General features: G+C 68.7%; 59 protein-coding genes and 1 pseudogene (2 of these 60 running past the window's edge). 34 read left to right on the top strand and 26 right to left on the bottom strand.

Translation table 11 applies throughout. The features are described from left to right. Window positions 1–211, top strand: partial view of a hypothetical protein gene (locus ACZ3I3_RS07270; RefSeq protein WP_467363233.1) — the end only. Its footprint begins 629 nt before the window's first position; only the last 211 of its 840 coding nucleotides appear in the window; its start codon lies off the left edge, out of view; it ends in the stop codon at window positions 209–211. A gap of 16 nt (window positions 212–227) precedes the next feature. Then, a complete protein-coding gene (locus tag ACZ3I3_RS07265) occupies window positions 228–830 on the top strand; it encodes a hypothetical protein (protein ID WP_467363232.1) in 603 nt (200 codons plus the stop codon). Between the two features lie 22 nt (window positions 831–852). Here the strand turns inward: ACZ3I3_RS07265 and ACZ3I3_RS07260 are convergent, their stop codons facing one another. Together ACZ3I3_RS07260 and ACZ3I3_RS07255 are read right to left on the bottom strand one after the other, a co-directional pair. Beyond that, window positions 853–2,289, bottom strand: coding sequence for a PE-PGRS family protein (locus ACZ3I3_RS07260; protein WP_467363230.1), 1,437 nt, complete (start codon window positions 2,287–2,289; stop codon window positions 853–855). A 175-nt stretch (window positions 2,290–2,464) separates the two neighbouring features. Continuing rightward, on the bottom strand, window positions 2,465–3,160 hold the full coding sequence (locus ACZ3I3_RS07255) for a hypothetical protein (RefSeq protein ID WP_467363229.1): 696 nt from the start codon (window positions 3,158–3,160) through the stop codon (window positions 2,465–2,467). 484 nt (window positions 3,161–3,644) lie between these two features. Here ACZ3I3_RS07255 and ACZ3I3_RS07250 point away from each other — a divergent pair, with 484 nt between their 5' ends. Then, entirely contained in the window at window positions 3,645–4,226 is a 582-nt protein-coding gene (locus tag ACZ3I3_RS07250) for a hypothetical protein (protein WP_467363228.1), read from the top strand. Window positions 4,227–4,590: 364 nt separating this feature from the next. Here the strand turns inward: ACZ3I3_RS07250 and ACZ3I3_RS07245 are convergent, their stop codons facing one another. Both ACZ3I3_RS07245 and ACZ3I3_RS07240 read right to left on the bottom strand, forming a co-directional pair. Beyond that, window positions 4,591–4,851 (bottom strand): hypothetical protein, encoded by a 261-nt coding sequence (locus tag ACZ3I3_RS07245; RefSeq protein WP_467363226.1) that lies wholly within the window; start codon window positions 4,849–4,851, stop codon window positions 4,591–4,593. After that, complete coding sequence (locus ACZ3I3_RS07240) at window positions 4,815–5,300, bottom strand: hypothetical protein (RefSeq protein WP_467363224.1); 486 nt, start codon at window positions 5,298–5,300, stop codon at window positions 4,815–4,817. The genes ACZ3I3_RS07245 and ACZ3I3_RS07240 overlap by 37 nt, the downstream gene beginning before the upstream one ends. A gap of 198 nt (window positions 5,301–5,498) precedes the next feature. On the opposite strand from ACZ3I3_RS07240, the gene ACZ3I3_RS07235 reads away from it, so the two are divergent. From ACZ3I3_RS07235 to ACZ3I3_RS07210, 6 genes are all read left to right on the top strand, one after another. Further along, window positions 5,499–6,074, top strand: coding sequence for a hypothetical protein (locus ACZ3I3_RS07235; protein WP_467363223.1), 576 nt, complete (start codon window positions 5,499–5,501; stop codon window positions 6,072–6,074). 111 nt (window positions 6,075–6,185) lie between these two features. Next, window positions 6,186–7,361 (top strand): hypothetical protein, encoded by a 1,176-nt coding sequence (locus ACZ3I3_RS07230; RefSeq protein WP_467363222.1) that lies wholly within the window; start codon window positions 6,186–6,188, stop codon window positions 7,359–7,361. 47 nt (window positions 7,362–7,408) lie between these two features. Then, window positions 7,409–7,987: a hypothetical protein gene (locus tag ACZ3I3_RS07225; protein WP_467363221.1), complete on the top strand. Its 579-nt coding sequence runs from the start codon at window positions 7,409–7,411 to the stop codon at window positions 7,985–7,987. A gap of 60 nt (window positions 7,988–8,047) precedes the next feature. Further along, window positions 8,048–8,887, top strand: a complete 840-nt coding sequence (locus ACZ3I3_RS07220) for a hypothetical protein (RefSeq protein WP_467363219.1) — start codon at window positions 8,048–8,050, stop codon at window positions 8,885–8,887. 568 nt (window positions 8,888–9,455) lie between these two features. Beyond that, complete coding sequence (locus tag ACZ3I3_RS07215; RefSeq protein WP_467363217.1) at window positions 9,456–9,707, top strand: hypothetical protein; 252 nt, start codon at window positions 9,456–9,458, stop codon at window positions 9,705–9,707. 108 nt (window positions 9,708–9,815) lie between these two features. After that, window positions 9,816–10,286 carry an RDD family protein gene (locus ACZ3I3_RS07210; RefSeq protein WP_467363216.1) on the top strand — a complete coding sequence of 157 codons (471 nt, stop codon included), beginning with the start codon at window positions 9,816–9,818 and terminating at the stop codon, window positions 10,284–10,286. 119 nt (window positions 10,287–10,405) lie between these two features. On the opposite strand, the gene ACZ3I3_RS07205 is transcribed toward ACZ3I3_RS07210, so the two are convergent. The 6 genes from ACZ3I3_RS07205 to ACZ3I3_RS07180 form a co-directional block, all read right to left on the bottom strand. Further along, window positions 10,406–11,173 carry a hypothetical protein gene (locus ACZ3I3_RS07205; protein ID WP_467363215.1) on the bottom strand — a complete coding sequence of 256 codons (768 nt, stop codon included), beginning with the start codon at window positions 11,171–11,173 and terminating at the stop codon, window positions 10,406–10,408. After that, a complete protein-coding gene (locus tag ACZ3I3_RS07200) occupies window positions 11,154–11,498 on the bottom strand; it encodes a hypothetical protein (protein ID WP_467363214.1) in 345 nt (114 codons plus the stop codon). The genes ACZ3I3_RS07205 and ACZ3I3_RS07200 overlap by 20 nt, the downstream gene beginning before the upstream one ends. A 47-nt stretch (window positions 11,499–11,545) precedes the next feature. Then, on the bottom strand, window positions 11,546–12,937 hold the full coding sequence (locus ACZ3I3_RS07195; protein ID WP_467363213.1) for a C2 family cysteine protease: 1,392 nt from the start codon (window positions 12,935–12,937) through the stop codon (window positions 11,546–11,548). A gap of 101 nt (window positions 12,938–13,038) precedes the next feature. Then, the gene (locus tag ACZ3I3_RS07190) at window positions 13,039–13,389 is read right to left on the bottom strand and encodes a hypothetical protein (RefSeq protein ID WP_467363212.1); all 351 of its coding nucleotides are present in this window, start codon (window positions 13,387–13,389) and stop codon (window positions 13,039–13,041) included. 440 nt (window positions 13,390–13,829) lie between these two features. Then, on the bottom strand, window positions 13,830–14,912 hold the full coding sequence (locus tag ACZ3I3_RS07185) for a hypothetical protein (RefSeq protein ID WP_467363210.1): 1,083 nt from the start codon (window positions 14,910–14,912) through the stop codon (window positions 13,830–13,832). Beyond that, complete coding sequence (locus tag ACZ3I3_RS07180) at window positions 14,903–15,574, bottom strand: hypothetical protein (protein ID WP_467363209.1); 672 nt, start codon at window positions 15,572–15,574, stop codon at window positions 14,903–14,905. Before ACZ3I3_RS07180 ends, ACZ3I3_RS07185 begins: the two co-directional genes overlap by 10 nt. A 674-nt stretch (window positions 15,575–16,248) precedes the next feature. On the opposite strand from ACZ3I3_RS07180, the gene ACZ3I3_RS07175 reads away from it, so the two are divergent. Continuing rightward, window positions 16,249–18,174 (top strand): glycosyltransferase, encoded by a 1,926-nt coding sequence (locus ACZ3I3_RS07175; protein ID WP_467363207.1) that lies wholly within the window; start codon window positions 16,249–16,251, stop codon window positions 18,172–18,174. A gap of 27 nt (window positions 18,175–18,201) precedes the next feature. Next, complete coding sequence (locus tag ACZ3I3_RS07170; protein WP_467363205.1) at window positions 18,202–19,386, top strand: LCP family protein; 1,185 nt, start codon at window positions 18,202–18,204, stop codon at window positions 19,384–19,386. 58 nt (window positions 19,387–19,444) lie between these two features. On the opposite strand, the gene ACZ3I3_RS07165 is transcribed toward ACZ3I3_RS07170, so the two are convergent. From ACZ3I3_RS07165 to ACZ3I3_RS07155, 3 genes are all read right to left on the bottom strand, one after another. Further along, window positions 19,445–20,695: a hypothetical protein gene (locus tag ACZ3I3_RS07165; protein ID WP_467363204.1), complete on the bottom strand. Its 1,251-nt coding sequence runs from the start codon at window positions 20,693–20,695 to the stop codon at window positions 19,445–19,447. After that, window positions 20,685–22,739 carry a hypothetical protein gene (locus ACZ3I3_RS07160; protein WP_467363203.1) on the bottom strand — a complete coding sequence of 685 codons (2,055 nt, stop codon included), beginning with the start codon at window positions 22,737–22,739 and terminating at the stop codon, window positions 20,685–20,687. The genes ACZ3I3_RS07165 and ACZ3I3_RS07160 overlap by 11 nt, the downstream gene beginning before the upstream one ends. A 161-nt stretch (window positions 22,740–22,900) precedes the next feature. After that, the gene (locus ACZ3I3_RS07155; protein ID WP_467363202.1) at window positions 22,901–23,599 is read right to left on the bottom strand and encodes a hypothetical protein; all 699 of its coding nucleotides are present in this window, start codon (window positions 23,597–23,599) and stop codon (window positions 22,901–22,903) included. A 443-nt stretch (window positions 23,600–24,042) separates the two neighbouring features. Between ACZ3I3_RS07155 and ACZ3I3_RS07150 the strand changes: the two genes are divergently transcribed. The 10 genes from ACZ3I3_RS07150 to ACZ3I3_RS07105 all read left to right on the top strand — a co-directional run bounded on the left by ACZ3I3_RS07150 (window position 24,043) and on the right by ACZ3I3_RS07105 (window position 31,260). Beyond that, on the top strand, window positions 24,043–24,768 hold the full coding sequence (locus ACZ3I3_RS07150) for a hypothetical protein (protein WP_467363200.1): 726 nt from the start codon (window positions 24,043–24,045) through the stop codon (window positions 24,766–24,768). A gap of 17 nt (window positions 24,769–24,785) precedes the next feature. Next, window positions 24,786–25,688, top strand: coding sequence for a hypothetical protein (locus ACZ3I3_RS07145; RefSeq protein WP_467363198.1), 903 nt, complete (start codon window positions 24,786–24,788; stop codon window positions 25,686–25,688). Continuing rightward, window positions 25,685–26,992: a CpaF family protein gene (locus ACZ3I3_RS07140; RefSeq protein ID WP_467363197.1), complete on the top strand. Its 1,308-nt coding sequence runs from the start codon at window positions 25,685–25,687 to the stop codon at window positions 26,990–26,992. Before ACZ3I3_RS07145 ends, ACZ3I3_RS07140 begins: the two co-directional genes overlap by 4 nt. A 46-nt stretch (window positions 26,993–27,038) precedes the next feature. Beyond that, window positions 27,039–27,992, top strand: a complete 954-nt coding sequence (locus ACZ3I3_RS07135; RefSeq protein ID WP_467363378.1) for a type II secretion system F family protein — start codon at window positions 27,039–27,041, stop codon at window positions 27,990–27,992. Next, a complete protein-coding gene (locus tag ACZ3I3_RS07130; protein WP_467363195.1) occupies window positions 27,989–28,912 on the top strand; it encodes a type II secretion system F family protein in 924 nt (307 codons plus the stop codon). Before ACZ3I3_RS07135 ends, ACZ3I3_RS07130 begins: the two co-directional genes overlap by 4 nt. A gap of 93 nt (window positions 28,913–29,005) precedes the next feature. Further along, window positions 29,006–29,257, top strand: a complete 252-nt coding sequence (locus ACZ3I3_RS07125; RefSeq protein ID WP_020272654.1) for a hypothetical protein — start codon at window positions 29,006–29,008, stop codon at window positions 29,255–29,257. Window positions 29,258–29,321: 64 nt separating this feature from the next. After that, window positions 29,322–29,780: a TadE family protein gene (locus ACZ3I3_RS07120; protein WP_274818286.1), complete on the top strand. Its 459-nt coding sequence runs from the start codon at window positions 29,322–29,324 to the stop codon at window positions 29,778–29,780. After that, the gene (locus ACZ3I3_RS07115; RefSeq protein ID WP_467363194.1) at window positions 29,780–30,214 is read left to right on the top strand and encodes a TadE/TadG family type IV pilus assembly protein; all 435 of its coding nucleotides are present in this window, start codon (window positions 29,780–29,782) and stop codon (window positions 30,212–30,214) included. Before ACZ3I3_RS07120 ends, ACZ3I3_RS07115 begins: the two co-directional genes overlap by 1 nt. After that, entirely contained in the window at window positions 30,211–30,681 is a 471-nt protein-coding gene (locus ACZ3I3_RS07110) for a pilus assembly protein TadG-related protein (RefSeq protein ID WP_467363193.1), read from the top strand. Before ACZ3I3_RS07115 ends, ACZ3I3_RS07110 begins: the two co-directional genes overlap by 4 nt. Before the next feature lie 348 nt (window positions 30,682–31,029). Continuing rightward, on the top strand, window positions 31,030–31,260 hold the full coding sequence (locus ACZ3I3_RS07105) for a hypothetical protein (RefSeq protein WP_467363192.1): 231 nt from the start codon (window positions 31,030–31,032) through the stop codon (window positions 31,258–31,260). Between the two features lie 80 nt (window positions 31,261–31,340). Here ACZ3I3_RS07105 and ACZ3I3_RS07100 read toward each other — a convergent pair whose 3' ends face one another. The 4 genes from ACZ3I3_RS07100 to ACZ3I3_RS07085 form a co-directional block, all read right to left on the bottom strand. After that, complete coding sequence (locus ACZ3I3_RS07100; protein ID WP_467363190.1) at window positions 31,341–31,691, bottom strand: hypothetical protein; 351 nt, start codon at window positions 31,689–31,691, stop codon at window positions 31,341–31,343. Between the two features lie 200 nt (window positions 31,692–31,891). After that, window positions 31,892–32,545: a hypothetical protein gene (locus ACZ3I3_RS07095; protein WP_467363189.1), complete on the bottom strand. Its 654-nt coding sequence runs from the start codon at window positions 32,543–32,545 to the stop codon at window positions 31,892–31,894. A 227-nt stretch (window positions 32,546–32,772) separates the two neighbouring features. Beyond that, window positions 32,773–33,825: a hypothetical protein gene (locus ACZ3I3_RS07090; protein WP_467363188.1), complete on the bottom strand. Its 1,053-nt coding sequence runs from the start codon at window positions 33,823–33,825 to the stop codon at window positions 32,773–32,775. Next, on the bottom strand, window positions 33,822–34,472 hold the full coding sequence (locus ACZ3I3_RS07085; protein ID WP_467363187.1) for a hypothetical protein: 651 nt from the start codon (window positions 34,470–34,472) through the stop codon (window positions 33,822–33,824). Before ACZ3I3_RS07085 ends, ACZ3I3_RS07090 begins: the two co-directional genes overlap by 4 nt. A gap of 161 nt (window positions 34,473–34,633) precedes the next feature. On the opposite strand from ACZ3I3_RS07085, the gene ACZ3I3_RS07080 reads away from it, so the two are divergent. Continuing rightward, on the top strand, window positions 34,634–35,278 hold the full coding sequence (locus tag ACZ3I3_RS07080) for a hypothetical protein (protein ID WP_467363185.1): 645 nt from the start codon (window positions 34,634–34,636) through the stop codon (window positions 35,276–35,278). 62 nt (window positions 35,279–35,340) lie between these two features. Here ACZ3I3_RS07080 and ACZ3I3_RS07075 read toward each other — a convergent pair whose 3' ends face one another. From ACZ3I3_RS07075 to ACZ3I3_RS07055, 5 genes and pseudogenes are all read right to left on the bottom strand, one after another. Then, entirely contained in the window at window positions 35,341–36,006 is a 666-nt protein-coding gene (locus tag ACZ3I3_RS07075) for a hypothetical protein (protein WP_467363184.1), read from the bottom strand. 153 nt (window positions 36,007–36,159) lie between these two features. Further along, window positions 36,160–36,348 (bottom strand): annotated as a pseudogene (locus ACZ3I3_RS07070) (hypothetical protein); the annotation flags it as partial. A 10-nt stretch (window positions 36,349–36,358) separates the two neighbouring features. Next, the gene (locus ACZ3I3_RS07065; protein WP_467363182.1) at window positions 36,359–37,018 is read right to left on the bottom strand and encodes a hypothetical protein; all 660 of its coding nucleotides are present in this window, start codon (window positions 37,016–37,018) and stop codon (window positions 36,359–36,361) included. A 10-nt stretch (window positions 37,019–37,028) separates the two neighbouring features. After that, window positions 37,029–37,910 (bottom strand): hypothetical protein, encoded by an 882-nt coding sequence (locus tag ACZ3I3_RS07060; RefSeq protein ID WP_467363180.1) that lies wholly within the window; start codon window positions 37,908–37,910, stop codon window positions 37,029–37,031. A gap of 221 nt (window positions 37,911–38,131) precedes the next feature. After that, window positions 38,132–38,791, bottom strand: coding sequence for a hypothetical protein (locus ACZ3I3_RS07055; protein ID WP_467363179.1), 660 nt, complete (start codon window positions 38,789–38,791; stop codon window positions 38,132–38,134). Between the two features lie 316 nt (window positions 38,792–39,107). On the opposite strand from ACZ3I3_RS07055, the gene ACZ3I3_RS07050 reads away from it, so the two are divergent. From ACZ3I3_RS07050 to ACZ3I3_RS07035, 4 genes are all read left to right on the top strand, one after another. Next, window positions 39,108–42,107, top strand: a complete 3,000-nt coding sequence (locus ACZ3I3_RS07050; protein WP_467363177.1) for a BTAD domain-containing putative transcriptional regulator — start codon at window positions 39,108–39,110, stop codon at window positions 42,105–42,107. Next, window positions 42,104–42,910, top strand: a complete 807-nt coding sequence (locus ACZ3I3_RS07045; RefSeq protein ID WP_467363175.1) for a prepilin peptidase — start codon at window positions 42,104–42,106, stop codon at window positions 42,908–42,910. Before ACZ3I3_RS07050 ends, ACZ3I3_RS07045 begins: the two co-directional genes overlap by 4 nt. Window positions 42,911–42,980: 70 nt before the next feature. After that, window positions 42,981–44,180: a cyclic dehypoxanthinyl futalosine synthase gene (mqnC, locus tag ACZ3I3_RS07040; RefSeq protein ID WP_467363173.1), complete on the top strand. Its 1,200-nt coding sequence runs from the start codon at window positions 42,981–42,983 to the stop codon at window positions 44,178–44,180. An 18-nt stretch (window positions 44,181–44,198) separates the two neighbouring features. Further along, window positions 44,199–44,645, top strand: a complete 447-nt coding sequence (locus tag ACZ3I3_RS07035; RefSeq protein ID WP_467363171.1) for a hypothetical protein — start codon at window positions 44,199–44,201, stop codon at window positions 44,643–44,645. A gap of 84 nt (window positions 44,646–44,729) precedes the next feature. Here the strand turns inward: ACZ3I3_RS07035 and ACZ3I3_RS07030 are convergent, their stop codons facing one another. Next, window positions 44,730–45,776: a chitinase gene (locus ACZ3I3_RS07030; protein WP_467363170.1), complete on the bottom strand. Its 1,047-nt coding sequence runs from the start codon at window positions 45,774–45,776 to the stop codon at window positions 44,730–44,732. Between the two features lie 161 nt (window positions 45,777–45,937). Between ACZ3I3_RS07030 and ACZ3I3_RS07025 the strand changes: the two genes are divergently transcribed. After that, window positions 45,938–46,633, top strand: coding sequence for a demethylmenaquinone methyltransferase (locus tag ACZ3I3_RS07025; protein WP_467363168.1), 696 nt, complete (start codon window positions 45,938–45,940; stop codon window positions 46,631–46,633). Window positions 46,634–46,670: 37 nt separating this feature from the next. Here ACZ3I3_RS07025 and ACZ3I3_RS07020 read toward each other — a convergent pair whose 3' ends face one another. Continuing rightward, a complete protein-coding gene (locus ACZ3I3_RS07020; RefSeq protein ID WP_467363166.1) occupies window positions 46,671–46,982 on the bottom strand; it encodes a PASTA domain-containing protein in 312 nt (103 codons plus the stop codon). A 236-nt stretch (window positions 46,983–47,218) separates the two neighbouring features. Between ACZ3I3_RS07020 and ACZ3I3_RS07015 the strand changes: the two genes are divergently transcribed. After that, window positions 47,219–48,502, top strand: a complete 1,284-nt coding sequence (locus ACZ3I3_RS07015; protein WP_467363164.1) for a geranylgeranyl reductase family protein — start codon at window positions 47,219–47,221, stop codon at window positions 48,500–48,502. A gap of 96 nt (window positions 48,503–48,598) precedes the next feature. Here the strand turns inward: ACZ3I3_RS07015 and def are convergent, their stop codons facing one another. Further along, window positions 48,599–49,225, bottom strand: coding sequence for a peptide deformylase (def, locus tag ACZ3I3_RS07010; RefSeq protein ID WP_467363163.1), 627 nt, complete (start codon window positions 49,223–49,225; stop codon window positions 48,599–48,601). A 309-nt stretch (window positions 49,226–49,534) separates the two neighbouring features. Next, window positions 49,535–50,386, bottom strand: a complete 852-nt coding sequence (locus tag ACZ3I3_RS07005; RefSeq protein WP_467363161.1) for a C40 family peptidase — start codon at window positions 50,384–50,386, stop codon at window positions 49,535–49,537. Between the two features lie 724 nt (window positions 50,387–51,110). Here ACZ3I3_RS07005 and ACZ3I3_RS07000 point away from each other — a divergent pair. The 6 genes in view from ACZ3I3_RS07000 to nuoF are tightly spaced (at most 13 nt apart) and all read left to right on the top strand, a layout consistent with a single transcriptional unit that may run on beyond the window. Continuing rightward, the gene (locus ACZ3I3_RS07000) at window positions 51,111–51,470 is read left to right on the top strand and encodes an NADH-quinone oxidoreductase subunit A (RefSeq protein ID WP_003974383.1); all 360 of its coding nucleotides are present in this window, start codon (window positions 51,111–51,113) and stop codon (window positions 51,468–51,470) included. Window positions 51,471–51,483: 13 nt separating this feature from the next. Next, window positions 51,484–52,038, top strand: coding sequence for a NuoB/complex I 20 kDa subunit family protein (locus ACZ3I3_RS06995; RefSeq protein ID WP_031141109.1), 555 nt, complete (start codon window positions 51,484–51,486; stop codon window positions 52,036–52,038). Continuing rightward, window positions 52,035–52,775 (top strand): NADH-quinone oxidoreductase subunit C, encoded by a 741-nt coding sequence (locus ACZ3I3_RS06990; RefSeq protein WP_467363159.1) that lies wholly within the window; start codon window positions 52,035–52,037, stop codon window positions 52,773–52,775. Before ACZ3I3_RS06995 ends, ACZ3I3_RS06990 begins: the two co-directional genes overlap by 4 nt. Further along, the gene (locus ACZ3I3_RS06985; RefSeq protein ID WP_467363157.1) at window positions 52,772–54,094 is read left to right on the top strand and encodes an NADH-quinone oxidoreductase subunit D; all 1,323 of its coding nucleotides are present in this window, start codon (window positions 52,772–52,774) and stop codon (window positions 54,092–54,094) included. Before ACZ3I3_RS06990 ends, ACZ3I3_RS06985 begins: the two co-directional genes overlap by 4 nt. Beyond that, window positions 54,091–54,951, top strand: a complete 861-nt coding sequence (gene nuoE, locus ACZ3I3_RS06980; RefSeq protein ID WP_467363155.1) for an NADH-quinone oxidoreductase subunit NuoE — start codon at window positions 54,091–54,093, stop codon at window positions 54,949–54,951. The genes ACZ3I3_RS06985 and nuoE overlap by 4 nt, the downstream gene beginning before the upstream one ends. Continuing rightward, on the top strand, window positions 54,951–55,810 hold the 5' portion of the coding sequence (nuoF, locus tag ACZ3I3_RS06975; RefSeq protein ID WP_466094763.1) for an NADH-quinone oxidoreductase subunit NuoF. Its footprint extends 487 nt past the window's final position; only the first 860 of its 1,347 coding nucleotides appear in the window; the start codon lies at window positions 54,951–54,953; its stop codon lies off the right edge, out of view. The genes nuoE and nuoF overlap by 1 nt, the downstream gene beginning before the upstream one ends.

The following is a 55,810-nucleotide window of genomic DNA, read 5'->3' as shown; positions in this document are numbered from 1 at the left end:
CCAGCGCTCCACCATGGTCCGCGCCCTGGCCGTCTGGGACTGCGGCCCCCTCGGCTACTGGATCCGTGAGCAGCCCGAAGAGCCCATCATGCCGGGCCAGGTCGGCCCGGACAGCGCGCTCGTTCTGGTGAAGTCCGACTCCGCCGAGGTGTGGGAGAAGCTGACGGATCTGTTGCCGGACAAGGAAGAACTGCTGATCGCGGGCGAGTGAGACCGGAGTCTCGGACATGACCGAGGTGTATCCGCGTGCGAGCCGACACGAACTGCGGCGTCGGCTCGGCACGCTGGGGCTTCTCGTCTTTCTGCCCCTGGCGCTGACCGGCTGTGCGTGGCTGGCTCAGCACCAGGGCCCACTGATGTTGGCGGGCGCGATCCCGGCCATGCTCTCGCTGGTAGTTGCCTGGGCCATGTGTGGTGCCGGACCGGGTGCGTGCGTAGCGGTCTTCGGGTTTGCCTTCATGCTCTTTGTAGGTCCGGCCATGGGCGACTACGTCCTCAACCATCGTGGCGTGCGGCACGGCGCAGTGATCGGCGACGTCAGCACGTACTGGAAGAAACACGGGGACGGCCGGGCCTGCACGGTCGTGACGACTGATACCGCCAAGTCCGGCGCCTACGAAGTGGACGACCCCGACGGCTGTGACGACGACCTCAGGGAAGGGCAGAACGTAACCCTGGTGGTCGATCCGGAAGGCTGGCTGAAGCCACGGCTGAGCAGTCACGTCAACGACGTTGCGCCATACCTGGTCTGGACGTCCGCCGGGCTGCTCACCGCGACGAAGAGTCTTGTACTGTACGGGCGGCTTCGGCGGCGGGGGTTGCGGGTTTAGCCCTCAGCCCCTGAGCGGGACGTCAGAACCAGTTCATCGGATTCGCCTTGGACTTGGCGATGCTCTTCCCCAGGTCTTTCGCCTTGTCACCGACCCAGTCGGCCGCCTTGCCCGCGCCCTCCTTGATGTCGTCCCAGTGCTGGACGACCTTCGCGCCGCCGTAGATGAGGCCCGTCCCCACTGCGAGACCGATGGTGACCGGGTTGGGGGCGACCATGGCCGCCGTGAGGGAGGCGTTGAAGCCGACCTCGGCGACATCTGCGACGTACGCGGCGCCCTTCTTTTTGAAGGCGTCGACGGGGTTGCCTTGAGAAATCACGTTGGCGGCACTGAAGCCGGTCGAAATGACACCGCCCACGATGCCGGCGCCGCGCAGGAACCCGGCAGTCTTGGCGGCGGCCCCGAGGCCAGTGCGCAGGGCCCCTGCGCCTCGTGCGGCATTCGTGGCCTCGGCCACGGAGTTGGCGAACCGCTGGCTGTTCGCGGCCTTGGTGAACACTTTGATCAGGCTCGCGTTGCCAGCGCGGGCGACAGCCTGACCGGAGTGTGTGAAACCGCCGTACATCTTGGCCGCCTGGTCGGAACCGACCAGAAAGTCGATGACGCCGTTGGCGCGGAGCGTGTTCATCAAGGGCGTGGCGCGCACCCAGTTGTAGCCCTGGCCGATCAGGTCTCCGCGAATGCCGCTGGTGAGAGGGATGCGGGAGAGGCTCTGATAAGTGGCGCTCCTGCCGAAGAGCGAACCGAGCTGACCGGGAAGCCAACTGCCCGGCGCGCTCAGCGAACGGAGCTTCGGCGTCCACTTGATCAGGCCGTTGCCCGCGGACCGTATAAGTCCGCTCTCGGAGCCTCGCAGTACCACGCCCAGTCGCGTCTTCCAGCTCCGAAGGGCGCCGGCCTTCAGCGAGTTACCGAGCAGCACCTTGGTCAGAGAGGTGCCCTGGAGGGTGACGACGGCCGTGGCGGCGGTCACCGAGCCCCAGTCGCCGTACAGGCCGATCATGGAGGCGATCGTCTCTTCGTGCGGCTGCAGCCCGGGGATCTGGGCTATGGCGTGAGCCTCCAGCCGCTGGATCCAGTCCGCCAGCGACTCGTCGGGCTGTCGCTTGAACTTGTCGGCGTTCGGATCGTCGCTGGCCGCGACGGAGTTGGCCAGGAGGAGAGCGTCGGGGCCGAGACCCTCGCTCTTGTACTTCTCGATCTCCTTGGGGCTGAACCCGGCCCACATGAGTCCGGCTTGGGGGTCACCGCTTTCCAACCGGGCGAAGACGGCCCGCTTGCGCAAATCCGGTGCCGTGTCCTTGGCCCAGCCGCGCAGAGGCTTGAGCGAGGTCAACTTGCTCGTGACGCCCAGCCTGGAGGCTCTGGTGAATGCTTCATCCAGGCGATCCTGAACCCCGCCGCGCCCGTCGAGCAGCTTCGCGAGCTGGTCCAGGTCGTCCGGATTGACCGTCCTCATGCCCACGTTTCATTCCCCAGAGCGTGTGTCCCGGAACCAGCCGGTCAAGGCTGTGGAGTCGTTGCTCCAGGGTACGGACGAGGCTTCACGTAAGATCGTTTGCTCACCATCTCTTTACTGTATGCAAACGCACTCTTAAGAAAAGCCCTGGCTCGGCACGCTCTTCTTGCTGTGCTCAGCTGGTACGCAGGAGCGCATATGCGAAGACGAGGCGCCGATCCAGCCACGCGGCCCGGACCAGGAACCTGCGGTCGCCCTCGGAGGTCAGGACGAGTTCGTCGCCGGCCTTCCACTCGAGGACTCGCGACTTGGCCGGCTGGTCACCGCCCTCCGCCCCCATGTCGGCGACGGCTTGGACGACGCCCAGCAGCATCTTGCCCGCGCCGCGCTGGACCATCTCCTTGGGGCCGCCCTTCGCCCACTCCGCGCTGGTCACGATCTCGGGGTGCCCTGGCTGGGCGATGCGCCAGGTCGGCTTCAAGGCGTGCTTCAGCGGAGCGATGCGCTGAATCGTCCCGATGACCTGCCCCTGAGCGTCACGCACCGCGTAGTGGCGCCGGCCCTCGATGTCCTGTGGCTCGTCGAGGGAGCAGAGCAGTCTGCCGCCTTCCGCGTCCTCGTACAGCCGCCGACTGTCCGCAGCCGACGACTGCGGCGGAAAGAAGGCACAGGGTGCGTTGACGCGTTGGACACCGGAGCCCTGCGGAACCCTGAAGGCGCGGACGCCGGGCGCGGCACGCTTGCGCTGCCCCGTGGCAGGCCGTTCCTCGTCGGTAATGGCGAACTCCCAGGCGTCCGTCCAGGGGACGACGTGAATAGGAGGTTCGTCGACGTGCCTGTTCTTGCCGAACACGGTGCCTCTCCGGGTCATTGCGGGGATGGGGTCCGACCATAACCCCAGCCGGTGAGGTCGCGGACGGCCCGGGCATCGGGGTGCTTGTCCGCGTCATGCGTACGACCTCGTCGGACAACTCCGACCCCCTTGGGTAACACGCCCGCTCGAGTACCATCGTGTCGCCTACCCGCACGGCTTCTTCACCAGCCGCCTTGATTCCGCACAGCACGCGCAGAATCCGTCGGACTGTGCGTCGCCGCCGACGCGGAGAGGCAGAGGTCGTTGTCCGCTGGTGGCCCTCCGACTTGAGCGAGTCGGGGATGCCGCGACCGCGGCCTTGACTTCCTCGTCCTGCGGATTCAGGACCACTTGGTGGGAGCAGATGGTCGGAATTTGGTAGGGAAATTGATCTGTTTGCTGTTTGCCCGCATGCAACGGTGTGTGCTGTGCGCTCCCCCCGGCCAGCCTGTCATGTGGTTCGATTGCCTTTGCCGATGGATGAGGGGAAGGCGTCAAGCGTATGAGCGGGGTGTCGTTCGAGCTGCAGCGTGCCGCGTCATCAGGTAAGGGTCCTCATGGCGATACCTACTCGTGGGTGGGGCACGTGGAGGGACTCGGGCGGATCGAGCTGGCCTTCCCTACGGAGTACAGCGACTACCCGTCGGAATATTGCGAGGTGGCCGCGAGCGGGCAGAACTTGCCGCTCACCACGTATCTCGGGCTGCGCTATCTCCGTCGCCCCCTGCTGGCCAGTGGGGAACTGCGGGTCGACTGGGATCCAGCGGAGCTCTCCAGGAACGTGTGGTGGCCCGGCTGCAGGGGGCGTGCTCTGCGGATCTTGGTCAAGGGGCGTGAGTACACCTACGCCGAGCGGGGCGGCAAGCGCAGCCACGAACTGGTGCGCTCAGGTGCCGCCGTGCACATGAGGCGTTCGAGCTGGAGTAACCCACGCATCCTTTCCGGGACATGCCTGGGCGAGGCGGATGCCCTCGACATCAGTCTCGCTCTCGTCTTTGAGGGCGTCTACACGCGGAACCTCACGACGCGCGGTGCGCTCGTGTCGCTGCCCGGACGTTTCCTCAACCGGTTCAGCTCTCTATAACCCAGACCGGGTGAGAGTTCGCTACTCCGCCGTGTCCGAGAATCTTTGCATCAGGGCGAATGGAGACGACAACGCGGAGCCACCCAGGGGGAGGACTTCAGTGTCCACCTCCTCGAGCACGATGGCGATCGCCAGGTCCACGGCGTCAACCGGGCCGGTGGCCGTGCCCGCGCGGCAGGTCGTGGTCGGCGGAACGTGCCGACCGGGCTCAATCGAGACCCGGACGCCCTCTCTCTCCAGGACCTTCACACTCCCCCACTCCTCGGAGTAGCAGACGTACTCCCGACCCTCGTACGCGATGCGCAGCGCCCGGTCCTCCTTTCGTAGGGCCCGTGCGTTGAAGCGCAGCTCCGCGTGCCGGCCGTCAAGGGTGAGCTCGGCCTTGAACAGCGAAGGCCTTCCTGACCTGCGCTTCCCACGGAAGCTCGTCTCCGGGAAGGCGGGGGCCGGTCAGCCGGGCGGTGTCCATGCCCTTTTCGAGCGGCCGGTAGAGCGGGCAGCGCTCCACGGTGACGGAGCCGAAGTGCCCCACGTCCCCCTTGACTCCGGCCTTGGGCAGCTCCTTCTTGATGCTGACGCTGTACGGGGTCAGCTCAAATTCAAAGGACTCACTACTCGGTTCCATGACGACAACTGCTCATTCCGTACCAGTGTTCGACTACCTTCAGCCCCCCGGTAGACGATGCCGGTCCCTACAGCGAGACCGATCATGACCGGATTGGGTGTGACCACCGCCGCGGTCAAAGGGGCATTGAACCCAACCTCCGCGTAATTGGCCAGGTAGCCGGCCTTGTTCTCCCACTCCTTCGCGTGGTCCACGGTGGCGATGTTGGCCACGGAGAATGCCGTCGCGCCCGCCGACCCGACGATGCCCGCCCCTCGCCACAGCCCCGCGGTCTTCGCTGCCGCGCCGAACCCACCGGCCTTCCCGACCGTCCAGAGGCCGGCCTGTCCCGCGCGGGTGACTTGCTGCCCGGAGTGGGTCGGCCCGCCGTACATGCGCGCCATGTCGTCCGACCCGGCGAAGGAGTTGATGGCCTGGTTGAGAGCGAATCCCAGCAGTTTGGAATTCATGAAGCCGCCGTATCGGAGGGTTGTACCCCTTGAGCATCCTGCCCGCCCAGTGCAGGATCGGATTGCTTCCGGCCGCGGTCCACCGCGCGCCCGGACATAACCGGCGAACCCGACTAACCGAGTCCTGTCAGCTCGTTGTTGAGGTGCGGTGGGTAACCTGACCGGAACGAAGACTCCCTTAAGTCGAATGGAGCGGTCGTGGGCGGCACGGACGGTTCTGGAGTTGGCGCGGCGACAGCGCCGTACGGTCAGGCGGTGGTGTACGAGGAGAAGCTGCCGAGGCGCTGGATGATCGCTACCGTGGTGGTTCTTGCCATCTGGGTCGCCTATCAGGCCAGCATCCTGCTTCCCGAAGACAGCACGGTTTGGTTCGTCATTCTCGGTTTTTCGGCGATTCTCGGGCTCGTATTCAATGCTGTACCCATTTCCAAACGCATCTATAATCGAATCCGCATTCGAGGCGGGCGCCTGACCGTGGGACGGGAGACGATCCCGGTGGAATCGTTGACGGTCGACTCACTTCGGGAGGCTCGTGAACAGCCGACGGATGCGGAGTTCGTCGCGTCCCTGACTTCGCGGTCGCGTGAGGAACTTGCGGAGTTGCGGGGGAGGAGTCGTGCGACCAAGCCGCCCCGGGTCATGGGTGGGGGATGGTCCGTGCCGATGGGCATGGATCAGATCGTGGTCCAGACCGCGCAGGGTGAGTCGCTGCTGATCGCCACTCACCACCGCGAGGCGCTGGTCGACGCACTGATGCGGGCCCGGCAGATCTAGAGCCGGAGCCCGGGCTCCGAGGTCCAACGACTGGAGCCTCGATAGGCTGTTCACTGCCTGTGCTGCTTCCTTCTCGGGAAGGAGCCGTCTTTGATCACCTGAAGGAGCTTCGTGACAGGCAAGCTGAACAGAGTGGTGAACCCGCAAGACCTCGAACAACTGGCCAAGTTGCTCGATGGGCGGGGAGGAGTCGGGGACAAACTCAGTGAGGCATTCACGCGGGCCTCGGCGCTCGGGGTGTCGAGCAAACTGGCTGCGATACGGCCGATGCATTCATGGGTATCGGACACCGCGCCCGAACTTCGCAGGAAGGCAGCGTATGCCCGCCTTGAGGATGGCGATCCGCTGGCCGGGCTGCTGCTCGCCGGATTCACTCCTGAGCAGCTCAAGAACAAGGACCTGCCACCAGATGTCCTGTTGGTCGCCAATGCAACCGCGTCCGACGGCGATCTCGACGATGACTGGCTCAAGAAGAAGGACGGCGAGACCCTCGACGACTGGCTCGTCAGAGTGCAGGGCGATGCTGTCACCCAGCTCACGGGCAACGAGAAGCTAGGCAAGGCCGTCGCAACATACATCGAAGGGGCCGCCAACCTGTCGGCGTTCTTTACCTCGTCGACCACAGCGCTGGCGGGCGGCACGTCGCTCATCAAGTACTTCAAAGCGTCCAAGGTGCTCAATGCCCCGGGCACGCTCACTTCCCGCCTCATCAACGGCCACTGGGACAAGCTGTCCCGGATTCCCAGGGCCGGGAGTTGGCTGACCCGGGTGCCGACCAGTGTGATCGCCGGCTCCGATGAGGCGGCGATGCTCGCCGGGTACATGCGCAACGGCTCCTTCTACATGCCCACTTCCTCCGAGGCCAACCTGCTCCGTGTCGCACAACGCGGCGGTCTCGCCAATGCGGCGAAGGCCGCCGGATGGCTGCGCGGCGCAGGCATTGTCGGTTCTGTCGGTACTACCGCCTGGGGTGTGGCCAACCTGGCGACCATGGATCACGGCAAGGCGTGGAAAGAGGACAAAGCCAAGTACCTTTCCAACTGGACAGGTACGGCGTTCAACGCCTCGCTCACCGCCGCGATGATCGCCCCCAACCCGGTCACCGTCGGTCTGGCCGTCGGCACTGGACTTGCTTATGCCGGAACCCTGGTCTGGGACAACGCGGACAAAATCAGTCAAGGTGCGGAGGAGGCCGCGGACTGGGTCGGTGACAAGGCCGAGAAGGCCGGCGAGGCCATCTCCGACGGTGCCAAGAAGCTCGGGAGCGCCCTCAATCCGTTCGACTGATGCCGACTGTGGCACATCCGCGCCGGGCGGCGCGAGGGGAAGGAACCATGCAACAGAACACGTACACGCTCGAACACTGGGAGGACCGTTCAGGTCATCGGTTGACCTGGAAGTTCGGGTATCGGGGCACAGCAGGAGGGTTCGGCAGGATCGAGGTGGTCTACCCGTCGAGCCGGCACGGCGACCGTCATGTCACTGAGGTCAGGGGCGACACCGTGCCCGTCACCTCCTTCATGGGCTGGGCCTACGGACGAAAGCCCTCGCTTTACATAGCGGAGCTCAGTGTCGGTGGGGCCGGAGTCCGGCTCAAGCGCAACAGATGGGCCCAGACCAGAGCCGGTCGGGCGCTGCGGATGCAGGTGGCCGGGCGGGAGTATCGCTACCTCGCGACCAGCGCACGGCACGGCGACCGGGCCCTGATCCGGAACGGTGCGGAGGTCCGGATCCGCCGCCACGGCAGCGGTGCACGGAAGAAGGCCACGTTCACCGTCCTCGGCCCGGCCGACGCCACCGACCTCGCCCTGGCCGCCGTTATGTGTGGCGTCAACACCCGCAATCTCACCAGAGCAGGGGCCGTTCGCGCCTTTTTCGCCAGGTCGCTGCAGTGGCTGGACATATTTCAGTGACCCCCATGTACTCCCTTATCCATCACCGCCAAACGTTTCAGATGACGAAAGCGACACCCAATGCCCTCGTATGACAGCACGCGGGGTCGGTTCCGGCTTGCCGAGAGCCACCTGGCCGTCCTCGGCCACCGCATCGAAGGAGAGGAGGTGCCCTCGGAGCTGGCCGAGGCCGACCGCGAACTGCGCGAGGCCGGCCTGACCGGCCAAGACGGGAACCTCGACTTCGCGTTGACCCCGTTGGTCAGCACCTTGCGGACGCCCGCCGTCGTCCTTCACGTGGAAGCGCTCGGTGAGCACGGCACCCTCCATCACGGCGTCACCATCGGCGACGGCTATGTCTACTCCCACGAGTCTTGGCCGGGCTCCGCAGAGTCGGAGTATGTCCGTCTGGAGCCGAACATGCTCGTCTGGGCGCTGGCCCGGATGGTCAACCTCCAGGGAGAGGACACGGTAGAGGTTGCCACGCCCGAGATCGACGCCACCATGGCCGTCCTCGATGCGGGGCTCGCCACCTTGGACGGCCTCCAGGGTCTGACGGCCGAGGAGGGCATCGACCGGATAGCCGAGGCTCTGAAAGGTGCTGGGCTCACCCGGAAGTCGCAGCTGAGCACCCTTGCCAAGTTGATTGCCGGGATGCGTTCCAGCTGGCGGATGACCGCTGCATGGCAGGGGCACGATGAGGGGACGCCTGCCCTGCAGGTGCGCGGGTTCGCCGTGTGGGACTGCGGACCTCTCGGCTATTGGCATCGTGAGCTGCCTGCCGAGCCGGTCCTGCCCGGTCAGGTGGACAACGACACTCAGCTCAGGCTGGTCCGGGCCGATGCCAAGGAGGTCTGGCAGCTGATCACCGATCTACTCCCGGCCAGAGAGGAGTTCGCGATGGCGCCGCATCCGGGGTGAGTGGGCCCTGCCCGGAATCATCCTGGGACGGGCCCAAGTCGCCCATGGCGGTGAAGAAAGCCTCCGATGACCTTTCCGGCCACACCCGGCGATCTTCTTGACGTCGCCGCTCACCCACTCGTTGCGCCGCGTGTGCTTCAACTGACCGCGCTTTGGTGGTACGCGGCTGAGTGTCCCGACGACCTGGCCCCTGCTCGACGTGCCGCAGTCGTCCGTCGAAGTCCGCGGCCGGTTCGACGTAGCACCGTAGGCGCAGCGCGGGGTCTCCTACAGGGTGCAGGAAACGACGATCGTCCGGGCGTCGGCCTCTCCCTTGTGCGCGCATGGGCTGGCCTGCGGGCCGGTCGCACGGATACACCCGCTGTTGCAGGAGATACCTGATGACGATCTATGGTTGGTGATCATTATCACGGACACACCAACAGGAGATGCGATGCGGAAGTATCGAGTCGCTCGTGGCGCCCTTGCGGTGGCCGGCGCTGTCACCCTTGTCGTCGCCGCGACGGGCAGTGCCAGTGCGGCTGACACCACGCTGCCACTGAAGCGCGGCGGGCACACCATCGGGACGATGACCCACCTTGACCCCGACCCCGACACGTTTCGTGTGTGCGACACGCGGGCCGACGGTCACGGTGTGACCGGCAAGCTCTACATGTACATGACCGGGTGGCAGTTGAAGGAGACGAAGGGGGACGGTGGCGACGCCGGTTGCGGTTCCTTCGACTACAACGTCGTTCCGTACGCTGCCAAGTACCTGATGAGGCTGTGCTGGAACGGCCCTGGCGGGGCCTGTGTCCAGAAGGAGTTCACCGAGGACTGAGCCAGCCCAAGATGACAGGCTGCTCATGTATCCCACGGAGTACAGCGATTACCCCTCGGAGTATCGCGAAGTGGCAGTGAGTGGTGAATCTGGTGGGAGATGGCTCCGATGGAATCGAAGGACTTGTTCGGCGTGCCACGGGACCAGCGCCCGAACCGGGACGCTGCTGTGGTGCCGGCGCCTGCGTCCATGGGGCGTCGCTATGCGACTGCGACCATTGACGGAACGTTCGTGACTGTCTCTGCGGGTATTTCCGGGCTGCAGTATGTGCTGGGCCTCCCGGCGTCGGAGGCGCTCCCGCTCACCAACGGGAATCTGTGGCTGCGGATTTTCGTCGCCGGAATCGGCGTCTCGTTGCTCAACCAAGTATTGCTCGTCCTTCTATTCCGCTGCAGCATAAGCAAGATGCTCGTCGGTACCGGCGTGGTCCGGCTGGCGGACGGGGGCCGGCCGCGGCTTTGGCAGCTCCTTGGCCGATGGATCGGCGGTATTGCGTCCGGCTTCACGATCCTGCCCTCGGGTTCATCCTTGGTGGAAGCGATGCGCCCCCGCTCGATTTCGCTGGGGTGCGCATCGTGAAGACTGTGGGCAAACCGCGAACTCGACATCGAGTGGAACGAGTTCCGTGAAATCGTTGGCAAGGCACTCGCGGAGGGGCGACTCAGCCACTCATCAAGAGCCGTGCACCCCCGTGCGTGCTACGCGCTTGTCCGCTTCATCCGCACGGCATCGTCCGACAACTCTGACACCTTGAACAACACGTTCGCGAACTCGACCGTGTCGCCGACTCGAACGTCGTCGTAGTCGGCCACCTTGATGCCCGCACAGCTCGCGCTGATTCCGCCGGTCTGTGTATCCGTTCCGACGTGCGCTGTGATCGACAAGCCGGTGGGGGAAGTCCACACGCCGCTGTTGTCGAGCAAGGACTGGGTTCCTCCCCTCGGAGGGAACCCCTTCGAGGCGGCGGCCAGTACTGATCGGTTGGTGGAGAAGCAAAGGCCGTTGTCCGCTGGTCCCCCCTGCGACGTGAGCGAGGCGGGTTTCGCGGCCACCGCGGCCCTGACTTTCTTGTCCTGCGGCTCCAGGACCACCCGGTAGGAGCAGATCTGGGTGACGGTGTAGCCGTGTCCCGAGACGGTGATCCGCTGCCCCGGTTCCACCGTCCGCTGCTTCTGGCCCGCCTCGTACCTGGCCCCGTCCCGGACGGTGGCGCTGCGGATTTTGCCGTCGGCGTGAGCGGCCGCGTACTGCACCCCACCTCCACCGGGCAGTCGGAAGCCACCCCCGCGCAGCACATGCAGGCCGCCTGCGGTGGCTTCGCCGGCACACACCGGGCCCTTGTCCCGTGCGGGCGGGGCTGTCGCGCCGTCGCCGTCGCCGCCTCCGTCGGACGTTCCGCACCCCGACAGTGCGAACAGAACCACGGTGCTCGCGACGACGTACCTGTTATTCCCCGGTTTCGCCACCGGTCTCCTCCTTGTCCTCGCTGTCGGCAGCGCCGTTGCCTTCGACGCGTTCGAGCACGATGCGAGTCCGGTAGTCGACGGCGGTCACTCGCCACTCGTCCCCGGTGATCTCCACGGTGTCCCCGGGGGTGAGATCGTCGTACCTCACCACGGGCGTCCCCTCGCAGCCGACGTGGATGCGGCCGTGCACCGTCGGCTCGGCGAAAAGGGTGGCCACGATGTGGTAAGAACGGCCCTCGTGCTCCACGTCGTACGGAATGTGGTACCGAAGCACCCAGCGGCCGTCGATCTCAAATGGGTACTTCACGTGCGCGCGCTCAGTCACGGGACTCACCACGTCCGTATTCTCTTCCACACCCTCGCAGGCTCACTTCACGAGACATTGAAGGCCTCAGGCCCCGCGAAGTACTTGTTGAACTGTTCCTGTGACACCTCGATCGGGGGATACCCGTCGCTTCCCCAAGGATTTCCGAGAATGACCTTGCCGTCGTCGGTGAACCCGCGGACGTAATAGGCGTGATTACTGTGATAGGTGTCTCCCCACTCTGCGGGGTGGTCGTTGTCCAGGCCTTCGTCAGCTGGGGTGTACACCGTCACCGCCCTGCCGGAGTCGAACTCCTTCTTCAGTGACGACAGGCTCTTGTCCTCGTGCTCGCCGATGCCGAGGAACCCGCCCGCTTTCAGGTCGTCTCCGGTGTTGCCCGTCAGGTAGGGCGCGGATTGCTTGGGATCGTCACCCTCGATCCCTCCATAGCCGCGCTCGCCCTCGTCGTCGCCGGTGTACGACAGGGCGAAGGCCTTCTCGTAGTACGCCGGCCAGGACTCCCCGTTACCGTAGGTGCTGATCGGGTTTCCATTGGTATCGCAGGGCAGATCCGCGGTCATGGTGACCCAGTGGTAGTTGCCCCCTTCATCCCAAATCCGCACACTCACGGTGCCGTTGGGGTTCTGTTTGATGCCGTCTCGGATGAACTGCGGGTCCTTCTGTGCGACCGCGGCGAGCGAGGCGACGTACCAGCAGTCCCCGAACTGCCGTTGGTGGATGTCGTCGACACTCACCGAGTCCTTGAACAGTGGGTCTGGTGGCGCCTCCCAGTGGATGCCCGAGTTGTTCTGTCCGTTCTGCTCGTTTCCCCCGTCCTCGTAGGCGGCGGTATTGGCGAAGGTGGGCTGCACACCGGGAAAGGCAGCGGTGAACTTGCCGATGTTCTGCGGGCTCACCTTGGACAGCATCAGACTCAGCGTGTCCCGGCGCTTGTCCTCGGGCAGGCCGTTGTCGTCGAACGGGTTCCAGGCGGAGTCGTCGGTATCGGTGAGCAGCTGGTTGTAGAAGGCCAGGTCCTTGGGCGAGGCCTTCGTCACGAGCGTGTCCAGTTCGGCGGCTGTCAGCCCGTCGAGCTCACCCGAGATCTGCTCCAGGTCGTCGCGGTTGCCGTTGGTGCCGAAGTCCTTGCCCTGCAGTTCACGGAGGCGGCGCAGCGCGTCGTCGATCTTCTTGGCGTCGGGCGCTTCCTCGTCGAGAAAGAAGCTGTCGCCGCTGACGGGATATCCCCGCTTCTCCAGCTCCTGAATTCCCTCGAGCTGCTTGATGCGGCGCTTCATCGACGACTGCATGTCGCCGAGCTCACCACCGAGGGAACCGGGCAGGCGCGGGCGACGGAAGAACGACGGCATCGGGATCACGTCACCGACGAGGTCCTGCAGATCGGGGTTCCGGGAGGCGTTCTGCCCCGACGGCAGATTCTGCTGGGCGGTGGTGAGCACGGACGCCAGCTGCGAGTGAAGCTTCCCGGAGTTCTGAGCGAGAGTGTCCAGCTGGCCGGCGAGAGCCGTCAGCTTGGGGGCGTCGAATCCCCTGAAGACCATCAGTTGCCGCCCGTTCCGGCCTTGGCCTTGTCCACGGCCTGCCGGTCCAGCTCGTCAGCCTGACCCTCCCAGCGAGTGGCGTCCGCCAACAACGCGGTACCCATGCTCCTCAGCGTGCGCTGTCGCTGCTGGAGCTTGGCGGTGCACTCGTCGGCGAACGGGCCCTGCCAGATCGCGCCCTCGTCGCCACCGGTACGGAAGGCGGCAGTGCGCGGGGTGGCCTTTTTCACCGCGTCGTCGAGATACGGTCCCAGCCTGCGGGCGAGCGCCCTCGCCTCGCGCGCACAGTCCCGCAGGCGTTCGGCCCGCTTCTTCAACTCGGCGGCGTCCTCGCCCGGCGTGGGGCCCACGTTCTCTTCCTCCCCGTTGACTGGTGATGCCTGCGTCTCTCGCGAGTCGATCTCGGCACTGCTGAGGAAGCATACGAGGGTGGTGATCGGCCTTCCGCAGGCGTGTGGAATCTCCTCGACCATCACGCGGTCCCCACAGTCGGGTCCGCGTTCCAGTCCCGCGGTGCGCTCCCGCCTTGCGCGCACCTGTGGAAACGGGGCAGTTCGGGAGGCCTGAGGTCACGGCCGAAGGCGCTCGCGGTCTGGGACTGCTGCAACAGGACCGGCGCCTAGTGGGTCCCCGCCCCGGCGACGGGCGAGGCCTGCCCCCCAGGCCGGGTCATTGCCGCCGCTCAGAGATCGGCTGTGCACGGTGCTCTCTGGGATCTCGGCGGCCTTTGTGGCGGCTGCCCCCACGCGCATGCGCGTGAGGGCTTGTCGGCAGCGGCCGAGCGCGGAATTCAGCGGTTGACGGACTGGATTTCCTGGACGGTGACGTCCTGGTCGTTGCCGAAGGTGCCGTTCGGGAGGTCGCCGCCGGCGCCGCCGGTACCGGTCCAGCTGATCTCCCAGGTGATGGTGGCCCGGAGCTTGTACGTGCCGTCGCCGGAGGAGCGGAGGTACTTGACGCCGCAGGGCGGGTCCTGATCGGCCTTGCCCTTGGCGTAGGGCTCGCCGATGGAGTCGTCGGCGTTGATGGTGCACTCGCCGGAGGCCGGATAGGCCACGGCGTCCTTGGTGCCCGACTCCAGCTTGAGGGACACCGGCTTGGCGGTGGTGGTGGCCTGGATGTTGAAGCCGGGGACGTTGAGTGCCGCCGTCGCCTGGACCTCGTCGAAGACAGCCTTGTCGAGCCAGGCCCAGGTCGGCAGGTTCACCTTGGTGGTGGCCTCGGGGGCGAGGGTGACCTTGGTGTCGGGGAGCTCCATGTGCTGGTAGGCGAGAGCGGCGAGTATCTCAGGCTTGATGGCCTCTTCGTACTGGGGCGGTGGTGCCTCGCCGTTCTCCACCCAGAAGGGGAGGTCCGTACACGACGTCCGCTTGAGATAGTCCGGCTCGTCGGGGTTCTCGACGCCGGCCCAGAACATGCCCTTGCCGTCGTTCTCGACGTTGTAGTCCTTGTAGCCGGGGGTGTCGGTCCAGCCGTACTCGTCCTCGTAGTGGCGCTGCATATCGCCGATCGCCGCACCCGCGGTCCCGCCCATGCCGGGCGTGTTCTTCTTGCGTTTGATGTCCTCGGACATCATTTTCTTGAAGTCCTTGGCACCGAGGTAAGGGGCGTACCAGCAGGGCGGTGGTGTCCAGTTGACGTCCGAGGACGTCACGTTGCCGGTGCCGCCGTCCTTGGCGACGGATCCGGAGTATTGGATACGGGCGGCGGCAAAGATGCCTGTCTTGTCGCCGCCGCCCTGCTGCTCCGTGTCGGCTCCCTTGCCGGAACCCACTGGCTTTGCCGCGTAGGCGGGTTCCGTGACGAGGGAACAGAGGGCCAGAGTCAGTGCTGCGGTACCGAGGAGTGTGCGCCGTGAGCCCCTCACTGGCATTTCGCCGCCTTCGTCTCGACGAATACCTTGGACGCCTGCCACAGGTCCGTACCCGTAGGGAACTTGACCATCACGATCTTGAAGTAATCGAAGTCTTCGAGGCTGGGCTTGGTTTTGAGCACCTTCTTGGTCTTGATTTCCTTGCCGTAGAACTTTCCTGCGTCCGCGCAGAAAGCCACCTCTACCGACTTGCCGTTCGTAGCGGACCGCGTGGTGGCGTCGTAGTGACGCAGCGTTCCGGTGGCGGTCCAGCCGCCGTCGATCCAGGCGTCGATCTGCGTATTTGCATAGCGCAGCCCATCACCGGTGGCGTAGGTGGTCACGGCCGCGTCCTTGGTCGTGCGCTTGTCGACGCCCCGATAGATGGCACGGAGGTAGTTAGCGGCGTCGTCCATCGCCGCCGCTTCGTTCTTGTCCTTCGGCTTGTCCCAGTCGAAGACCAGGTTCATGTCCTTGGGCAGGGACAAGTCCACGCCGTCCGGCTTGTCCTCCGCCGGTGCTCCCGACGGCTCCGCAGACTCCTTGGGCGTCTCAGATCCCTGGTCGGCTCCGGCGATCTTGTCGTTTCCGCTGGACTTGTCGTCCCCGCTACCGCAGGCCGTCAACAGCAGTGCCGCCGTTGCCGCCAGCGCGGCAGCAACGGGCAATGGGCGGCGCTTCACAGTGGCTCCCCGTGAGAAACAGAAGTTCAGTTAGGGCTCTGACGGTACCGGTGAGGTTTCCGGTTTCACCAGAGTGAACTTCCGAGTGAACATGGACAATCCGGGACGCAAGGGGCCCTCGCGGGACTGGCTGTGCCTTGATTGTGCTCAAGCAGGGACGGCGCCGGGTGCCGCCCTGTCCGTGCCATCGGCCATGAGGTCGAACCAGTCCGGCGGCTCGAAGAACTGCACCTCTCCTGGGGCGATGGCCGTGTTGTCCATACGCGTGTTCCGCCGACCGTCGGCGCGGTCGTCCCGCTGCCTCCCTGCAAACCCCATGAACTCTGTGAAGCTCACCGTTCCGCCCCTACAACCAGACCTCCGAAACTACACTCGCGCCCCATGCGTAACTCCCGCAGCACGAAGACGTCCGCTTCACCCGGTGAGTTCTACGGAAGCGCGTGGAGAAGACGGCCCGCGGGAGTCGGTGCACGGCCCGAACCCGGGGGCGGTGACGGACCCTGACCCCCGCCAGTTCCAAAGCCCGAGGCCGCCACAAACAGTCCCGAGACCCCCGCGCCCACTGGCTGTTACTCGCCCTCACCCTCCCCCTCGTCTTCGCCCTCCTGCTCTTCGAGGGCTGGACCCAGCACGAGGTCGACGCCGCGAAGGCGCGGTCGCCCTGTGCCTCGCCCGTGCCGGACGCCGTCGCCAAGGGCGGGCCCGTGATCGGGATCAATCGGGACGGGATCCGGTCCGGCTCGATGCCCCCGCGGACGGTCGCGCTCACCTTCGACGGTGGGCCCGACCCCGTCTGGACCCCGCGGCTGCTGGAGCTGCTCCGCAGGAACAACGCGCGCGCCACCTTCTTCCTGCACGGCGCACAGGCAGCCCGGCATCCGGAACTCGTCCGTCGTATCCGGACCGAGGGGCACGAGATCGGGTCCAACACCTACACCGGGGCCGTGCTCGGCGAGTCGTCCGCGCCCCGCTTCCGGTCCGAGCTCGAACTGACCCAGAGCGCACTCGCCGGCGCCACCGGACTGCGCACCAACCTGCTTCGGATGCCGCGGACCACCACCCCCGAGACCCTGTGCGGTCGTGAGTGGCAGGCGGCGCGGCGGGCCACCGGGTACGGGTACGTGCTCGTCGCCGCCGACAAGGGGGCGCGGAAACCGGCGCAGGGGATCGTGCGGCAGCTCAGTCAGACGGAGAGCGCCTATCTGGAGGCGCGCAGGCTCCTGAACAACCCGACCGTCGACCGGTTCACCACCGTGTCCCAAGGGCTCGGGCTCGTTCCCTACACGGCCCCGTCCCTCGTCGAGCGGTTGCTGGGGCAGGGGCTCATCCGGGTCACCAGCCTCGGGCAGGTCTTCTCCACCGCCATGATCTGGATCCTCGGCGTCGCCGGTGGGCTCGGTGTGCTGCGGCTGTTGCTGCTCGCCCTGTTCGCCCGGGCCCATGTGCGACGGCTGGAGCGGTTCCGGACCGGGGCTCCCTGGATGCGGGACACCACGGGGCCTGTGACCGTGCTCGTCCCGGCGTACAACGAGGAGGCCGGGATCGGGTCGACCCTGCGGTCGCTGCTCGACTCCACCCATGACCGGCTCCAGATCATCGTCATCGACGACGGGTCGAGCGACCGGACCGCCGACATCGCCGAGAGCATCGGCGATCCGCGGGTGGAGGTCGTACGGCAGCCCAACTCCGGCAAGGCCGCCGCCCTCAACACCGGGCTCGCGCACGCGCGGTACGACATCGTCGTGATGGTCGACGCCGACACCGTCTTCGAGCCCGACGCCATCGAGCGGATCGTCCAGCCCCTCGCGCATCCCGCCGTGGGCGCCGTCAGCGGCAACACCAAGGTCGGCAACCGGCGCAGTCTGCTGGCCCGTTGGCAGCACCTGGAGTACGTCTTCGGGTTCAACCTCGACCGGCGGATGTTCGAGGTGCTGGAGTGCATGCCGACCGTGCCGGGCGCCATCGGGGCGTTCCGCCGGGACGCGGTGATCGGCGTCGGCGGGGTCAGCGAGGACACCCTCGCCGAGGACACCGACCTGACGATGGCCCTGTGGCGGGCAGGCTGGCGGGTGCTGTACGAGGAGTCCGCCGTCGCCTGGACCGAGGTGCCCACCAGCGTCAGGCAGTTGTGGCGGCAGCGGTACCGGTGGTGCTACGGCACGCTGCAGGCGATGTGGAAGCATCGCGGGGCCCTCTTCGCCATGGGGCCCGCCGGGCGGTTCGGGCGGCGCGGGCTGACCTACCTCGCGCTCTTCCAGGTCGCCCTGCCGCTGCTCGCGCCCGTCATCGACGTCTACGCCCTGTACGGCGTGCTGTTCCGCGACCCGTGGGAGTCGGCCGCGGTGTGGTTCGCGTTCCTCGGCGTGCAGATCGTCTGCTCCGGCTACGCGCTGAGACTCGACGGCGAGCCGGTCCGGGCGCTGTGGTCGATGCCGTTCCAGATCGTCGTCTACCGGCAGTTGATGTATCTCGTCGTCATCCAGTCGCTCGTCGCCCTGCTGCTCGGCAGCCGGCTGCGGTGGCAGCGGATGAAGCGCTCCGGGACGGCCGCTGAACAGATCGGCGGGCCCGTTCCGTATAGGAGCGTGCCCATGCGTTGACCGCCACCGAACCAGCGGGAAGGGCCGATGAACGACTGGACCGACCCCCCGGGAGACCACCGGACGGCGGGGCGGGACCCGAGGAGGGTCCCGCCCCCGTCCCTCCTGGCACCCCCGCCGTCGACCCGTACGGCCCCCCTGCCCGGCATGCCCTCGCCGGCCGCGCCCGGCCGCTACGACAGCAGCGGCCACGAGCGCGGGCGGCGGGGCGGCGGCAGCAGGAACCCCCGGCGCCGTGCCGGAAAGGGCCGCCGGTTCGTGCGGACGGGGGCCGTGCTGTCGACCGTCCTGCTGCTCGCCGGCGCCGGTACGTACGTCTGGGCCGACACCCGGCTCAACCAGGAGGTCGATCTCGGAACGCTTCAAGGCCGGGCGCAGCCCGGGCAGGGCACCAACTACCTGGTCGTCGGCTCCGACAGCCGCGAGGGACTGTCGCAACAGGACCGGAAGGACCTGAACACTGGCTCGACCGACGGCCGTCGTACCGACTCGCTGATCCTGCTGCACACCGGGGTGAACGGCACCACCATGCTCAGTCTCCCGCGCGACTCGTGGGTCACCCTCCCGCCCTACGTCGATCCCGACACCGGGCGCAGCTACCCGGCCGCGCCGGACAAACTGAACGCGGCGTTCTCCCTGGGCGGACCCGACCTGCTGGTGCGGACCGTGGAACGCAACACCGGCGTGCACATCGACCACTACGCGGAGATCGGCTTCGCCGGGTTCGTGGGCGTGGTGGACGCGGTCGGCGGAGTGGATCTGTGCCTGGACAAGCCCGTACGGGACAAGGACTCCGGCGCCGACCTGCCCGCCGGCTGCCAGACCCTCGACGGAGCCGAGGCGCTGGCCTTCGTACGGCAGCGCAAGCAGGAGGCCCAGGGGGACCTGGGACGCACCCGCAACCAGCAGAAGTTCCTCGCCGCCCTCGCCCGTAAGGCGGCCACCCCGTCCACGCTCGCCGACCCGTCCAAGTCCTTCCCGACCCTGCGCGCCGGCCTCGACACGCTCATCGTGGACGAGGAAACGGAGCTGCCCGACCTCATGTCGCTGTTCCAGGCCATGCGCAAGGCCGCGTCCGGCGGGGGCAGACAGCTCAACGTGCCCGTGGCCGACCCGGACCTGCGGACGTCCAAGGGCAGCGCGGTGAAGTGGGACGACCGGCGGGCCCGCGCCCTGTTCACGGCACTGCGCGAGGATCGGCCGCCCGGCTGATCAGCGAGGCGAGCCCTCCGCCCGGCTGATCAGCGAGCCGAGCCTTCCGCCCGGCTGATCAACGAGCCCTGGCGCGACGGGAGGTGAAGCCGTCCAGCACCGGCATCAGCGAGCCGTACCCCGTCGCCGCCCACACGCTCCGCCCGGCCGGCACCTCGAAGTAGGGCACGGTACGGCCGTCCTCGTCCGTGTCGGTGAGCACCTCGGGCGCCCTGCGGGCCTGCAGCGCGTCCGCGCACTCCTGGCACACCGCCACGTCGAGCCGGTCGCGTCGGCCGATTCGGCGCCAGCCGGTGCGGAGGGCGGCGCGGCCGTGCCGGGGGTCGAAGAAGCAGAGGGGGAGGCCCAGGGAGCCGGCGAGGGCGTCGCGGCCCTCCTGCGCCAGGGCCAGGGCGCCCGCCAGGTCAGGCATGCCCCGGGCCTCGTCGAGGACCGTGCCGGCGGTGGCGTAGGCGTCGAGGGCGCGCTGGAGATCGGGTGTCGTGGTGGCGTCGGCGGCCTGGGTCGCCTCGCCGAGTGCCAGCACCTCCGCCTCGGCACGGCGCCGCAGCCCCGCCTCGTCGGCGGCCCGGGCCGTGGCGAACACGAGCTGGGGGAGGGCCGAGGGGGTCCTTCGGGTACGGACCAGGGCACGGGTCGCGAGGGCGGTCAGGGCCAGGGCGGGCACGGCGATGAGTGGCCAGAGCCACCACCCTCCGGTACCGTCCGAAGACGACTCGGACGCCGGTGACCCGGAGGCCTGGGCATCGGGCGCTGCCGAGCCGTCCAGCTCCTTCATCGCCTCTTCGTACCGCTGCCGGCCCTTGCCCTCCGCCACCAGGTCCACCGCCTTGGCGGTCAGGTCGGCCAGCCCCGCGTCCCGCAGCTCGTCCAGGAAACCTACGGCGGCCACGGCGTCCCGCGTCTGGTGGGCGTCGGAGGGCCACTCGTAGCCGTTCAGGGAGTCCGGGAAGTCGCTGTCCGTCGTGATGAGGATGAGGTCGCGCTGGTCCGCGAGCCGGTCGCGGACGACTCCGGCCAGGACATCGGAGTCACCGTCGAAGGCGTCGCCCTTGGTGAGCGGCGTGAGAACGACCTTGACGGGCAGGCCGGTCCGGCGGATCCGGTCCGCCAACTGCCGCTGCCGGGACGGTGGTACGGCATCGGTGTAGGCGTCGTCGACGTAGACGGGGGAGGTGCGCAACGCGCTCGCGATGCGCTGCCCGGCGCTCGGGGCGCCGCCGTCCGCCGCACGGGCCGGCGTGGTGGTGAGGGCCGCCAGCAGCAGGGCTGCGAGGACGGTGATCAGGCGCTTGACGTCAGTGGACACCTGCGGTCTCCCTCACCTTGTCGACGAGCCGGGCGATGCCGCCGGGCAGGGCGGTCAGCGGTCCGTCGGTCGCGTCGTAGTACGGCAGGCGGTTGTTGCCCGAGGACGGGTCGGGCAGCTTCAGCAAACTGCCCGGGATGCCGCTCGGGTCGGCGATGGCCGTGTTGCGGCAGAACTCGCAGACGGGGAGCAGGCGGCGGGCGACACCCTCGGTCGAGACGCGGACGTGGTGGCGGCTGACGCCGGACCCGTGCAGGGGGTTGACGCCGCAGCACAGGTCCGTCGTGTCGCCGGCGAGCGCGGCACGGCCCGCTCGGGCGAGCACGATGACCGCGACCAGGGTCGCGGGGTCGGTGCCCGACTCCCTGACGCGGCCGAGGTCGCCGTCGACGAGGAGCAGCGCCGCGTCGAGGTGGTCCCAGGCACGACCGCGCTCGTCCCGGCCGGCGAATTCCTCGGTGAGGGTGGTGAGTTCGGCGTAGGCGGTACGCCGGAGGTAGGACACCGACGGCTCGGTCGGGGCCGTGAGGGGCAGGCGGTGGGTCGGCTCGGGGGCGGGAGAGCGCCACCGCAGCAGGCCGCCGAAACCCCATGTCAGTCCGGCCACCACACCGGACAGCAGAAGAGCCAGGCAGGCGCCCACGAACAGGCCGGGCCAGAAGTCGGTGGCGAACAGGGGAGGGAGGGTGTTCTCGTCGGCGGCCCTCGGGGCGGGGGCCGGGGGTGACTCGGATTGCGGCCGGTCGGTGCGCGGGGTCTTGTCGATGAACGTCATGAGCTTGTCGAGGCGCTCGCCGAGGAGGTGGTCGTCGGCCTCGTCCGCCCTGCTGTCGCCCAACGTGACGGAGTCCGGTAGGTCGAAGGAGAGGCGGGTGGAGTCCAGCCGCAGCCCGTGGTTGTAGACGTCGATCGTGCCGTCGTCCGGATCGGCGACGACGTACACCCCGTCCTTGCCCACCTTGGCGTGCACCGCAGCGGCGAACAGCCCCGAGTCGCCGGCCGACTCGCTCTCGGGCGTCTGCGGCACGAGGGAGACGTACACCGGGCCGCCGCCGTCGGAGCGCCGGAAGTCCCGGATCCGGTCGTGCAGCCGGTCGAGTTGGCGGGAGTCGAGTACACGAGGGCTCTCCGGATCGGCATAGACCGGGTCCCGCTTCAGCCCTGACGCGACGCGTTCCACACGGGCGGTCAGATCGGAGGGGGTGGGCGGCTCCGCCGCGCTCGACTTGGTCTGGTCGAAGACGACGGGAGCGGTGAGGGCGATCGCCGTGGCGGTGAGGACGGCCGCGCTGGGCACGACCCACCGCGGGATGCGCCGCTCCGCTCCGGTACGCCTGCGGCGCCGCCGCACGTACCCGGCCCCCAGCACGATCAGCAGCGGTACGCCGGTCAGCAGGATCCCCGTGAGGAACGACTGGTTGCGGCGGTCGGACGGGCCGATGTACATCTCGGCGGGCTCGTCGTCCTGGTACCTCTGGCGAGCGGCCTCCGCACGGGCGGTGGCCTTCTCCTCGCCCTGCGCGATGACGTCGACGAAGCGCTCGAAGCTGCGCAACGGGCCCGCGTCGTAGGGGAGTTCGTATTGAGTGACTGTGACGGCGGCATCAGCGGGGGCGCGGACACCGTAGGCCGTGGCCTCCGCGAGGTCCTCCCCCTCGAACAGGACGTACAGCCCATCACGCCCGAGCCGGTCGTGCACCGCGCCGAGCAGCTGCTTGCCGTCCGTGCTCCTCTGCATGGGCAGGACCAGGACGTAGGTCGGGACGCCGGTCTTCTTCGCGAGTCCGGCGAAGTCGGGGGCGGTGGACCGGGGGACCTCGCGGGGGAGTTGGTCGGTGACGTGGACCGGGTTCTCGCGGAGGCGGTCGGCGAGATAGGCGGCCTGGGTGGCGGGGATCGTGTCCGCTGCTCGGGCCGGGGTGGCGGTTGCGAAGACGGCCGTCAGCGCCCAGAGGGTGAGAAACAGCCAGAGGGCACGGGTTCCGCCACCGCTTCTTGCCCATGGCTGTCCTGCGTAGGACTCGTTTGCCGTGACTGCCCTCACCGGTGTGGCCCCCCCGCGGTCCGATCACTGTCCGCGCGGCACTCTACTCGGGACTTCGCGAGTGCTACAGGTCGGCTGGTGGCGGCACGGCCCGATCCCTGGGGGCGCCGTGGGGGCGAGGACTGGTGCCGGTAGCCGAGGGACCGTAGGGGCGGTCGGCCTCAGCCCAGCTTCGCGTTCTGTGTCTTCACCACGTTCGTGGGGATCTTGGCGTCGCTGGGCCGGATGCCATCCGCGATGGCGAAGCCGTTTGCCGAGAAGTAGACGGCGAGCACGTCGCCGTGGCGGACGGCTTCGGTGTGCAGAGTGTGGGTGACACCCCGGAACGTCATCGTCGACCGGAAGGCGACAGCACCGGTCGTCATCCCCTTCTCAGCGGTGACCGAGTCGTAGGCCGAGGTGTTCTTGCCCGCCTTGGCGGTGAAACCGTCGCCGCACTCGGACACGGCCTTCGCCAAACCGGCCAACACCGACTCTGCCTTGGCCGCCGGCTCGTACGAGGTGAGAGTGATGGACGTGATCTCCTTGCCGTAACCAGCCCCGGCACTGCGCGTGAGGTCGGCCTGCGGTTCACCGAGTGGGAGTTGGTTCATCGCGTAGGCCAGCGGGGTGCAGCCGGGCTTGTCGACCGTGACCTCGTCCGAGGACTTGGCGAAGGCGTACTCGGCGTCGGGCTCGGACACGTTGTAGCCGGGCAGGTCGTCCTTCGTCACCATGACCTTCGCCAGCCGCTGCGCCGGAGCGACCGGCTTGGCCTTCGGCGCCGAGGGCGAACTGGCGGGCGCGCCCTCGCTGCCCGAGCAGGCGGTCAGTGCGGAGGCCAGGGCCAAGACGGAGACGGCCAGGGTGACGCGCTTCACGGGGGGGCTCCTCATGGGGGGATGGCGACCGAGACGAGGTCGCCGCCGCACTCTACTGAACCCACTGTCCCCTCCCGACTGGGAACCTCCCGCCTTGTGAGTGAATGGTGCAGGCATGATGGCCGGGAGGTGTTGACCGCCCCGGGGCGGGTGCGCACCCGCTGCCGCGGCGAGTTCGCTGCAGCACACCTGACCTGATCGTTCGGCCCGTGTGGTAACGGGCATTTGCCTGCCAGAAGTTGCAGATGGGTAACGAGGCGGGTGGTGCGTTCTCTGAGTTCGGGCGCGCCTTGAGGGGCTTATGTGCGGCTGATACGGTGCCCTGGCTTGACACTCACTTCGGCGCTGGCTATTCGGCCAGCTCAGGCACCAATCCAACGGGCCGAGAAGTGCGAAGTGTCCTATTTGGTAAATAACTTCTTGGGTGTACGGGGAGCGGTTGCGTGAAGATCCAAGAGCGTACGGGGGCGGGCGCCGGTCGTTCCGCCGCTCCGGCTCAGCCGTCGGTCGGTGACCGGCTTCCCACACCACCTCGCGAGCGCAAACCGGCACTGGCCGCGCTCGCCGTGCTGCTCATCCTGGTGGGTGCGCTGGGCGCGACGATGCTCGTGCTCCAGGCCGGTGACCGGATCGAGGTCGTCAAGGTGACGAAGGAGGTCCAGGCCGGGGAGTCCCTCAAGGACAGTGACGTGACCTCTGTCATGGTCGCCGAGGACGAAAGCATCCACTACGTCGAGTGGTCGCAGCTGAAGACCATCCAGACGTACAAGGCCAAGTCCACGCTCTACCCGGGGACTCTCGCGGTCGGTGAGATGTTCGCCAAGAAGGCCAGCCTCCCCGCCGGCAAGGCCGCCGTGGGCCTCGCCCTCAAGGAGGGCCAGTACCCGTCCGACATCAAGGCCGGTGACGTCGTCTCCGCCTACCGCGTCGGCACCAGCGGCGCCGGCTCGAACAGCTCCGACGACAGCACCGGTTCGAGCGGCACCTCGTCCTCCGGCGGCGGCATCGTCGACAACGCACGCGTGAACGCCGTCAACGACGACAGCGACGCCACCGTGAGCACGGGCAACCTCTCGCTCACCCTCCTCGTCGACCAGGCCGACGCGGCCGCGCTCGCCTCCGCGGCGGCCGCGGGCGAGGTCGCCATCGTGCACGTCCCCGGCAACTAGAAGGCGGCACCCGACCCATGGCGCTCATCGCTCTCGCCGCCGACAAGGGTTCCCCCGGCGTCACCACCGCGGCCGTCGCCCTCGCGGCGGTCTGGCCGCGGCGCGTCCTGCTCGCCGAGACGGACCCGGCGGGCGGTGACCTCGTCTACCGCAGTGCCGCCGCGCACGGCGGACCGCTCAACCCCAACACCGGCATGCTGTCCATCGCCGCCACCGCGCGCCGCGGACTCGTACCGGACCAGCTCTGGGACCACGTACAGCCGCTCAGCGGGGGACTGGAAGTGCTCGTCGGGCTCGGCATCGCCGAGCAGGCCGCCGGGCTCGCGGGACTGTGGCCCACCCTCGGGCACGCCTTCGCCTCCCTCGCCGACTCCCCGAACGCCGCCGCCGACGTCATCGCCGACTGCGGACGCATCAGCGGGGACACCCCTGCCGTCGAGCTGTTCCCGCACGCCTCCCTCGTGCTGCTGCTCTCCCGCACCGAGCCGGAGGCGATCGCACGGGTGCGTGACCGTGCCGCGGCGCTCGCCGGCAAGCTGCACGGCGGACCGCGCGGTGCCGCGAGCCTCGCCAACCCGGTGATCGGCGTCGTCCTGATCGCCGACACCGGCAACGCCGGCAAGCTCGCCTCGCAGGTCAACGACATGCTCGTGCACGCCCAGACCGGCGCCCGCGTGGTCGGCACCATCGCCGACGACCAGGCCGGCGCCGACCAGCTGGCCGGCCGCAGGCGCGGCCGTCTCGACAAGTCGCTGCTGATCCGCTCGGCCCGCAAGGTCGCCGCCGACCTCTACCAGCAGTACGGCGCCGCCTGGGCCGCCTCCGCCCAGGCGAACCAGGCCCACCACGTTCAGCAGGCCCACCACGTCCAGCACGACCACCCGGGCCAGATGCAGGGCCACGCGGGGGCCGGCACATGACCGCTGTCGACCACCAGTTGGTCAAGCGGTTCCGCCAGGACGCCGGCGACCGCATCGCCGAGCAGCGCCGACAGGACCAGCTCAACAACGTCACTCCGATGTCCACGGAGGACGAACGGCAGTACGCCCGCGCCGTCATAGCCCAGATCCTGGAGGAGTACGCCCGCTCCGAGATCAACGCGGGCCGTACGCCGCTGGACGCCGAGACCGAGGAGCAGTACGCGGCCGCCGTGCACGCGGCGCTGTTCGGCGTCGGCCGGCTCCAGCCGCTGCTGGACAACCCCGAGGTCGAGAACATCGACATCAACGGCTGCGACCAGGTGTTCGTCGGCTACGCCGACGGGCGCGAGGTGAAGGGCGACCCCGTCGCCGAGACCGACGAGGAGCTCATCGAGCTCATCCAGGTCCTCGGCGCCTACTCGGGTCTGTCCTCCCGCCCCTTCGACTCCGCCAACCCGCAGCTCGACCTGCGGCTGCCCGACGGTTCGCGTCTGTCGGCCGTCATGGACGTCGCCCGGCGCCCCTCGCTGTCCATCCGCCGCGCGCGCATGGGCAAGGTCTTCATCTCGGACCTCGTCGGCAACGGCACGCTCACCCCCGAGGTCGCCCACTTCCTGGCCTGCGCGGTCCGCGCCCGCAAGAACATCATGATCGCCGGCGCCACCAACGCCGGTAAGACGACGCTCCTGCGCGCCCTCGCCAACGAGATCCCGCCGCACGAGCGCCTCATCACCGTCGAGCGCGCACTGGAGCTCGGGCTCGACACCTTCCCCGACCTGCACCCGAACGTCGTCGCCTTCGAGGAGCGCCTGCCCAACTCCGAGGGCCAGGGCGCCATCTCGATGGCGGAACTGGTGCGCCGCTCGCTGCGTATGAACCCCTCCCGCGTCATCGTCGGTGAGGTCCTCGGCGACGAGATCGTCACCATGCTCAACGCGATGTCGCAGGGCAACGACGGCTCGCTGTCCACGATCCACGCCAACAGCTCCAGCGAGGTCTTCAACCGTATTTCCACCTACGCGCTGCAGGCCTCCGAGCGGCTGCCCATCGAGGCCAGCCAGATGCTGATCGCCGGCGCGGTGAACTTCGTCGTCTTCATCCAGCGGCGCAACAACTTCGGCAACGGCGGCCGCCTCCAGCGCATGGTCACCTCCGTCCGCGAGGTCAACGGCGTCGACGGACGCGTCCTGTCCAGCGAGGTGTTCGCGGAGGCCCCCGACGGCCGGGTCGTGCCGCACGCCCCACTCGCCTGCCTGGAGGAACTGATGGCACACGGCTACCGGCCGTCCGGGACCTGGGGGTGAGCCGGGGATGAACACGACTCTCGCAGCAATCGGCTCTCTCGGTTCCATGGGCGGCCTGTTCTCCACCACCGTCCTGTACTCGATAGGAAGCGGCGTCGCCGTCGGCGGCGGCCTCGCCCTCCTCCTCATCGCCGTACGCGGGCTGCCCGTCAAGCCCGACCACGAGAAGCAGAAGGCCGCCGAGCGGGCGAGTGAACTCATCCGCTTCGCCGGCCAGCGCGGCTCGCTCGCCGCCATCGTCGGCCTGGTCGTCCTCGTCCTCACCCGCTGGGCGGTCGCGGGCATCGCGGCCGGTGTCCTCGTCTTCTTCTGGGACCGCCTCTTCGGCGGCGCCGGCGAGGAGCGGGCCGCCATGAAGCGCGTGGAGGCCCTGGCGTCCTGGACCGAGTCGCTGCGCGACACCATCGCCGGCGCGGTGGGCCTGGAGCAGGCCATCCCGGCCTCCGCCCGCGCCGCCGCCCCGGTCCTGCGCCCCCACCTCGACGCCCTCGTCGACCGCCTGCGCGCCCGCACCCCGTTGCCGGAGGCGCTCCAGCACCTCGCCGACGAGATCGACGACGCCTCCGCCGACATCATCGTCGCGGCCCTGATCCTCAACGCCCGTCTGCGCGGACCCGGTCTGCGCCAGGTGCTGGGCGCACTGGCCAAGTCGGCGCGCGAGGAAGTGGACATGCGGCAGCGGGTGATGGCGCAGCGCGCCTCGACCCGCCGGTCCGTGCAGATCGTCGTGGCGGTCTCGATCGCCTTCGTCCTCGGCCTGTCCATCTTCAACCGTGACTTCGTCGAGCCGTACGGCACCGCCGTCGGCCAGCTCGTCCTGGCCTGTGTCTGCGGCCTGTTCGCGCTCGGCTTCTGGTGGCTGCGCAAGCTGTCCACCATCGAGACGCCCGAACGCTTCCTGGTCCGCGACGAGGCAGCCGTCCAGTTCGTGCGTCCCAGGACGCCGTCGCAGCAGCAGCCCCAGCAGCAGCTGCCGCAGGAAGAGGGGGCACGCCGGTGAACCTCACGATGCCGCTCGTCGTCGGCGCCGTCATCGGCCTGGGTATCTACGCCCTCGTACGCGCCCTCATGCCCAGCAAGCGCAGCCCGGTCTCGCAGGTCGCGCGGATCGACGCGATGCGGGCCCGCGGCTCGGCCTACGAGTCGGCCCGCACCGAGCGGGAGAAGGGGCGCTTCGGCGCGCTGCGGGCCGAAGTCGGCCTGCGCGTCTCCGAGTTCTACCTCCAGCAGGGCTGGGAGCAGCGCTCGCTGCGCGCGGACCTGGCGGTCCTGGACCGCAGCTGGGAGAAGTTCCTGGCGACGAAGGTGCTGCTGGGCGTGGCCGGTCTGTTCTTCGGCCCGTTCCTGTTCGCCATCGTCTACACGCTCGGTGTCGGCCGGAGCCCGATCATCCCGGTGTGGCTGGCGCTGCTCTTCGCGGTGATCTTCTTCTTCCTGCCCGACCTCGAGGTACGGCGGGACGCGGCCCAGAAGCGGCGGGACCTCAGGCGCGTGATCGGCGCGTACCTCGACCTGGTGTCGATGAGCCTGGCCGGCGGACGCGGTCTGCCCGAGGCCCTGATGGCGGCCGCCGAGATCTCCGACGGCTGGGCCAACCAGCGCATCCGCAACGCCCTGTCGGACGCCCGCATCACCGGCATCAGCCAGTGGCAGGCGCTCGGCCAGCTCGGCGAGGAGATCGGCGTCGAGGAACTCAAGGACCTCTCCGCCTCCCTGGCCCTGGTCGCGGACGACGGTGCGAAGGTGCGCGAGTCCCTCGCGTCCCGGGCCGAGACCATGCGGCACCGCGAACTCGCCGAGATCGAGGGCAGCGCGGGTGAGAAGTCCCAGTCGATGCTCGTGGCGCAGCTGCTGCTGTGCGCCGGGTTCCTGGTGTTCCTGATCTTTCCGGCGGCGATGCGGGTGTTCCAGGTGCAGTGAGCCGTGCCGTGAGCCACTCAGTGAGCTGACCTTCACAACTCCAGAACTTCCCGGACTGATTCGACCGGACTGATTTCGAAAGGACACGTCGTCATGATCGGACGCAACTTCCACACGGGCATCCCTGCCGTGGACTTCCTGGTCACCTTCCTCCAGGCCCGTACCGAGCGCGCCCGCTCCGGCGAGCTGGACCGCGGCGCCTCCGCGGTCGAGTGGGTCATCATCTCGGCGGTCGTCGTGGCGATCGTCGGTGTCGTGGCCGCCATCATCAACGCCGCGCTGAGCGAGGGCGCCAACAAGGTCGGCGACTGCATCAAGGGCGCGGACGCGGGCAAGACCTGCTGATCCGTCACAGGGACGGTCGCAGGGCAGTCACAGGGACAGTCGACGGACAACGGGGTTCACGGGGATGCCGGCAGACGTGAGCAGACGGATACGCCGCAGGGTGCGGGCCGCGCGGAGAGCGGCGGCCGCCCGCGGTGACTCCGGCATGACCGCGATCGAGTTCGTGCTGCTCACTCCCGTACTGTTCTTCATGATCTTCGCGACCGTGCAGTTCGCCCTGTACTTCTTCGCGGACCACGTCGCCCAGGCGGCGGCGCAGGCGGGAGCGCGCAAGGCGCGTGCCACGGCCGACGAACGGCCGGGCGCGTGGCGGGGCGAGGCCCAGGACGTGGTGGACAGCTACATCCGCCAGCTGGGCCCGCAACTGGTGCTGGCGCCGGACGTGAAGATGCTCCAGCCGGACCAGAACACGGTCGGTGTGGAGATCGCGGCGCGGGTGCCGACGGTGTTCCCGGGGCTGGACCTGACGGTGCACGCGCAGTCGGCCGGCCCGGTGGAGCGGTTCGTACAGGAGGAGAACTGATGACTCCGTCTCCTCCTGCGCCGTGGACGGACAGCCGGCGGGCGGACGACCGGGGCCTGTCCACGATCGAGGTCGTGATCCTCGCCCCGGTGATGATCCTGTTCATCCTCGTCCTGGTGGCCTTCGGGCAGCTCGTCGACGGCCGCGGGGCGCTCGACGGAGCGGCCCGGGACGCGGCCCGCGCGGGCTCGATCCAGAAGGACCGCGCCACCGCCATGGCCGAGGCCGAGAAGGCCGCCGAGGCGAACCTGGCGGACGTCTGCTCCGGCCCCGTGTCGGTCGTCCAGACGAGCGAGGGCTTCGAGCCCGACACCATCTTCACGGTCGAGGTGAGCTGCCAGGTGCGGGGCCTGGCCATGCTCGGCCTCGACGTCCCGACGACGCTGACGGCGAGCTTCAGCTCCCCGCTCGACCCGTTCAGGAGGTCGGCGTGAGACACCTCCCGGCCTGCGGGCGGTCGTGGTGGGCGGCCCGTCGCGCACACCTGGACGACCGAGGCTCCGGCGCCGGCGCGGTCATCATCTTCGCGCTGGTCTTCCTCTCCCTCTCCGCGTTCGTGATCGACGGCGGCCTGTCCATCTCCAAGCGGGAACGGGCGGCCGACATCGCGGAACAGGCGGCCCGGTTCGCCGCCCAGGACATCGACCGCGACGCCCTCTACGAGAACGAGGGCGGCCCCGCCCCGATCAACTTCGAGAACTGCAACGCCCGCGTGAAGACCTTCGCCCGCGAGATGGACATGACGGGCGCGGACATCGCGGCGACCCACTGCGTGGCGGCGGACGCCCAGCAGGTGCAGGTCGAGGTGCAGCTCACCTACTCTCCGGTCTTCACGGGGATGTTCTACGGCGGCGACGTGGTGGTCCACGGGCAGGCGGTGGCGGAGAACGAGGTCGGCTGAGCCGCCCGCCGCCCGCCGCCCGCCGCCCGCCGCCCGTCGCCCGTCGTGAATCGGTGATCCGGAACATTCCAGGGATCTGCACACGGTTCACCGCGAGGTCGTGAGAAACCACGGCGGGTGCCGAACACGCCTCACTCACCCCGCCGTGCATTGCACTCCGGTACCGCACCGTGGCAGAACCTGTGAAGACGACGGGTATTGAGGTGACCGAATGGTCACACCCATGAATTCGCCCACCGAAAACTGTCGCACGCCGTCGACCACTGACTGGCCGACCCTTCTTCCGGCGTGCTTTGATCGGTCGCGCTCCAGCACTTCGAATAAATGAAACGAAGGGAACCGCCCTCCATGGCCTTCACCCCGCAGATCGAGACCGCCCACATGTCCGACGCCGAGCTGGACACCATCGCCGGCGGCCAGGCGGGCGGCACCGCGGGTGCCGGCGCCGCGGCCGGTCTCTACGTCGAGACGACGGCCGCCGGTGTCACCACCGGTGTCGGCGGCGGCGTGGGCCTCGCCGTCTCGCCCGAGGGCATCTCGGCGGACCTGCACCTCAACGCCGCCACGGTCGCTGCCTGACCGCAGGCACAGGAAAGGCCCCGGATCTCCGGACCCGGGGCCTTTTCGCGTCAGCGGACAGCGGATAGCGGTTTGCGGCCTTACTTACCTCCGCCCCCTTTACCGCCTTTCCCGCCCCGCTTGTCCTCCGTCTTCATCGCATCGTTGACCTGCTTGGCGAGCTCGTCATCAAGCTTCTTGAACTCACGGACAACCGCATCGGACATACTCGCCAGCGCATCGAGCTGCTGGGTGATGTCCTCGCGCCCGTCCTCCCAGTTGGACTCGAAATCCCCGAGCGCGTCATTGACACTGCCGTCGCCGATGTCGTCCTTGTAGGACTCGAAGAGCTTCTTCGTGTGATTCAGACGTGTCTTGATGGAACGCAGCCGGCGCCCGTAGCTCTCCAACTCCGTCAGCGGGAGCGCGAGGTCGCTCTTGCCCTTGCCCATGTGAAGTCCCCCAGCAGGTTCAGACGGCTCAGATGAAACGGAACGTACGCATCACAGCGTCAAAGATGTCATGGCACGCGGTGGGGCGCGGCACGTCCGCGACACCGTACCGGCCGCCTACGAGCCCATACCCTTGGCCACCTCTTCCTTGGCCGCGGCGATCTCCTCCTCGGCGGACTCCACGACGCGGGTGGGTGTGGTCACCTGGAGCATGCCCCTCGCTCGGAGTGCACCGACGCGTTCTGCCACACGCCCTGCTCGTTCTTCGCCAGGGAGACCGAGTAGCGGACGTAGGGGTCCGTGCCTGCCGGGTTCCCCACGACCTTGCCGGTCTTGCGGTTCCTGGTCTTCGCCGCGCTCTCGTCCGTGCAGTAACTGAGCGATGCTCCCTTGCCGTTCCCGGCCAGGTTGACCTTGGGGTTGAAGGCGGGCAGCTTGCCGACGACCGTGACGTTCTTGTCCGTGTAGGACTTGATCCAGTCCTTGGTCAGCCCGCGAACCCCTTCTGTGTCGTAAAAGGCGACGGCCTCGCTGTCGGGGTCGTTCTCGATGATCGCCGCGTACCCGGCCCGGACTTCCTCCTTGCCGTCGTTGAGCACGGCCTGCTCGACAGGATCGCTGCTCGTCCAGTTCTCGAAGGTGAGCTGGAAGCTGCTCGGGATGGTGATGTCAGGGCGTTTCGGACCGGATGGCGTCGATGCCGATGCCGATGCCGGAGTCGAGGGGCTCGATCCTGAACCAGCGCCCTTGGTGTCCTCCGACGACGTGTCGTCACCTCCACCGCAGGCGGTCAGAAGCAGCGCAACCGTCGCGGTCAGCGTAACGGCGGTGGTGGTCGGAGCGCGGCGGGCCACGGTTTGTCTCCCCCGGGTTTCGGCGTATGCGGCAGAGAACGAAGTTATCAGGGGCGGGTGATGGGCCCTTGAGAGGCACTGGTGGGCTGTGTGGGGCGGTGAGGAGTGTGGCGTGGCATTTGCAACGACCGGACCGCATGTGCCACATGGCTGCCCGGCGTCAGGATGTGGCGAGTCGCTCGCCTCCCGGATGCGCCCCGCGGATCCCACGTAGCGCATCCGTTGCGTCAGCGATTGACGGACTGAATCTCCTGGACGTTCATGTCCTGGGTCGTCTCGAAGGTGCCGTCGGGGAGGTCGCCGCCGGTGCCGTCGGAGCCTTCCCAGGTGATCTGCCAGGTGACGCTGGCGGAGAGTTCGTACGGGGTGCCGTTGGTGGCGCGGAGGTAGCGGATGCCGCAAGGCGGGGTCTTGTCGGCGTTGCCCTTGGTGTACGGGGTGCCGATGGAGCCGTCCTCGTTGATCTCGCAGTCGCCGGAGGCGGGGAAGGTCTCGGCGTCCTTGGTGCCGGGCTCCAGGTGGAGGGCGACCGGCTTGGCCGTCGTCTCGGCCCACAGGCCGGTTCCGGGGAGCTCGGCGCGGACCTTGACCTCCTGGAAGGTGCCCTTGTCCAGCCAGACCCAGGTCGGCAGGTTCACCGTCGACCTGGCCGCCGGCTTCAGCTCCACCTCGGTCTCGGGGACCTTGACCTTGTTGTAGGCGTAGTCGGCGAGGGTCTCGGGGGTCGGGGCGTTGGGGTCGTCGGGGATCTGGCCGGCGTCCTGCCAGAACATCAACCGGCTGCAGAGTGATGTGTCATCGACCTTGGTCACGTCCGGCGCCACTCCGCGCCAGAAGTAGCCCTTCTTGCCGATGTTGTAGTTCTTGTAGCCCTTCACGGTCGCCGGCTTCGTGAAGATGGTGGTGGCGTCCTTCTCGTCCCTGAAGTGGTCCGTCCAGAGCTCCGACCCGTACCAGCCGTCGCGCAGACCGGCGTCGCCGTTGCCGTCGGTCTCCGCGAAGTTCTTCAGCTGCTCAGGGGTGAACACGGGCTCGTACCAGCAGGGCGGCGGCTCCCAGTTCACGTCCGTCGACGCGACGGTGCCCTGCTTGCCGCCGGTCGGGCCGCTCACTTGACTGACCTTGATCCGGGACTGCGAGGCGGAAGCGGAGATCTCGTTGTTCTTGGCTCCGCCGCCGTAACTGCCTTCGCCGCCGAGGGCGACGGCCGGCAAAGGTGCGAGGAGGGCGGCGGTGAGCGAGAGGACCGTGAGGGAACGGGAGGCGTGTGAGTACCTCACCGGGCGCAGCCTCCCCTCTCCGAATGGGCGGACACTGCCTGCCACACGCCCTGGGTGTTCTTGCCCATGGAGATCACGTAGAGGACTTCGGGGTCCGTGCCAGGAGGGTTCCCCTTGACCTCGCCGGTCTTGCGGTTCTTCGTGGAGGCCTTGCTCTCATCGGTGCAGTAGGAGAGGGACGCCGCCGCCTTGTCCTTGGCGAGGGTCACCTTGGGGTCGAACACGGGCAACTTGCCGATAACAGTGAGGTTCTTGTCCGTGTAGGTCCTGATCCACTGCTGGCTCTGCAGGAAGCCGGTCTTCGTGTCGTAGAAGGCACGGTTCTTGCTGTCGGGATCGTTCTCGATGATCGCCTCGTACCCCGCCCGGAGCTGCTCCTTGCCGTCGTTGAGCACCGCCTGCTCGACGGGGTCGCTGCTCGTCCAGTTCTCGAAGGTCAGCTGGAAGCTGCTGGGGAGGGTGATCTCCGGGCGCTTGGGGCCGGACGGCGTCGACGCGGATGCAGAAGCCGACGGGCTCGACCCCGAATCCGCGCCCTTGATGTCGTCCGACGACTTGTCGTCACCGCCTCCACCACAGGCGGTGAGCAGCAGCGCCGCTGTCGCGGTCAGCGTGGCGGCAGTGGTGGTCAGAGCGCGGCGTGCCACGGTTCGTCTCCCCCGGTGTTCGATCGTCATCCGATGTGCGGCAGGGAACGAAGCTATCAGGGGCGGGTAATGGGCCCTTGAGAGGCAGTGGGGGGTTGTGTGGGGAAGGTGAGGAGTGTGGCGTGGCGGCTGCTAACGGTTCTCATGAGGTAGGTACGGCTGTGACGACAGGCTCGCACGTTCCGGAGGGCGTACTGGCGCGCGAGATCTTCGGGCCGCTCGGCGGAGTCGTGGAGGTCGGGGCCGTGTCGGCGACCGGCACATGGAGCGTCCGTGCGGCCTCCGTCGGGGAGTTGGTGAGCCGCCGACGTGACGAGGTCGACCGTCTGCTCGAACTCGTCCGAGACATCGGCGGCTTCTCCTCGTCCGCGATGGCCATCGCCGATGAGCTGGGTTACCTGCGGGAGCACGAGGTGACGGCGCCGTCCTTGCTTTTGTGGTCGGGGGCGGTCGAGGGAATTCCGTCCCGGCTCGACGACCTCGAACGGCCGGACATCGTTCGGCGCATGTGCCACATGGCTGCCGACCTGCAGCTGACGTACTTCCTGCAAGCCCTGATCACGGCTGCCGTAGCGGCGGGAGGGGAAGTCCGTCCCGGGGCAGCCGGCATCGCCGAAGCGCTGGCGATCGGGTCCGGCATCGCGGACGCCACGGGACGGAGTGCGCCGGCGCTGGTCTTCAGGATGTGGCGAGTCGCTCGCCTCCCGGACCTGCTCCGGCCGGAGGCGGACACGCCCGAGTACGGAAAAGCTGGGTTCCGGGCCTACGACCGGGCGCTCGACGCCCTGCTCCCCGTGGATGGCTGATGTGCGCCCCGTCGCGCGCCCGTGGCCAGGGCCACGATCAGCTTCGTGCGCCTCGTGCCGGTTCAGCCTCGGCACTCCTCCGCCTTCGCCTCGACGGCGACCTGCTGGGCGCGCCACACGGGATTGCCCTTCACTGACGCCATGAGGATGGTGAACTTCTGGAAGCTGGCCAGGCTTTCCTTCGTGCGGTGCACCTTCTCCGACTTGACTTCCTTGCCGTAGACCTTGGACTGGTCCTCACAGAAGGTGACGCTGACCGTTTTGACCTTCTCCGACTCGTCGCCCGGGCTGGTTTCGGCCTGGTAGTACCGGTCCTTGCCCGTGAGCGTCCAGCCGCCGTCCACGTAGTCCTTGATCTGTGAGTGCGCGTACTGCGAGGCCTGGCCCGACGAGTAGAACTGGAAGGCGGGGTCTCCCGGATCCTGCTTCGTGATGCCGTGGTTCAGCGCTCGGATGTAGTTGGCGGCGTCATCGAGGGCGGCAGCGCTGTCCTGATCCGACGGTTTCTCGAAGTCGAAGACCACGTCGAGGTCCTTCGGAAGACTCACGTCAGGCCGGTCGACGTCCTTCGACGCCGAGCCGGAGACCGAAGCGGAAGGGCTGCTCGCCCCCTTGTCGGCCCCCTTGATGTCGTCCGACGAGCCGTCTCCGCCGCCGCATGCGGTGAGCAGCAGTGCCGCTGTCGCGGTGAGCGTGGCGGCTGTCGTTTTCAGAGCGCGGCGGGCCACTGGCCTTATCCCCCGGGTTTCGATCGTCGTCCGATGTGTGCGGCAGAGAACGAAGTTAGCAGGGGCGGGGAATGTGCCCTTGAGAGGCAGCGGCGGGTTGTGTGGGGGAGGTGAGGAGTGTGGCGTGGCGGTTGCGAACGATGTAGGAGCGCGTCAGCGGTTGTTCGACTGGATTTCCTGGACGTTGATGTCCTGGGTGGTATCGAAGGTGCTGTCCGGGAGGTCGCCGTTGGCGCCGCCTGTGCCCTCCCATGAGATGTGCCAGGTGATGCTGGCCTTCAACTGGTACGGGACACCGTTCGTGGCGCGGAGGTAGCGGATACCGCAGGGCGGGGGCTTGTCGGTGGGGTCCTCATGCACGGCACTCCTTGGCCTTGCCGATGACCTCGATGACCTGGACCCTCCACACCTGGGGAGAGCCGGACGAGGGGACCATGAGCAGCCGATGCTTCAGGTAGCTGTCGAGATTCTCCTCACTGCGGAGAATCTCGCCGGTCTTGATGTCTTTGCTGTAGGCATTGCCTTGGTTCTCGCAGAACGTGACGAGGACGCGTTTACCGCTGGTCAGAGTGGTCGTCTCGGCGTCGTAATACTGGTCCGTCCCGGTGGGTGTCCAGCCCCCCTTCACCCAAGTCTGGATGTGCGACTTGACGTACTTTTCGGCTTGGCCGTCCGAGTAGAACTGGTACGCCGGGTCGTTCGGGTCCTGCGCGGCGATGCCGTGGTACATCGCCTTGACGTAGTTCTCCGCGTCGGCAAGCGCCGCCGCGTGCTTCGCGTCCGACGGCTCGTCGAAGTCGAAGACGAGCTTGAGGTCCTTCGGCACGCTGACGTCTGGGCGGCCGCCCCCCGCCGAGTCGGACACGGATGCTGACGGGCTCTTGGTGCCCGAGTCAGCCCCCTTGCTGTCGTCCGACGACTTGTCGTCTCCGTTTCCGCCGCATGCGGTGAGCAGAAGCGCTGCCGTTGCGGCGAACGCGGCAGCTGTGGTGGTCAGAGCGCGGCGGGCCACGGTTTCTCCCTCAGCGGTTGATCGACTGGATCTCCTGGACATTCATGTCCTGGGTCGTCTCGAAGGTGCCGTCCGGGAGGTCGCCGTTTTCGCCGCCCGTGCCCTCCCATGAGATCTGCCAGGTGATGCTGGCCTTCAACTGGTACGGGGCACCGTTCGTGGCGCGGAGGTAGCGGATGCCGCAGGGCGGGGTCTTGTCGGCGTCGCCCTTGGTGTAAGGGGTGCCGATGGAGCCGTCCTCGTTGATCTCGCAGTCGCCGGAAGCGGGGAAGGTCTCGGCATCCTCTGTGCCCGGTTCCAGGTGCAGGGCGACCGGCTTGGCCGTCGTCTCCGCCCACAGCCCCGTGTTCGGCAGCTCGGCGCGGACCTTGACCTCCTGGAAGGTGCCCTTGTCCAGCCAGATCCAAGTGGGCAGGTTCACCGTGGACTTGGCCTCGGGCTTGAGCTCGACCTTGGTCCGGGGCACCTCGATCTTGTCGTAGGCGTACGCCGCAAGCGTCTCAGGAGTCGGCGCGTGCTCGTCGTCCGGGATCGTGCCGGCGTCCTGCCAAAACATGATCCGGCCGCAGTCCCAGGCCTTGATGTCGTTCTCGTGGCCCTTGCGGACAACACTGCGCCAGAACATGCCCTCCTTGCCGATGTTGTAGTTCTTGTACCCTTCGGCGGTGCTGTTGGTGGGCGACTTGAGATCGAAGTTGTCCTGCGGTTCGCCCTTGTCGTAGTGATCGATGAAGATGCCCGAGGTCCACCACTCGTGGGCGTTGACGGCGCCCATCCCGCCGTTCTTCTGCAAGTCCTCGACCGCGGATTTGAGCCCGTCCGGAGTGAAGACTGGCTCATACCAGCAGACCGGGGGTTCCCAATTGGGGTCGACGGACGTCAGCTCGTCCATGGAACCCTGTTCGGTTCGGCCATCGGGGTGGCTGACCTGGATGCGGGATTGCGAGACGGACGCGAGTAGCGTGCGACCGTTGGAGTCACCGGAGGGCTTCTCAGCAGGCTGACTGGGTGTCGTGGGCGCCGGCACTTCGTCGGCGAACGCTGCGTTCGACGAGCACAAGAGGACAGTGGCAGTCAGCGCGGCTGTCCATGCTGCGCTTCGTCCGGTCCCCGTCACTGCTGACACTCCTTGGCCTTTCCCGCGACCTCGATCTGCTGCGCCTGCCAGATGCCGGGGGAGTCGGCCGAGGGCTGCATCAAGATGCGGTACTTCAGGTAACTGTCGAGGCTCTCCTTCGTGTAATGGATCTTGTCGGTCTTGACGTCCTTGCTGTAGGACTTGGCCTGGTTGCGGCAGAAGGTGACGAGGACGGCTTTCGCGTCCTCGGACTTGCTCGTGGCAGCGTCGTAGTACTGGTCCTCGCCTGTCGGGGTCCAGCCGCCCTTCACCCACGTCTCGATCTGCGACTTCGCGTACTTGGCGGCTCCGGCTCGGGAGTAGAACCTGTAAGCCGAGTCGTTCGGGTCCTGAGCGACGATGGCGTGCTTCAGCGCCCGGATGAAGTTGGCGGAGTCGTCCAGCGCAGCCGCCTCATCGCTGTCGGACGGCTTGTCGAAGTCGAAGACCATCTTCAGGTCCTTCGGCAGGCCGAGATCGGGGCGGTCCGCATCCGCGACCTTCGATGGTGAAGCGGACGGACTCTTCGTGCCCGAGTCAGCCCCCTTGATGTCGTCCGACGACTTCTCGTCTGCGCCTCCGCCGCATGCGGTGAGCAGAAGCGCCGCCGTTGCGGCGAACGCGGCAGCTGTGGTGGTCAGAGCGCGGCGGGCCACGGTTTCTCCCCCGAGGTTCGGCGTGTGCGACAGGGAACGAAGCTATCAGGGGCTGTTCGTGCCTCCACGGGTGACCATGGAGGATTGTGTGGAGCGTGTGAGGGACGTGCGTGGCAGTCGCGAAGAGTGTGCTCGCGGTCTCTCGGTCGCAGGGTCGACCGCATGCGGTCTGCGGGCAAAACGGACGTCAACCCCGTTCGCCCCCCACGCCCTTCGACGGCCTCGATAAGAGTCCATAAGATCTCTGTAGGCTCAGCACACCTCTCGGCCCACAGTTCGCCTCACCGCACTCACACACGACCCCAGGACACCCGCCATGCCGCGACGCCGCACCTCCAGCTCGTCAAGCTCGACGGGAAGTACGACGGGAACGACGGCCCCAACGACGGCTCCGAGGAATCGGACGCCGCAGCCGGTGAGGATCCGGCGGCGGTCGTTCGGGGACTTCGTCAAGGCGTTCTTCGCGTTCCTCGCCCTGGCCGTGCTCCTCGTCGGCGTGCCCGGCGCGCTGGCCACGCAGATCGGGTGGCCGTTGCCGAGCGGGGTGCCGAGCCTCGACTGGCTTCAGCAAGAGATCACCGTCGAGACGTTCCTGAACATCCTCACCGTCGTGGTGTGGCTGGCGTGGGCCCAGTTCACCGCCTGCGTGCTGGTGGAGATGAAGGCCGCGCTGTCCGGTGTCGGGGTGCCGGGGCGGGTGCCCGGCGCCGGGCCCAGTCAGTTGCTCGCCCGGCAGCTCGTCGCCGCGCTGCTGCTCGTCGGCGCCACCGCGGCCAGCTTCACGCCAGGCCTGTCGCAGCTCGGGCAGGGCGGCTACGACGCCCATCAGAAGCCGACCGTCGCCTCGGCCCAGCAGACCCCGGGTTTCTTCGCCCAGCAGCAGGAGCAGGCCGCCGACACCGCGGCCGCCCTCGCCGAGCAGGCCTCGCACGCCGCCGCGCACGCCGACGCCGGAGGCAGCACCGCCAAGCAGGGCGACACGAAGTACTACCGGATCCAGCCGCCCGAGGGACGTCACCACGACTCCCTGTGGGAGATAGCGGAACGGCACCTCGGTGACGGTCGCCGCTACAAGGAGATCTTCGACCTCAACAAGGACCGCATCCAGCCGGACGGGTCCAAGCTCTCCGAGGCCAGCCTCATCCGGCCCGGATGGATCATGGAGATGCCGGGCGACGCGCGCGGCGGCGAGCTCGTCGAGATGCCCGACGAGGCTCCCAACGTGTCGCCGGACGTGCAGCAGCAGATCGCCGACTACGCACAGACAGGGGACCACGCCCAAGGCGGGGGCAGCGGTGCCCAGGGCGGCGGCGGGCACGAGCACGCCGGTGGCGGCGCCACCCAGGTGTCCGTCCCCGAGCAGCAGCGGCCCGCCCCCGACTCCGGTCACCAGCAGGCCACCGGCGTCGACGCCGAGTCCGGCAGCTCCTTCGGTCTGCCCGAGGCGCTGCTCGCCGCACCCCTCCTCGCCGCCGGTCTCCTCGGCGCCCTGGGGCGGCGGCGCCGGCAGGCGCTGTGGCAGTCGGCGTTCGGGGCCGTCGGCGGGCGGCGCGGTATGGAGCCGCCCACGCCGAGCGGGGACGCGCAGGACGTCCAGGACGCGCTGCTCGTCGGCGCCGACCCCGAGGGCGTGCGGCTGCTCGATCGGAGCCTGCGCGGTCTCGCCGCCTCCCTCGCCGAGGAGTCGCGCGCGCTGCCGGTCGTGTACGCCGCCTGGCTCAGCAACGGCGACCTGCACCTCCAGCTCGCCCAGCCCGCCGGGAAGCCGCCCGCTCCCTGGCAGCAGGGGCAGGACCAGACCTTCTGGATGCTGGCCCGGACGGACGCCGAGCGCTACGAGGACGTCGACACGGCCGCGCCCTACCCGGGGCTCGTCAGCCTCGGCACCATGGACGACTCGCGGCTGCTGCTCAACCTGGAGGCCGTGCCCGGCATCGTGTCGCTGAGCGGCCGGGAGGCCGACCGGGCCGCCGTCTTCGCGTCCGTCGCCGCCGAGTTGGCGACCAACGGCTGGTCCGACCGCATGACCATCACGCTCGTCGGCTTCGGGCAGGACCTGACGCCTCTCGCCCCGAACCGGATCCGGCACCTCGAGGACGTCGAGGCGCTCGTCGAGACCATGGAGGCCGAGACGCGGCAGCGGCGCGGAGCGCTGGGCGCCGCCGGGCACGACTCCGTCCTCACCGGGCGCACCGGGCCCGCCCAGCACACCCGTTGGGCCCCGCACCTGGTCCTGCTCGCCGCCCAGCCGTCCGCCGAGGACGCCGTCAAGCTCGCCGAACTCGCCGCCGACGCCGGCCGGCTCGGCATCGGCTACCTCGTCGGCACCGAGACCGGCGACCTGCCGGGCGCCGCCTGGGAGATGGAGATCACCGGCCAGGGCAAGCTGCTCGCGCCCCTCCTCGGGCTCGAACTGGACGCCCAGCTGCTGCCCGCCGCCCAACAGCAGGCCGTCGTCGAGCTGTTCGTCGACGCGGACCCGGAGAACCGGCCCGAGGGCGGCCCGGCCAACAGGCCGCCGTTCCTCGTCGACATCAGCGAGCAGGGCCGGCCGGCCGTCTACGCCCGGCTCGTCGGGCCGTACGAGATCATCGGTCTCGACACCCCGGACGGGGAGCGCAGTGCCCTCCTGCACGAGGCGCTCGCCCTGCTGCTCCTGCACCGGGAGGGCGTGCACCCGCGCGTGCTGTCCTCCGCGCTGTGGCCGCGCGGCGTCACCGACGACGTGCGGGGCGCGCTGCTGGACCGGCTGCGCGACTGGCTCGGCGCCGACCCCGACGGCACTCCGCGCCTCGGCACCGACGGCAGCGGCCGGCTCACGCTCGCCAAGTCCGTCGTCTCCGACCTGGACGTGCTGCGGTCCCTCTACCACGAGGCCACGCAGGGCAAGGGCGTCGGCAGCCGGGCCGTGCGCGGGCGGCTGCTCACCGACGCGCTCGTGCTGGTGCGCGGGCCGCTGCTCGCCGACCGGCCCGAGGGCCGCTACCGGTGGCTCACCCACGAGATCGTCGACGCCCAGCTGCCGCTGCTCGTCGCGGACACCGGGCTCGCGCTGTGCGAGTTCCACATGGAGAAGAACCGCGCCGAGAAGGCCATCGAGGCCCTCAACGCGGCCCTGCGCACCGCCCCGGCCGACGAGCGCCTGTGGCACGAGCTGCTGCGCGCCACCCACGCCACCGGCGACACGTCCCGGCTGACCGCGCTCGCCACCGACCTCATCGGCCGCAGCGGGGCCCGCGGGCTGCCGCCGCGTACCGAGGCACTGCTCGACGAGCTGCTGCCGACGTGGCGCGACGCGATCGCCGCGGTGGGATGAACACCGGGGTCCTGGTCATCGCCGCCGCGCTGTGGGGCGCGGCGGCGGGCGCGTTCCTGCCGCGCGCGGCCTACCGGTTCTCGGCCCCCTCGGGGGAGCCGTGGCGGGAGCGGTGCCCCGGCGGGCACGCCCTCGAGGGCTGGCTCGGACGGGCCGCGTGCCCGAAGTGCGCGGAGGGTGCGGGGGGCGCGGAGGGTGCGGAGTGCGCGGAGAGCGTGGAGGGCGCGGAAGGCGCAGAACGGGACGGCGCCGACGCCGGATACGGGCCGCGTACGACACCCCTGGTGATCGTCACCGCCCTCGTCTGCGCCGCCCTCGCCGCCGCCACCGGCACCCGGCCCGAGCTCGGCGTCTGGCTGCTGCTCGCGCCCGTCGGGGTGCTGCTGACGGCCGTCGACTTCCGGGTGCGGCGGCTGCCCGACCCGCTCACCCTCCCCTTCGCCGCGGCCGCGCTCGTCCTGCTCGGCCTCACCGCGCTCGTGCCCGAGCACGCGGGGCAGTGGACGACCGCTCTGCTCGGCTCGCTCGCGCTGGGCGGCGGCTACTTCGTGCTGTTCCTCATCAACCCCGCGGGGATGGGCTTCGGCGACGTCAAGCTCGCCCTCGGCGCGGGGGCGGTGCTCGGCTGGTACGGCTGGCCGACGGTGATGCTCGGCACCTTCGCCGGGTTCCTGCTGGGCGCGCTGTACGGCGGTGCCCTCGTGGTCGCGCGGCGGGCCGGGCGCAAGACGGCCATCCCCTTCGGGCCGTTCCTGATCTCCGGCGCCCTCCTCGGACTCCTGGCCGGCGCCTACGCGGCCTGACGTCCAGCGGCCCGAACGGCTGGCGTACGCTGGGCTGGTCCGTCCACAACCCTTACGAAAGGGACGCCCGGTGACCGAGAAGGCCGACCTTCAGCCCATCCTCGACCGTGCTGCCGCCGGTGGGCGGATCACCCCCGACGAGGCGCTCGCCCTGTACCGGGACGCCCCGCTGCACGCGCTGGGCGCCGCGGCCGACGCCGTACGCCGCCGCAGGTACGCCGGCACCGAGCACATCGCGACGTACATCATCGAGCGCAACATCAACTACACGAACGTCTGCGTCACGGCGTGCCGCTTCTGCGCCTTCTACGCCGCCCCCAAGGACACCGCCAAGGGCTGGACCCGCGACCTGGACGACATCCTGCGCCGGTGCGCCGAGACGGTCGAGCTGGGCGGCACCCAGATCATGTTCCAGGGCGGACACCACCCGGACTACGGCGTCGAGTACTACGAGAAACACTTCGCGGCCATCAAGAAGGAGTTCCCGCAGCTGGTCATCCACAGCCTGGGGGCGTCCGAGGTCGAGCACATGGCCCGGATCTCCAAGGTGAGCGTCGAGGAGGCCATCCGGCGCATCCACGCCGCCGGGCTCGACTCCTTCGCCGGTGCCGGCGCCGAACTGCTGCCCGAGCGGCCCCGCAAGGCCATCGCCCCGCTGAAGGAGTCCGGCGAGCGCTGGCTGGAGATCATGGAGATCGCGCACAACCTGGGCGTCGAATCCACCTCCACCATGCTGATGGGCACCGGCGAGACCAACGCCGAGCGCATCGAGCACCTGCGGATGATCCGGGACGTCCAGGACCGCACGGGCGGCTTCCGCGCCTTCATCCCGTACACCTACCAGCCGGAGAACAACCACCTGAAGGGCCGCACGCAGGCGACCCTCTTCGAGTACCTGCGGATGATCGCGATCGCCCGGCTGTTCATGGACAACATCGCCCACATCCAGGGCTCGTGGCTGACCACGGGCAAGGAGGTCGGGCAGCTCTCCCTGCACTACGGCGCCGACGACCTCGGCTCGATCATGCTGGAGGAGAACGTCGTCTCCTCCGCGGGCGCCAAGCACCGGTCCAACCGGATGGAGATCATCGACCTGATCCGCAAGTCCGGGCGGGTGCCCGCGCAGCGGTCGACCACGTACGAGCACCTCGTCGTGCACGACGACCCGGCGAACGACCCCGTCGACGACCGCGTGGTCTCGCACATCTCGTCCACGGCCATCGAGGGCGGCACGGCTCACCCCGAGCTGAAGCTGCTCGCCTCCAACTGAGCGGCGCCGGAGAGGTAGTTGGAAACCATTCACACGGCCGACGCCGTCCGCGTCACCTGGGACTCCGAGCCCGTCAAGGGCGGTGCCGTGGCCGTCGGACGGGACCGGATCGGTGCCGTCGGCAAGCTCGACGACGTACGTGAGGCGTTCCCCCGGGCCCGGGTCCGCAGGTGGCCCGGGACCCTCGGCCCCGCCCGGGTCCACGAGGGCCCGCTGCCGGACGCCCCGAGCCCGCGCGAACGCGTCCACGAGGTGCTGAAGCTCGGCGCGGTCGCGGTCCTGGAGGAGTACGTCGACTCGCCGGAACTGCGGTCCGCCGCCGAGCGCAACGACGTCGTCGTCCTGCCGCGTGCGCGCAGCACCGCGATCGTCCCGACCGGCCGCGCCGACCTCGCCGTCTTCGACGACGCGGGGGAGTGCGTCGCGACGGTGTGCGCGGGGCGGCTCGTACACCGGCGGCGCTGATCAGCGCCCCCTGCTGATCAGCGCCCCTTGCTGATCAGCAGGCCTTGCTGATCGGCAGGCCTTGCTGATCAGCCCTGTGATCCGTCAGCCCGCGAACGCTTCCGCGAACGCCCCCGAACTCTGCCGCACGCCACTGCAATCGGTCGCCGGCCGGTCCGGCTTCGAGCCGTCCGCGCACTGCCGGTCCCGCGCGGCCGACCACATGGACACCCACCCGATGCCCTTCTCCTCGGCGAAGGCCCGGACCTCGGCCGCGTCGGCGAGCGTGAAGGTCTCGCCGTCGACGTCGTTGACGCCGATCATGGAGGTGAGCGCCATGCCCTGCCAGGCCGCCGTGTCCGAGGTGCCGAAGACCTTCTTCAGCTGGGTGTGCGCTGCCCTGGCGGCCGTGCGGGCGTAGCCGCCCATGTCGCCGTCGAACGACGTGCCGTAGTTCATCGTCATCAGGTTGACCGTGGCGACCTGGACGCCGTTGTCGTTCGCGGAGCCGAGCAGCGCCAGGCTGTCCTCGCCCAGGCCCGAGGGCATGACCGGGAGCGTGAACGAGACCTCCAGGTCCGTACGTTCCTTCTGGAGCAGCGCGATCGCCTTCGAACGCAGGGCGACGGAAGCGGAGTCGGCCAGTTCGTCGCCCTCGACGTCGAAGTCGGCCAGGGTGGCACCGGCCGCGTCGAGGGCCGTGCCGTACGCCGCCGCCAGTTCCGTCGCGCTGTCGCACACGGCCGCCAGTTCCTTGCCGGAGGCGCCGCCGAAGGAGACCCGGACCTGGCCGCCGTTCTCCCTCAGCCGCGCTATCCGGGACTTCACCGCGGAGTCGCCGATCGCGCGGCCGCCGTCCCAGCGCGGGGCGCAGTCGTCGCCGTCGGCCAGGACGAAGGCCAGGTTGTACGTCGTCGGGGAGCCGGCCGAGTCGGTGCCGGCGGCATCCGTGGCGCTGACGTACGGGGCGTAGGCGGTGCCGGCCCCGGCAGGGGGCGAGGTGCCGGGGGCGGCTGTCGCCGAGGGGGCCGGGCGGGCCCGGTCGGCCGGTTCGACCGGTTCGACCGGTTCGGCCTGTTCGGAGCACCCCGTGGCGGCCAGGGCGATCAGACAGCCCAGACCGACCGCCGCAGGCTTCCGGTAACTCCTCATGACGCGTGCTCCCGTTCTCGTGAGACCTCAGGGGTACACACACCCAGTACGTTTCCCGGCGGCGAACGTCTCCCGAGGCGGGGAACACCGTGTCACGGCCGAAGGCGCGCCTTCTCCCGGGCGGGCCTTCTCCCGGGCGGGCGTACTGCAACAATGGGCCCGTGACCCGCGCATCCCTGGACAAGCAGCCGCACGAAGTCGCCTCGATGTTCGACGACGTGGCGGAACGGTACGACCTGACCAACGACGTGCTGTCCCTCGGCCAGGACCGGCGATGGCGCAAGGAGGTCGCCAAGGCGGTCGACGCGCGCCCCGCGCAGAAGGTCCTCGACCTGGCGGCGGGCACCGGCACGTCCTCGCTGCCCTTCGCCCGGACCGGCGCGTACGTCGTCCCGTGCGACTTCTCCCAGGGCATGCTCCGGGTCGGCAAGCAGCGGCAGCCCTGGCTGCCCTACACCGCCGGGGACGCGACCCGGCTCCCCTTCAAGGACGACACCTTCGACGCCGTCACCATCTCCTTCGGGCTGCGCAACGTGCAGGACACGGACGCCGCCCTGCGCGAGATGTACCGCGTGACCCGGCCCGGCGGGCGGGTCGTGATCTGCGAGTTCTCGCACCCCACCTGGGCGCCGCTGCGCACCGTCTACACCGAGTACCTGATGCGCGCCCTGCCGCCGGTGGCGCGGGCCGTGTCCTCCAGCCCCGACGCCTACGTCTACCTCGCCGAGTCCATCCGGGCCTGGCCCGACCAGCCCGCGCTGGCCGAGCGGCTGGGCAAGGCCGGCTGGTCGCGGGTGGCCTGGCGCAACCTCAGCGGCGGCATCGTCGCCCTGCACCGGGGCTTCAAGGAGAGCTGAGCTCTACGGGGAGCTGATCCCCACGGGAAGCTGAGCCCTACGGGGAAATGAGCGCCATGTCCGGGTCGCCGGGCTCGTCCAGCTCGCGCTGGAGCCCGCCCTTGGGCGGCCTCGGGATCCGCGGCTCGTGCACGCCCCCGCCGCCCTCGCCGGGGCCGAAGTCGAACCACACGTAGACCATCGAGTCCCGCGGCACTTCGGCACCGGGCTGCGGGTACTGGCGTACGACGTAGTCGACGACGGTGCGCGTGAGGTCGGGCCGGTCCGGTGCGGTGAGTAACAGGCCCTGTGCCCGGGCCGTCTCCCGCGCGTCCACGGCCATCAGGCCCACCAGACGCGGTACACACACTCCGGGTGTTTTGCGGGATATGTACACAGATGTCACCCCCAGCAGTAGAGGAAGGGTAACTCCCGCTCCGCACAGGCCGGAAGCGACAGGTGTCTTTCTGTGACACTCGACTACGGAACGTCACTGGTCGAGTGGTGGCGTGGCAGCCCTTCAGCGGGGTGATCAAGAGCGCTGAATAGACTGCCCCTGTCCTGTGCCGGTCGGCACGCAGATTCGAACCTTGGGGAGATCCCGCCGTGACCGAGCCCCTCTCCGAAAACACCGCCGATGTCATCGTCGTCGGCGCGGGGCCAGCCGGCTCCACCACCGCGTACCACCTCGCCAAGGCCGGACTCGACGTACTGCTCCTGGAGAAGACCGAGTTCCCGCGCGAGAAGGTCTGCGGCGACGGCCTCACCCCCCGCGCCGTCAAGCAGCTGGTGGCGATGGGCATCGACATCTCGGAGGAAGCCGGCTGGCTGCGCAACAAGGGACTGCGCATCATCGGCGGCGGGGTGCGGCTCCAGCTCGACTGGCCGGATCTCGCCTCCTTCCCCGACTACGGCCTCGTCCGCAAGCGTGACGACTTCGACGAGCAGCTCGCCCGGCAGGCCCAGAAGGCGGGCGCCCGGCTCTTCGAGCGCTGCAACGTGGGCGCGCCGATCCTGGACGACCGCACGGGCCGTATCACCGGCGTGCACGCCAAGCTCGGCGAGGAGAAGCGCGAGGTCACCTTCCGCGCCCCGCTCGTGGTGGCCGCCGACGGCAACTCCACGCGCCTGTCCCTCGCGATGGGCCTGCACCGCCGCGAGGACCGCCCGATGGGCGTGGCCGTACGGACGTACTTCACCAGCCCGCGCCACGAGGACGACTACCTGGAGTCCTGGCTGGAACTGTGGGACCGACGCGGACCCGTGGACCGTCTCCTGCCCGGCTACGGCTGGATCTTCGGCATGGGCGACGGCACGTCCAACGTCGGTCTCGGGGTCCTCAACACCTCCGACTCCTTCAAGGAGCTGGACTGGCGCGAGGTCCTGAAGGCCTGGTGCGCGTCCATGCCGGAGGACTGGGGCTACACCGCCGACAACATGACCGGGCCCATTCGCGGCGCCGCCCTCCCCATGGCCTTCAACCGCCAGCCCCACTACACCAAGGGGCTGTTGCTGGTGGGCGATGCCGGCGGCCTGGTGAACCCCTTCAACGGCGAGGGCATCGCCTACGCCATGGAGTCCGGCCAGCTCGCCGCCGACGTCATCGTGCAGGCGCACGCGCGGGCGACGCCGGCCGGCCGTGAGATGGCCCTCCAGCGCTACCCGCGCGTCCTGAAGGACACCTACGGCGGCTACTACACGCTCGGCCGGGCCTTCGTGAAGCTCATCGGCAACCCGAAGGTCATGCAGATCGCGGCCCAGCGCGGTCTCACGCACCCGATGCTGATGAGGTTCACCCTGAAGCTCCTCGCGAATCTGACCGACCCGACCGGCGGCGACGCGATGGACCGCATCATCAACGGCCTGAGCAAGGTGGCGCCGAAGGCCTGATCAGACACCCGGGCCTTCGGCACCGAAGGCCCGGGGCAGTCTCCCTCCGGTCAGTCTCCTGGCCGGTCAGTCTGTCGGCCGGTCGGTCTCGGCCGGTCAGCCGCTCAGCGCCGCGATGTTGGCGGCCCGGCGTGCGAACACCGCCTCGCGCCGGTCCGCCATCTGCCGCAGCGCGTCCTTGCGTTCCCGCCCGGACAGCCGGTCCAGGTACACCTTTCCGTTCACATGGTCGGTCTCGTGCGCCAGACAGCGGGCGAAGTAGCCCGTGCCCTCGATCACGAGCGGTTCGCCGTCCCGGTCGTACCCGCGCACCACGGCCCGGTCCGGACGCGGCACGTCCATCGTGGCGCCCGGCACCGACAGGCACCCCTCGCCCTCGTCGAGCAGCCTGCGGTGCGCGGCGTCCAGCGGCTCCAGCACCGGGTTGACGATGTGCCCGACGTGCCGCACCCCGTCGTCGTCCGGGCAGTCGTACACGAACAGCCGCAGGTCGACCCCGACCTGGTTCGCCGCGAGTCCGGCACCGTCCGCGGTGTACATCGTCAGGAACATGTCGTCGATCAGCGCGGCGAGGTCCGGACCGAACTCGGTGACGTCCCGGCACGGCTTGTGCAGGACCTCCTCACCGACCTCGGTGATCCGCCGGACCTGCCCGCGCCGGGCCTCGGGCGCGAGCCTCGGGTACGAGTCGACGGGCCGTCCTTGCACGAAGACGCTCGGCATCTGTCTCTCCCTGTCTGCATGAGGATGCTGGGGGGCAGGGAGGGGCGTCCGGCCTCGGACGCCCCTCCCTGCTCTCAGCCAGTCATCACAGCAGATCGGCCGCAGCGGTCCCAGGCGCCATCCGGCCGCACCCGCAGACGCCTCTCACGGCCACCAGGAGAGCCGCCGGGGCCGGTGCCCAGGGGCCGGGGCTTCGCGAGGGCCGCGGCGGCCTCCTGGGGCCGCCAGGCGCGTCGCTGCTCCTTCCGGACATGCCGGGAGGGCCGCTGCCCCCGAGTGGCAGCGGCCCTCAAGCCCGTATGCGTGCGGTCAGAGGACGCGCACGGCGCCATCCGCCGGGTAGCCCGACAGGTCCTGGATGACGACGCCCTTGGACGGGTTGGCCGCGTCCAGGTACTGGCCGTCGCCGATGTAGACACCCACGTGGTACGCGGAGCCCTTGCCACCCCAGTAGAGGATGTCGCCGACCTGGAGGTTGGACAGCGAGACGTCCGTGCCGGCCATCGACTGGTCCTGCGAGACGCGCGGCAGGTCCACACCAACCTGCTTGTACGCGGCCTGCACGAGGGAGGAGCAGTCCCAGGCGTTGGGACCGGTGGCGCCCATGACGTAGGCGTCGCCCACCTGAGCCTTCAGGAAGGCGATGACGGTCGCGACGCTGCCGCTGGAGGGCGCCGACACCGACGTGGAGGCGGACGCGGAGGCGGAGGTGGAGGTGGAGGTGGAGAGCGTGGCGCGCTCGGCGCTGCGCGCGGCGCGCTCGGCGGCGGCCTTGCGGGCGGCCTCGGCGGCCTTCTTCTTGGCCTCCGCCTTCTTCTTGGCCTCGGCGAGGTCCTTCTTGGCCTCCGCGGCGGCCTTGGCCGCGGCGGCGTCACGCTCGGCGCGCAGTTCGTAGTTCGCGGCCGCCTGCTGGGTGGCGGCGGCGGACTGGGCGACCTGAGCGGACATATCGGCCGTCAGGGTGGGCAGTTCAATGGTCTGGGTGACCGGCTCGGCGGCGTTCGCCGAGGCCGACGCACCCGCCGCTGCCATGCTGAGAACGCCACCGGCAACTCCGGCACGCAGGGCGATCGAAGAGGTCGCGCTGCGGCGGGGCTTCCGGTGGCTGCGTATGTGAGCGGTGTGGGACATGGGAACAACCGGTACCAGGGGCTCCTTCATATCTTCAAGAAACGTGGGCTGCGCCACAGTTGTTCAATCGGGCCCCCAAAATCCCCTCGCGAGCCCCTTTATTGACGCCGTAACGGACATTGCGGGCTCACCGTAACCGGCCTGTGATCACGGTCTTTGATCAATACGCCCGAATTGCCCCGCACCTACCATCGGTTGGGTTGATTGGCCAAGCCCCGTTCTCATGAGCCTCTCATGTGTGTGACGGAGGTCACGGAACGGCTGCCGGGGCGGACGCGTCCGGCGCGGGAGATCACGACCGGATCACGACCTCGCGAAGATCGTGAACGGATGCACGCGTCCACACCTCGCTCCGCACACCCCCCGATGTGTGAACGCGCCTCTATCAAGAGATCGACTCCCTCGCCAATTTGCATGCAAGGGAACTCTCTTGATATTGAGACGCCCCCTCCGGCCTGCGTTGACGAGCCAAAATGTCACCTCTCGTGATCACTCGGACGCTTCGGGTGCGAAGATCACCGCTCATCCGACTTCATGATCGATCGTCAGGTGGTGGAGATCACAAAGCTTGTGCAATACCCCGTGTCGCAGATCACAGAGCGTCGGGCATAAGATGCACGCGGTTGGGCTTGTGACCTGCTTCACATGTTCCCGATCTTCGCCGGGGCGGGCGGGGTTCGAGGGACAGGTGGGGCGGATGTGAGCCCGATGCAGACCGCCAGCAGTCAGTGCCGACTGAGAGGAGCGAGGAGCGGTGAACGCTTATGCGCCCATCCTCGTACTGGGAGCCCTCGGGGCAGGCTTTGCGATCTTCTCCGTGGTCATGGCCACGTTGATCGGACCAAAGCGGTACAACCGGGCCAAGCTCGAGGCCTACGAATGCGGCATCGAGCCGACCCCCACGCCGGCCGGCGGCGGGCGCTTCCCGATCAAGTACTACCTGACGGCGATGCTCTTCATCATTTTCGATATCGAGATCGTCTTCCTCTACCCCTGGGCCGTCACCTTCGACGCCCTGGGGATCTTCGGGCTCGTGGAGATGCTGCTCTTCGTGCTCACCGTCTTCGTCGCGTACGCGTACGTATGGCGGCGCGGCGGCCTGGAATGGGACTGAGGGGCCACACGTCATGGGACTCGAAGAAAAGCTGCCGAGCGGCTTCCTGCTGACCACCGTCGAGCAGGCCGCGGGCTGGGTGCGCAAGTCGTCCGTCTTCCCCGCCACGTTCGGACTCGCCTGTTGCGCCATCGAGATGATGACCACCGGCGCCGGCCGCTACGACCTGGCGCGCTTCGGCATGGAGGTCTTCCGCGGCTCGCCGCGCCAGGCGGACCTGATGATCGTCGCCGGCCGGGTCAGCCAGAAGATGGCGCCGGTGCTGCGGCAGGTCTACGACCAGATGCCGAACCCCAAGTGGGTGATCTCCATGGGGGTCTGCGCCTCCTCGGGCGGCATGTTCAACAACTACGCGATCGTCCAGGGCGTCGACCACATCGTGCCGGTCGACATCTACCTCCCCGGCTGCCCGCCACGGCCGGAGATGCTGTTGGACGCCATCCTCAAGCTCCACCAGAAGATCCAGAGCTCCAAGCTCGGCGTGAACGCCGAGGAGGCGGCCCGCGAGGCGGAGGAGGCGGCGCTCAAGGCCCTGCCCACGATCGAGATGAAGGGGCTGCTGCGGTGAGCGACGTCAGCGACAACGGGGTCAACCCCGAGAAGGACCTCAGCGCGTCGAACCTCCCGGGCCAGCGCGGCCAGGGCGGCGAGGAGATCCGCGTCCAGCGCGGCATGTTCGGCGCGAACAACGGCGGCGACACCTCCGGCTACGGGGGCCTGGTCCGCTCGGTCCGCCTCCCGGGACCGGCGGCCCGCCCCTACGGCGGCTGGTTCGACGAGGTCGCCGACGAGCTGGAGGGCGCCCTGGAGGAGCAGGGACTGCTCCCCGGCAACGCCATCGAGAAGACGGTCGTCGACCGCGACGAACTGACCTTCCACATCGAGCGCGAGCACCTGGTCCGGGTCGCCAAGACGCTGCGCGACGACCCGGCCCTGCGCTTCGAGCTGTGCACCGGCGTCAGCGGCGTGCACTACCCGAGCGACAAGGGCCGCGAGCTGCACGCCGTCTACCACCTGCGCTCGATCACCCACAACAGGCTGATCCGCCTGGAGGTCAGCTGCCCCGACAGCGACCCGCACATCCCGTCGCTGTACTCGGTCTATCCGACGAACGACTGGCACGAGCGCGAGACGTACGACTTCTTCGGCATCGTCTTCGACGGTCACCCGGCCCTGACGCGGATCATGATGCCGGACGACTGGCAGGGCTTTCCGCAGCGCAAGGACTATCCCCTCGGCGGCATCCCCGTCGAGTACAAGGGCGCCCAGATCCCGGCTCCGGACCAGCGGAGGTCGTACTCATGAGCACTTCGCACGCCTCTCCTCGGGAGACCACGGAGGGCACCGTATATACGGTCACTGGTGGCGACTGGGACGAGGTCGTCCAGTCCGCGGCCCGCGCCGACGACGAGCGCATCGTCGTCAACATGGGCCCGCAGCACCCGTCCACGCACGGCGTTCTCCGCCTGATCCTGGAGATCGACGGCGAGACCGTCACCGAGGCCCGCTGCGGCATCGGCTACCTGCACACCGGCATCGAGAAGAACCTCGAGTACCGGACGTGGACGCAGGGCACCACGTTCGTGACGCGCATGGACTACCTGACGCCGTTCTTCAACGAGACGGCGTACTGCCTCGGCGTCGAGAAGCTCCTCGGCATCGAGGACCAGATCCCGGACCGGGCCTCCATCATCCGCGTGCTCCTGATGGAGCTGAACCGGCTCTCCTCGCACCTGGTGTGCATCGCCACCGGCGGCATGGAGCTGGGCGCCACCACGATCATGATCTACGGATTCCGTGATCGTGAACTCATTCTCGATATCTACGAGCTGATCACCGGTCTGCGGATGAACCACGCGTACATCCGCCCCGGCGGACTCGCCCAGGACCTGCCGCCCGGCGCGGTGGACCAGATCCGCGAGTTCGTGAAGAAGATGAAGAAGAACCTCCCGGAGTACGACAAGCTCGCCACCGGGAACCCCATCTTCAAGGCCCGCATGCAGGACGTCGGCTACCTCGACCTGGCCGGCTGCATGGCCCTCGGCGCCACCGGCCCGATCCTGCGCTCCACCGGCCTGCCCCACGACCTGCGCAAGGCGCAGCCCTACTGCGGCTACGAGACGTACGACTTCGACATCCCGACCGCGGACACCTGCGACTCCTACGGCCGCTTCCTGATCCGGCTGGAGGAGATGCGCCAGTCGCTGAGGATCATCGAGCAGTGCCTGGACCGGCTCCAGCCCGGCCCGGTCATGGTCGCCGACAAGAAGATCGCCTGGCCGGCCCAGCTCGCCCTGGGCCCCGACGGGCTCGGCAACTCCCTCGACCACATCAAGAAGATCATGGGCACCTCCATGGAGGCCCTGATCCACCACTTCAAGCTGGTCACCGAGGGCTTCCGTGTCCCGCCGGGCCAGACGTACGCGGCGGTCGAGTCGCCCAAGGGCGAACTCGGAGTGCACGTCGTGTCCGACGGCGGCACCCGCCCCTACCGGGTCCACTTCCGCGACCCGTCCTTCACCAACCTGCAGGCCATGGCGGCGATGTGCGAGGGCGGCCAGGTCGCCGACGTCATCGTCGCCGTCGCGTCCATCGACCCCGTGATGGGAGGCGTCGACCGGTGACCACCTCTTCTTCCGAGCGGGGCGTCAGCCTGGGCATGCCCGAACTGCCCGCACCCGCCTACCCGGACGACGTCCGGGCCCGCCTGGAGACCGACGCGCGCGAGATCATCGCCCGCTACCCGGACTCCCGGTCCGCCCTCCTGCCGCTGCTGCACCTCGTGCAGTCCGAGGAAGGCCACGTCACGCGCACGGGCATGCGGTTCTGCGCGGACATGCTCGGCCTCACCACGGCGGAGGTCACCGCGGTCGCCACCTTCTACACCATGTACCGGCGCAAGCCGAGCGGTGACTACCAGGTCGGGGTGTGCACCAACACCCTGTGCGCCGTCATGGGCGGGGACGCGATCTTCGAGGAGCTCCAGGAGCACCTGGGCGTCGGCAACGGCGAGACCACCGGCGACGGCAAGGTCACCCTGGAGCACATCGAGTGCAACGCCGCCTGCGACTTCGCGCCGGTCGTGATGGTCAACTGGGAGTTCTTCGACAACCAGACCCCGGCGAGCGCCAAACGCCTCGTCGACGACCTGCGCGCCGGTCGGCCGGTCACCCCCACGCGCGGGGCACCGATGTGCACCTTCAAGGAGACCGCCCGGGTCCTGGCCGGTTTCACCGACGAGCGGGACGGGGCCGTGGAGTCCGGGGGCAGCGCGGGACCCGCCTCCCTGGTCGGCCTGAAGCTCGCCAAGGGCGAGTCCGCTGCCGCGCGCGTGGTGCATCCGCGCGGCGAGGCGCCCCGGGACGACAAGCCGCACGAGCCGTCACCGACGGAGCACTTGAGCTCGCACGACGCGCCGCAGGACACGTCGGCCTCCGACCCGGCCCACCCGGCCGGGCCCACCGCCGAGGAGGGGGAGTGATGACCTTGGCACCCGAGCTGAAAGACATGAGCCCCGAGAAGCTGCTCGCACCGGTGCTGTCGGCCTTCTGGGACGAGGACAGGTCCTGGACGCTGGACGTGTACCGGCGGCACGACGGGTACGAAGGGCTGCGCAAGGCGCTCGCCATGTCGCCGGACGACGTGATCGCGTACGTCAAGGAGTCCGGTCTGCGCGGGCGCGGCGGCGCGGGATTCCCGACGGGGATGAAGTGGCAGTTCATTCCCCAGGGAGACGGAAAGCCGCACTATCTTGTTGTCAACGCCGACGAGTCGGAGCCGGGGACGTGCAAGGACATCCCGCTCCTCTTCGCGAACCCGCACAGCCTCATCGAGGGCATGATCATCGCGTGCTACGCCATCAGGTCGTCGCACGCCTTCATCTATCTGCGTGGTGAAGTCGTCCCGGTGCTGCGGCGGTTGCACTCGGCCGTCCGCGAGGCCTACGAGGCGGGCTTCCTCGGCGAGAACATCCTGGGCAGCGGACTCGACCTCGACATCACCGTGCACGCGGGCGCGGGCGCGTACATCTGCGGTGAGGAGACCGCACTGCTGGACTCGCTCGAAGGCCGCCGGGGTCAACCGCGGCTCCGTCCCCCCTTCCCTGCCGTCGCGGGCCTCTACGCGTGCCCGACTGTGGTGAACAACGTCGAGTCGATCGCGTCGGTTCCCGCGATCATGCATCGGGGCAAGGAATGGTTCCGGTCGATGGGGAGTGAGAAGTCGCCCGGCTTCACGCTCTACTCCCTGTCCGGCCATGTCGCCAGCCCCGGCCAGTACGAGGCGCCGCTCGGGATCACGCTCCGCCAACTCCTCGACATGAGCGGCGGGATGCGCCCCGG

The organism is Streptomyces sp. NPDC016851 (genome assembly GCF_055562795.1).
The sequence above is the reverse complement of the archived record's forward strand: the minus strand, read 5'-3'. Positions and strand labels throughout refer to the sequence as shown.

What these genes read in the sequence shown, in the direction of transcription:
- ACZ3I3_RS07255 (WP_467363229.1), bottom strand. Translation starts at nt 3,160, where the DNA reads ATGACCCGGAGAGGCACCGTGTTCGGCAAGAACAGGCACGTCGACGAA.
- ACZ3I3_RS07105 (WP_467363192.1), top strand. Translation starts at nt 31,030, where the DNA reads ATGGCCTTCACCCCGCAGATCGAGACCGCCCACATGTCCGACGCCGAG.
- ACZ3I3_RS07240 (WP_467363224.1), bottom strand. Translation starts at nt 5,300, where the DNA reads ATGAATTCCAAACTGCTGGGATTCGCTCTCAACCAGGCCATCAACTCC.
- ACZ3I3_RS07135 (WP_467363378.1), top strand. Translation starts at nt 27,039, where the DNA reads ATGGGCGGCCTGTTCTCCACCACCGTCCTGTACTCGATAGGAAGCGGC.
- ACZ3I3_RS07215 (WP_467363217.1), top strand. Translation starts at nt 9,456, where the DNA reads ATGACCCACCTTGACCCCGACCCCGACACGTTTCGTGTGTGCGACACG.
- ACZ3I3_RS06995 (WP_031141109.1), top strand. Translation starts at nt 51,484, where the DNA reads ATGGGACTCGAAGAAAAGCTGCCGAGCGGCTTCCTGCTGACCACCGTC.
- ACZ3I3_RS07170 (WP_467363205.1), top strand. Translation starts at nt 18,202, where the DNA reads ATGAACGACTGGACCGACCCCCCGGGAGACCACCGGACGGCGGGGCGG.
- ACZ3I3_RS07225 (WP_467363221.1), top strand. Translation starts at nt 7,409, where the DNA reads ATGCAACAGAACACGTACACGCTCGAACACTGGGAGGACCGTTCAGGT.
- ACZ3I3_RS07125 (WP_020272654.1), top strand. Translation starts at nt 29,006, where the DNA reads ATGATCGGACGCAACTTCCACACGGGCATCCCTGCCGTGGACTTCCTG.
- ACZ3I3_RS07140 (WP_467363197.1), top strand. Translation starts at nt 25,685, where the DNA reads ATGACCGCTGTCGACCACCAGTTGGTCAAGCGGTTCCGCCAGGACGCC.
- ACZ3I3_RS07120 (WP_274818286.1), top strand. Translation starts at nt 29,322, where the DNA reads ATGCCGGCAGACGTGAGCAGACGGATACGCCGCAGGGTGCGGGCCGCG.
- ACZ3I3_RS07245 (WP_467363226.1), bottom strand. Translation starts at nt 4,851, where the DNA reads ATGGAACCGAGTAGTGAGTCCTTTGAATTTGAGCTGACCCCGTACAGC.
- ACZ3I3_RS07145 (WP_467363198.1), top strand. Translation starts at nt 24,786, where the DNA reads ATGGCGCTCATCGCTCTCGCCGCCGACAAGGGTTCCCCCGGCGTCACC.
- ACZ3I3_RS07250 (WP_467363228.1), top strand. Translation starts at nt 3,645, where the DNA reads ATGAGCGGGGTGTCGTTCGAGCTGCAGCGTGCCGCGTCATCAGGTAAG.
- ACZ3I3_RS07185 (WP_467363210.1), bottom strand. Translation starts at nt 14,912, where the DNA reads ATGCCAGTGAGGGGCTCACGGCGCACACTCCTCGGTACCGCAGCACTG.
- ACZ3I3_RS07050 (WP_467363177.1), top strand. Translation starts at nt 39,108, where the DNA reads ATGCCGCGACGCCGCACCTCCAGCTCGTCAAGCTCGACGGGAAGTACG.
- ACZ3I3_RS07260 (WP_467363230.1), bottom strand. Translation starts at nt 2,289, where the DNA reads ATGAGGACGGTCAATCCGGACGACCTGGACCAGCTCGCGAAGCTGCTC.
- ACZ3I3_RS07060 (WP_467363180.1), bottom strand. Translation starts at nt 37,910, where the DNA reads ATGGACGAGCTGACGTCCGTCGACCCCAATTGGGAACCCCCGGTCTGC.
- ACZ3I3_RS07100 (WP_467363190.1), bottom strand. Translation starts at nt 31,691, where the DNA reads ATGGGCAAGGGCAAGAGCGACCTCGCGCTCCCGCTGACGGAGTTGGAG.
- ACZ3I3_RS07220 (WP_467363219.1), top strand. Translation starts at nt 8,048, where the DNA reads ATGCCCTCGTATGACAGCACGCGGGGTCGGTTCCGGCTTGCCGAGAGC.
- ACZ3I3_RS07030 (WP_467363170.1), bottom strand. Translation starts at nt 45,776, where the DNA reads ATGAGGAGTTACCGGAAGCCTGCGGCGGTCGGTCTGGGCTGTCTGATC.
- ACZ3I3_RS06985 (WP_467363157.1), top strand. Translation starts at nt 52,772, where the DNA reads ATGAGCACTTCGCACGCCTCTCCTCGGGAGACCACGGAGGGCACCGTA.
- ACZ3I3_RS07210 (WP_467363216.1), top strand. Translation starts at nt 9,816, where the DNA reads ATGGAATCGAAGGACTTGTTCGGCGTGCCACGGGACCAGCGCCCGAAC.
- ACZ3I3_RS07115 (WP_467363194.1), top strand. Translation starts at nt 29,780, where the DNA reads ATGACTCCGTCTCCTCCTGCGCCGTGGACGGACAGCCGGCGGGCGGAC.
- ACZ3I3_RS07045 (WP_467363175.1), top strand. Translation starts at nt 42,104, where the DNA reads ATGAACACCGGGGTCCTGGTCATCGCCGCCGCGCTGTGGGGCGCGGCG.
- ACZ3I3_RS07265 (WP_467363232.1), top strand. Translation starts at nt 228, where the DNA reads ATGACCGAGGTGTATCCGCGTGCGAGCCGACACGAACTGCGGCGTCGG.
- ACZ3I3_RS07005 (WP_467363161.1), bottom strand. Translation starts at nt 50,386, where the DNA reads ATGAAGGAGCCCCTGGTACCGGTTGTTCCCATGTCCCACACCGCTCAC.
- def (WP_467363163.1), bottom strand. Translation starts at nt 49,225, where the DNA reads ATGCCGAGCGTCTTCGTGCAAGGACGGCCCGTCGACTCGTACCCGAGG.